The sequence below is a fragment of the Candidatus Kosakonia sp. 282A-S69 genome (assembly GCF_029433855.1).
In the GTDB taxonomy this organism is placed as follows: Bacteria; Pseudomonadota; Gammaproteobacteria; order Enterobacterales; family Enterobacteriaceae; genus Kosakonia; species Kosakonia cowanii_A.
The window spans coordinates 755,230-806,988 of sequence record NZ_JAROAU010000001.1; the positions used below are offsets into that span (position 1 = coordinate 755,230).

The following is a 51,759-nucleotide window of genomic DNA, read 5'->3' on the forward strand; positions in this document are numbered from 1 at the left end:
ATGGAGAAATAACATGGCCGAGCATAGAGGCGGTTCCGGTAATTTCGCTGAAGATCGTGAAAAAGCCTCAGAAGCAGGGCGCAAAGGCGGACAGCAGAGCGGTGGGAACTTTAAAAACGACCCAGAGCGCGCGTCCGAAGCCGGTAAAAAAGGCGGACAGAATAGCCACGGCAGCAATCAAAAATAGTGGTGCCGTTGCTGTTTTAACGTAACGTTTAAAAATAGATATTTTTAAATGTCAGCGAGTCGGAAACGGCTCGCTTAATTATTTGTAGGGTGTTTAAAACTGCAAATAATAATATTTGTTCCCTTCGTGAATTATTTCCTGCCGGGATGTAGGCATAAAAAAATCCCTCAGGTACAGGAAATCCGATCTGCGCCTGAGGGTATGCAAATGCATCTTCGTTACTAACAATGAGTTGGCGACTTATGCACAATTGCGTATCAGAATAGGCTGCTCCCTGATCTATTTGTAATGAATTTTTACGAACCTCACGAATAAATTATTTCATGAATAAATATTTGAAAATAATGATTTTTTGGCTATGTGGACGGTTTTTTGAACCGATTCAGCTTAATTCTTCTCCGCTTGTGGGTGATTTTTAGCCCGCTGCCGCCTGGTTTAGCATTGCCGGCCTGACTATATTTACTAAACATACATTCGTAAAAGGAGGTTTTGTGCTCACTATTGAAAAAGACGATCCACGCGAAGCGCCGGAATCCGGCGATAAAAAACCGCAACCGGTTAAAAAATAGTCATAAGGTCGCTTCGGCGGCCTTTTTTATTGCGCGTAAGCGCGTGGTTTTTTCTGCAGATAAATGATAGTAATTCTCATTAGTCGCTGCGGTGGAGAGGTGGCGAAGGGAAAGTCAAAAGGAGATAGAGATGACAGAGAAGAGTTTAGAGGAGTTTCTGCACACCGAGCCTGATTGCATACTGGAACACGTTGCCCGGCATTACCAGACCACGCTGCTGGAAGTGGTGCGGCAACTGCCGGGCAGCAAAATGATTGCTGGCAGCCACTTTGACGCGGTGTGGCAGGAAGTCACCACCTGGGGCAAGGTGATGTTACTGATCCATACCGAAGATGTGATCCTCGAATGCAGTATTGCGCTGCCGACGGGCTTTTACAGCCATGGCTACTTCAATTTGCGGGGAAAGGAGCAGGTATCGGGTCATATCAAGGCCGATCGCTGCACACATATCGCCTTTATAGAACGCAAATTTATGGCCCTGGATGCCGCCACGATTCTCTTTTTCAACGCCGCAGGCAGCGCGATGCTGAAAATTTTCGTCGGTCGTGACGAGCATCATCAGCTTCTTGCCCCGCAGTTAGCGGCGTTTCGCGCGCTGGCGCAGTCGTTGGCGCAGTAACCTGCGGCTGGCTTATTCGCTTTGCTTTTCAACATGACCCAACGGTTTTTCCGGGAAGCAGCAGTCGCGTACGCGGCGCTTCAGCTCTGCGGCATCGGGAAAACCGCCATCTTGCTTGCGGTCCCAAATGACGCAGCCATCCGCTTCGATAACAAAAATGCCGCCAGTGCCGGGGATCAGCGTCACGGATCCTAAGTCATTACTGAAAGTATGGAGCAGCTCTTGCGCCATCCAGCTGGCGCGCAGCATCCAGTTGCACTGCGCACAGTAGTGCAGGGTGATGACAGGTTTAGTGGACATCATTTTGTTACCTGAAGGGAAAGGGGTCAGCAAAGTGTAAGCAAAATGTTGAGATTATGAAATCGTTGCAAGTGATAATGGTTATCATTATTATCCTGACAATAACAGAGAGCCGATGCCAGACCCGTGCGGCGGGTGTACGGTTCCGCCGATTTTCTGGGAGTTGATGTGAGCCGGATGATAATAATTCAAAGGCACACACACTTATGGCGACTTCACCCTTTTACCGGCTACGCTTCAGAAACCGCGTGCTGGTCACCTCATTTCTGACAACGCTTACGCCCACTGCAACATTTGCGGCAGAAACGGCCTCACGCGAAGAACACGATCGCGCAGAAGAGATGGTCATTACCGCGCCTGCGCTACGGCTCAGGGCCGGAAGCGATCGCGCCATCGACGCCGATGCCCTGCAACACAAAGGCGCGAATGATTTTGGCTCCATCATGCGCTATGAACCGCTGATGGGGGCGACCGGAAGTGGGGGCGGTTCCGGCAATGGTAAGAGCGGTTTCGACCGCGGCGGGTATACCGGTTATAACATTCGTGGTCTTGAGAGTAACCGTGTAGGCATTGATGTCGACGGTATTCCCCAGCCGGAAGCGACCGGGCGCAGCTACGCCGGGCGTGCCGGGCTTAACACCTTCGGCATTGGCCGCGACTATATCGATCCCTACCTCTACGGCAGCGTGGCGATCCAGCCGGGTGCCACCTCTGCGGAGCAGGCCAACACCGCCATCGGCGGCAATGTCTCGTTCCGGCCAAAATCCGCTGATGACTATCTCTATGAGACGAAGCGGCATTACGCGGGCTACCAGAGCGATTACGACTCCAGCGATCGCAGCTTGCACAACGGCGTAACGGCCGCGGCAGGGGATGAACGCGAGCGCGGTATTGTGGTTTTCAGCCGCCGCGATGGCCAGCAAACGCGCAACAACAGCGACAGGATCGCGGCTTACCCCGCTAACTGGCACTCCGATGCGCTGCTGCTCTCGCTCATCCTGCAAGCCTCCGAGGCGCATAAACTGACCTATACGGCGGACTACTACCACAAAACCACGCATACCCACTTTAATGCCTGGAACCGTGACGGCAGCGCTATTATTGGCAACACCCAACAGGGGAGCCACACCCGGCGCTGGGGCATCAGCCTGAAAGATGACTGGACACCGCTTGACGCGTGGGTCGATAGCGCCTCAACAAAGCTCTATTTTCAGCACACGCAGGCGCATGACCGCACGTGGATGCCGGACAGCACCACCCGCATGTCGGGCAACGTCTACTCCAGTTACGACACCGATACGCTAGGCATTCAGCATGCGCTGGCGAAGAGCATTGGTCGTCACGATCTGCGCGCCGGCTTCAATGCCAGCAGCAGCAAAACCCAGCGCCCGTTCCGCCAGCAACCTCTGCCGAGCAGAAGTAGCGCGATCATGCAGCCTGAAGCGGACAGTAAAAGTGAGATCCTCGGCGCATTTCTGCAGGATCAGATCAATTTCGCTGCCGGTGGACACCACTTTGCCCTCACTCCCGCCATACGCGTGATGTATCAGTCGATGAAGCCGGAGAACCTGGGCAGCCTGACGACCACCAGCAATGTGCTGAAGACCACGGATGTCGCCGCGCTGTACCACAAAAACAGCGACACCGAGTGGCTGCCATCGCTCACCTTCCAGTATGCCATCACGCCTCGTTTAATGAGCTACCTGCAATACCGCCGCGGGGCGCAGTTCCCCAATGCCAGCCAGCGTTATGGTTCGTGGAATCTCGGCTCCAGTTATGCCGGGCGCGCGCAGTATGCGCTGATCGGTAACGCGGCGCTAAAAACCGAAACCAGCGACAACCTCGAATGGGGGTTGAAAGGCGAAGTGGCGCAGGGCGTTACGCTGCGCAGTGCGCTCTTCTACAACAGCTATAAAAACTTTATCGCCTATACCCGCTATCGCCGCGCCGACAGCCCGGCCAACTTTGCCAGCGTGCCATCAAATATCTACACCAGCTACCAGGCGGAAAACCGCGATAAAGCCTTTATCTATGGCGGTGAAATCAGCGCCACGCTCCATGTCGGCCGCTGGTTTGACGAGGTCGACGGGCTGCATGCAACGCTCGCTTATGGCTACGCCGAGGGGAAAGCCAAATCACGCTACTTGGGCGACAGTTACCGCGATCTTGATAGCGTCGCGCCAATGAAAGCGATTGTCGGCCTCGGCTGGGACGATCCGGCAAAACGCTACGGCACCGCGCTGACCGCCACCTTTGTCAAAGGCAAGCGCGCCACCGCGACCAGCCGTGAAACCTATCAGAACAGCGGCGAGCCGATCGCCTCCACCAGCAGTAGCTATATGCGCATACCCGGTTACGGGCTCGTCGATCTCAGCGCCTGGTGGCAGGTGGCGAAGCACGTAAAGGTTAACGGCGGCGTCTACAACCTCACCAACCGCAAATATTGGGATTACCTCAGCAGCCGTACGCAGGAAACGAGCACCCTGCAGGATAGCTATGACAATGCGCTGGCCGTGATGCCGGGGCGTAGCTGGCAGTTGGGCGTCAATATTGATTTTTGACCCGGTAGCCTGTTCCCCCCCGCGCGCGTGCCGGGGACGTTAAGCCACAGAAAGGATGTGAAAAATATGCCTGTATCTTCAAAGGATTATGCCTCTATCCGGCAGGAGTATCAGTTAATCAGAGCACTTGAACCGGCAAAAAGCGCCAGAGATATCGCTTTCCAGCTGGCGATAAGCGAAGCGGAGCTGGCCGAGGCGCGTGTTGGCTACGATGCGGTACGCCTGGAGGGCGCGGTGCGCCATATCTTCAAGGCGCTGGAGAGCGTCGGCGAAGCCAAAAGCATCTGTCGTAATGAATATGCGGTTCATGAAATGACCGGGCGTTTCACCAATCAACATATCAGCGATCGCGCCGGGGTGGTGCTCAACCCGCGCGGCCTCGATCTGCGCCTCTTTATGAGCCAGTGGGCCTTTGTTTACTACCTGCGGGAACAGGGGCCACGAGGCGAGCGGCGCAGTATCCAGTTTTTTGATCACCAGGGCGATGCACTGCTGAAAATCTACGCCACGCCCTATACCGACGGCAGCCAGTGGGACGAAATGGTGGAGCGCTTTAGCGTGCGGCGTCAGGTGCCGCTCTCCCTGTTTGCGGCTGAGAGTAAGTTTTACGACGACGCGCCCGATGCCGAGGCGGTCGATCACGACTGGCGCGAAATGACCGATGTGCACCAGTTCTTCAACCTGCTGCGCAAGCACAACATCTCACGCCAGCAGGCGTTCCGGCTGGTGGGCGACGATCTCGCCTGTCAGGTCAGCAACGACGCGCTGCCCACCCTGTTACAGCAGGTGCAGCAAACGGGTAATGAGATCATGATCTTTGTCGGGAACCGTGGCTGCATACAAATTTTTACCGGTGCGCTGGAGAAGTGCGCACCGGTAGGCGACTGGCTGAGGGTGATGAATAAGATCTTTACGCTGCACCTGCGCGAAGCGGGGATCCACGAGAGCTGGATTACGCGCAAGCCGACCGCGGATGGGCATGTCACCAGCCTCGAGCTTTTTGCCCAGGATGGGACGCAAATCGCTCAGCTTTATGGTCAGCGCAGCGAAGGGGATCGTGAACAGGCTTGCTGACGCGGGCAGATTAAAGCGCTGACGCCGTGGAGGGCCGAAGTATGAAAAGAGCCATGTTGCTCTTGTTGACGCTGCCCCTGCTGGTGGCGGCTGAGCCAAAAGTTGTCGCCCTTGGCGGCGATGTTACGGAGATCGTCTATGGCCTCGGCGCGCAGAGCCAGCTGGTCGGGCGCGACAGCACCAGCATCTGGCCTGCCGAGGTCAAGCAGTTGCCGAATGTTGGATATGTTCGTCAGCTGAATGCGGAGGGCATTTTGTCGCTGCGGCCCAGCATCGTGCTGGCGAGCAGCCAGGCGCAGCCCTCGCTGGTATTGAAAAGTGTACAGAATAACGATGTCTACATAGTGCCGGTGCCGGGCGGGTATACGCTCTCAGAGATCGATAAAAAAGTGGTGGTGATCGCCCGTGCCCTTGGCAAAAACGAAGAGAGCCTGGCAGTGCGCAAAAAGCTGGCGACGGAGATCGCCGCGCTGCCCACCTCGCCGCTGGATAAAAAGGTGCTCTATATCCTCAGCCACGGCGGCATGGGCACGCTGGTGGCGGGAAGAGAGACGGCGGCGGATGGCGCCATCCAGGCGGCCGGGCTTAATAATGCCATGCAGGGCTTTTCCCACTACCGCGCGATGTCGCAGGAGGGGGTGATCGCCAGCCAGCCGGATCTGGTGCTTATCTCAGCCGCCGGCGTAAAGCACCTGGGCGGCGAGGAGAACATCTGGCACCTGCCGGGCCTTGCGCAAACGCCTGCCGGACGCAACAAACAGCTGCTGATTGTGGATGAGGTCGCGCTGCTGGGCTTTGGACTACGTACCCCGCAGGCGCTACTGGAGCTGCGTAAAAAAGCGGAGCAGCTACCGTGATAACCCGTGCCGCTTCCCGAGTCCTGTGGGGACTCTTGCTGCTGACGGCGGCGCTCACGCTCTTCGCCTCTACGCAGGGCGCGATGAATATCTCTCTTGCCAGCCTGTGGCACAGCGGTGATGAGGCGCTGCGGCAGATCTGGTTCACTATTCGCCTGCCGCGCGTGCTGCTGGCGCTGCTTATCGGCGCGGCGCTGGCGCTCGCCGGCTGCGTTATGCAGGGGCTGTTTCGCAACCCGCTGGCGGACCCGGGGCTGCTTGGCATCAGCAGCGGCGCGGCGTTGATGGTGGGTTGCTGGTTGGTGCTGCCGCTGTCGGTACCGGTGCTGATTGCCCTCTATGCCCCGCTGGTTGCTGCGTTTATCGGCAGCCTTGCAGTGATGGTGGCGATCTTTTTGCTCAGCAAAGGGGGCGAGCGCGCGCTGTCGCGGCTGTTGCTGGTGGGGATTGCCATCAACGCCCTCTGCGGCGCGGGTGTCGGCGTGCTGGCGTGGATCAGCAACGATGCGCAGCTGCGCCAGCTTTCGCAGTGGGGAATGGGCAGTCTCGGACAGGCGCAGTGGCCGACGCTCATCGTCACGGCGACCCTGATCCTGCCCGCCATGCTCGGTATCTGGCGGGTGGCGAAACAGCTCAATCTCCTGCAACTCGGCGAGGAGGAGGCGCACTATCTGGGCGTTGATGTGCGGCGCTTGCAGCGGCTGCTGCTGCTCTGCAGCGCGCTGCTGGTAGCGGCCTCTGTCGCCATCAGCGGCATTATCGGTTTTGTCGGGCTGGTGGTTCCGCATCTGATACGCATGGCATTAGGCCCCGATCATCAACACCAGATACCCGGCTCGCTGCTGGCGGGGGCAAGCCTGCTGCTGCTGGCCGATACCGTCGCCCGCACGCTGGTGGTGCCTGCCGAGATGCCGGTCGGCTTACTGACCAGCCTGCTCGGCGCGCCGTGGTTTTTATGGCTCATTTTTCGTCAGCGGAGTGCGCGCTATGGATAACGGTTTTATTGCCCACCAGGTGCAATTCACGGTCGGCCAGCGGCGGCTGGTGGATGATATCTCCCTCACGCTACCGCCTGGCGAAATGGTGGCGCTGATTGGCCCCAACGGCGCGGGTAAATCGACCCTGCTGCGTCTGCTGACCGGCTTTCTTCCCCCCTCGCGCGGCGTCTGTTCGCTGGCGGGAAAATCGCTTGCCGCCTGGCCTTCACAGGCGTTGTCGCGCTACCGGTCGGTGATGCTGCAACATCACGCTCTGGGGGTGGAGTGGGCCGCAGAGTCGGTGGTGGCGATGGGGCGTGCGCCGTGGGGAGAGAGGCATGCGTGCGATATCGTGCGCAAAGTGATGCGTTTAACCGGCTGCGAAACGCTGATTGGACGCCGCTTTGCCATCCTGTCGGGCGGCGAGCAGCAGCGGGTGCAACTGGCACGTAGCCTGGCGCAGCTCTGGCGCAACGGCGCACCGGAGGGGTGGCTGTTTCTGGATGAGCCGACCTCGGCGCTCGATCTCTACCATCAGCAGCAGCTGCTGCGCCTGCTTAAATCCCTGACGCAGCGATCCAGGCTACATGTCTGCGTGGTGCTGCACGATTTGAACCTTGCGGCGCTGTGGGCCGATCGCATTGTGTTGTTGCATAAGGGGAAGATAGTGGAGCAGGGGACACCGCAGCAGGTGCTGCAACCGGAGGTTATCACCAGGTGGTATGGCGCGCAGGTGCATATTACGACGCATCCGGATGGGGTAACGCCACAGCTATTTTTGTCGGTTTAGAGGGGGCTGAAACGGCACAGGCCGGATAAGCGGTACGCGCCATCCGGCGATGGGCCTGGCATGTTGCTTTGGTGGTATTGTTCCGTTCACCATGCATTGGGGCGTTTCATTAATCTCTTATGCGGTGAACGGGACAAGGGAAGCGGCCGCGCTCCCCTTGTCAATCCCCGCGGCCCCGCGAGGAAATCGGTGCTGCGCACTGCGCTCACCTCCCGCGTGTCTGACTGCGGCCGGCTCGACTCGACTTGCTCGCCCCTACGGGACTCGCTCCCTGTCTCGGTTCGCCTCTGTCCGCCATCCATGGCGTCCAGACCTTGTCATTCACGCTTCGGTTCGCCGATTTCAGCGGGGACACAACCCCCTCGCTGTCATATTGCAGATAAAAACCGCACCGGTATCGCTGAAAGCGCGGTTTGGTAGGCCGGATAAGGCACAGCCGTCATCCGGCAATGGTGTTGCGGGGATATTGCCATATGGCGCTGACGCTTATCCGGCCTACGGTTTATTTCTCACCACTTACGCTTCAACATGCGCATGTTGCCACCACAGTTTATGCAGATCGTAATAGGTATCTCCCGGCTCGGGGTATTTGTCCCACGGCTTGTCGATGATGTAATGGATATTCTTCACCCGCGAAAGATCCCACATCTGCGGATGCTGCTTCGGCAGGGTTTTCAGGGCGTTATAACCATAATGTAGCGGTAGCCAGCGGTCGCGGAACACCTCGTTGAGAAAATCCTGCTCGGCGAAGACCCACTCGGCGATATCCTCTTTCGCCGCCAGCCTGGCCATCATCATGTCATAAACGGCGCGATCCGGCGTCAGCACCAGAAAACCGCCGTTCAGATAGTTATCGACCGGGGCGGGTGGCGCGGCGTTCATCTGCGCATCCTTAACCCAGCTGTAGTAGCAGTTATCCGGCTGCCAGCTATCGGGGTAGGTAGCAATGTGGTTTGGATTGCAGCGGCAGGCGTGGCAGGCGGCAAGCGTCCCTTTAGCGAGCGGCAGTTCAAACACCTCATCCATGTTCTGCACCACCAGCATATCGGCATCAAGAAACGCGACGCGCTGATACTCCGTCAGCGTCCAGACCGCCAGCTTGCTCCACACCTCGGCGAAACGGGCATTGGCGTAGCGATGGGCAAGGGCAGGATTCGGACCGACGATCGGCACTTCACGCACTTCGCACCCCTGCGCCTGCAACTGCTGGCGGGTGGCGGCATCGATACTCTCCGTCACCATCACCACCAGCGGCCACGGCGAGCCGCTGTCGCGCAGCGATCGCTGCAGCGCTTCCACGCCGGGGAGGTAGCCCGGCTGCGTTAATAAGGTTACCCAGGCGAATGCGGCGCTCATGACAGCACCTCGGCCATAAAGCGGTTCATAAACTTCCCTTCAGGATCGAAGCGGCGGCGCACGGCTTTAAACGCCGCAAACTGCGGATAGAGCGTCGACCAGTTGTAGAGGGAGGGATCAAAATATTTGCCCCAGTGCGGTCTGCCGCCCTCTTCAGCGAGCAGCTGTTCTGCAGCCCGTAAAAAGGCGGTTCCCTCTTCCGAGAGCGAGCCATCCTCGGCGTAATAGACGACAAAACCGAAGAAGCAGGTCGGTTCCCCGCCTGCCGGGCTAAGCCAGGCGCTGGAGGCCCCGGTGCAGCGCAGAATAATCGGGTAGTGCATATGCGGCTGCGACTCGCTGTGCCACGCCTTCATGCGCGCAATCACCGCTGCAACGCGCGACATCGGAATACCGATCTCAATATTGATCTGCGGCGTGGCGATGCCGCGGCAGAAGACCTGGTAGATATCGCCGATCACATCCGTGAAGTCTTTAAAGCGGGTAACGGTGCGAAACGGTTTGCCGTTCTCATCGACAATGCGGGTGTCATCGCGCATCTGTGCCAGGGTTTTATCCACCGTGGCGTTCATCTGCTCGTCGGTCTCCTCCATCTCGACCAGCTCGCCGTGGTTGGCATGCCACAGTGCCTGCTCGTCGGGGTTAGCTTCGCGCGCGTTCCAGGTGTGAACCTTATTCTCATCCGGGAACCACCACGCTTTGCTGAAGGTCCACTCCTGATTCCAGGCGATCAGATCTTCCGCCAGGTTATCGGCGTTGCCCGCGCTCTTAAAGCAGGTGTAGAGCGTGGAGGGGCGGGTGCGCAGCGTCACCGCGGTGATCACGCCGAGGGTGCCGAGCGCCTGCTGCGCGGCGTCAAAGGCTGGATTGTCTCGCTCAATATCATGCGCTTCGCCGTGGGCATCAATCAGGCGAATGCAGAGCGCTTCATCAGCCAGCGAGCTCTGCCCCATACCCTGGCCGTGGGTGCCGGTCGAAATGGCTCCCGCCAGGGTTTGTGAATCGATCACGCCAGGCGAAGCGTGCAGCATGCGGTTCATGCTGGTGAGGGTTTCAAACACCTCATGCAGCACGGTACCGGCGGCAAACGTGACGCTCTCGTCAGTGACTGCCAGCACACCGCGCAGGCGCGAGAGATCAATCAGCGTATCGCCCGGCTCGCTTAACTTCAGCATTCTGCCCGGCGACATGCGGCTACCCATCACGCGGATTCGCCCCTTTGCGGCGGCAATGATCTGCTGCAACCGGGCTTCGTTTTCCGGTGTTTCAACGGCCTGAACGGGGGCCAGCGTGGCATTCTTCGCCCAGTTTACAATTACGTTCTCATCAGAGGTTTGCTGTGGCAGACGAGGTGGAAAAAGAGCCTGTATCGTTGTCATTGGCATCTCCTTGCGCAATATTTTTGTAATGATTTAACAAGCGTAGCTCATCATGTAAAAGTGTGACGAGTGTCGCTTATTTTCGTGCGATTTGGCCATCCTGAGGCTACTGATCGACACGATTTTGTGGTTCGCCATTGATAAACGCCCGCACATTCTCCACCGTGGTGGCGAGAATGCGCCCGCGCGCATCGACGGATGCCCAGGCGATATGTGGCGTGATGATGCAGTTTTTCGCACTCAGCAGCGGGTGATCTGCGCTGGGCGGTTCGCTGCTCAGCACATCAACCGCCGCCCCGGCAATACGTCCTTCGTTAAGCGCGGCGGCGAGATCCGCTTCGTTAATCAGATCCCCGCGCGAGGCGTTCAGCAGCAGCGCGCTGGGCTTCATCTTCGAAAGCGCATCACGGTTAATCATCCCTTTGGTCTGCGGCGTCAGCGGGCAGTGCAGGCTAATAACATCCGCTTCGGCGTAGAGGGTATCGAGCGCGACATAGCGCAGCTGCGCGCTCTCCGGCAGCGGGCGCGAGCGGGCAGAGTAGGCCAGCACCGTCATGCCCATCGCCTGAGCGATAGCGCCGAACGCCTGGCCGATGCGGCCATAACCAATAATGCCGACGCGTTTTCCCGCCAGTTCGACCATCGGTTGCAGCCAGTAGCACCAGCTTTCTGCCTTACTCCAGCCGCCGGCGTGCACATCGGCGTCGTGTTCACCGACGCGGTTGCAGAGCGCCAGCAGCAGCGCGGTGGTAAATTGCGCTACCGTGGCGGTGCCGTACGTTGGCATATTCGCCACCACAATTTTCCGGGCGCGGGCGGCCTCAAGATCGATAATGTTGTAGCCGGTGGCGGTGACGGCGATACATTTGAGCCGCGGGCAGCGGGCAAGCAGCGCCTCACTAAATGCCACTTTATTGGTAATGGCGATATCCGCCTCGCGCAGACGCTGCGCGGCTTCATCGGCTGGGGTGGTGTCATAAACCGTTACCTTGCCCAGCGCATGCAGTGGATCCCAGCTAAGATCGCCGGGGTTAAGCAGGCCGCCATCCAGCACAACTATGTTCATTTTTTCCCCATTCGCTCATCAAAGTGTCGCAATAAAAAAGCCGGACCCTATCGTCCGGCATTCGCACATAAGAAGCAAATTGCTATCAATCACTTAATAGCGTAATCACGCCTGCGAGGGCATATTTGACCGCCTGCTCAATCACCGCTGTGGTGTCGCCTTCGAAGTGGCATTTAACGGTGACCGGCGCGCTATCCGGCAGACCCCAGCCAAACCACACGGTGCCGGCGGGCGTACCATCTTCCCCGCCGTCGGGGCCGGTGTAGCCGGTAACGGCAATGCTCACCGGCTCATGGCTGGCCTCGCAGGCACCTTGCGCCATTTCAAAAGCCGTCTGCTGGCTTACCGCCGTCCAGCGCGCCAGCGTCTCTTTTTTCACCCGCAGCAGCGTCTGTTTCGCTTCATCGGTAAAGGTGATAAACCCGCTGCCGTAAAACTCCGGCGTGCTTTCGCAGGCGCAGAGGGCGGTGGCGATCTGCCCACCGGTGCAGGACTCGGCGGTGGCCACGCGCAGGTTTTTATCGCACAGCAGTGTGCCAAGCCTGTCGGCCAGATCGCTAATCTCAAGCTTTAGCAGCGGGGCGACGTGCTCACTTTGTAACGCGGTGGTAGTTTCACTCTTCATATCACTCCCTTCCATCCGAAAGAAAATTCTGCCTGGCAAAAGTATAGCAGCGCACTTTTAAGGCGAATTTTTCGGAATGATCGAGATATGACCATTGCGTTCCAGAATGGCGAATTTAATCTCTGCGAGATCGACAATGCCCTGGTTATTGCGCGCCGAGAGCATAATGTCGGCGCGGGAGATATCCGCTTCGCGCATCTTATCCGGCAGCATTTCACCGTTCTCTACCAGCACTACCGGCGTGCCATCGATAAAGTTTTCTGCCCCTTTGACATACTTTTTTAGCTTGCCAAACAGAATATCCACCACCACCAGCGTGATGATGGTCAGTGCCGCGCCGGTGACGGAGAAGTCGTTGCCGAGCAGTGCCTGCTGCGTCGCTTCACTGATGATCAGCAGCAAGATGAGATCAAAGGAGGTCATCTGTAATAAGGCGCGTCGACCGGCAATTTTAAACACCACCATCAGCACCAGATAAATCGCTACCGCGCGTAACACCATATCCATCGCCGTCTCCTCAGGGCCAGATAAACTGTTTCACCGCCACCTGGGTGGTGTCATTTAACGAGAGGTGCAACTCGCTGCTGCCGGGGGTTTGCGGCGTCAGCCCGAGCCAGACGGTAAAGGGCTTGTCGGGATGAGGGCGGGCATACTCCAGCACCAGTTCGCCGTTCTGGCTGGTCATCTTTTCCGGCTGCGGTTGCAGGGTGCGTATCTCGAAATCCTGCATAAAGTTGCCGCCGAGGATAAAAACGGTGCGGCGTTCGTTTGCGGCGTGGGCGGTGAGTTGCATATCGATATCGCTTTGCAGACGGGCATAGCGGTCATACTGCACCGTCAGTTTGCCATCCGTGCTCTGGGCGCTTCGCGCGCTGAGCCACCCCTGGGAAAAGAGGCCGAGCAGCCCGGCGATCACTACTGCAAACAGTATTACAGAGCCAATGCGCTGCACCTTTGTTTCAACATGCAGCCAGAACGGGCTGTCAGCGACCGGATAGCGGTGCGACTTCTTCTCCATCTCTCCTCCACGGTGTCGGTGCAAACCACATAAAGAGTGTAGATGAGGCGGGGGGATGGCGGCGGCCATGCGGTAATGAAGCCGCTCCGATCCCGTAGGCCGGATAAGCGTAGCGCCATCCGGCAATGGGGGGCATGTTGCCTCGGTGGAGTGATTCCGTTCACCGGACGCTGGGGAGTTTCATTCATCTCTTATGCGGTGAACGGGACAAGGGGGGGACCGCTCCCCCCTTGTCAATCCCCGCGGCCCCGCGAGGAAATCGGTGCTGCGCACTGCGCTCACCTCCCGCGAGCCTGACTGCGGCCGGCTCGACTCGACTTACTCGTTCCATTCTGGAACGAGTCCCTGTCTCGGTTCGCCTCTGTCCGCCATCCATGGCGTCCAGACCTTGTCATTCACGCTTCGGTTCGCCGATTTCAGCGGGGACACAACCCCCTCGCTGTGAAATCGTAGGTAAACGCAATGAAGGTGTCGCTGTAGGTACGTTTTGGCAGGCCGGATAAGCGTTTACGCGCCATCCGGTATTATCACTGCGGCACCGATTGCCTGATGGCGGCTTCGCCTTATCAGGCCTACGCCGTTTCAGCGGCTGTCGTTTTGTAGGCCGGATAAGCGCCAGCGCCATCCGGCAAGGAGCTTACCCCGCTTTCTGCTGCAGCTGATGCACCCCGATATAGCGCTCGTAACGGTTCGCCTTCAGGCGCGTCAAATCCACCAGCACCAGACCATCGACGCAGTTGTTGAAATCGGGATCGCTGCCGAAGTCGATAAACTGCACGCCGCCGGGTTCGCCCAGCTCGGAATACTGTTTATAGAGCGGGGGAATGCCGCAGCCGAGATTGCCAAGCAGCGATTTCAGCCGCGTCAAATCTTCGGTGTAATCCTCACCGGTAAATTGCGCCAGCACCTCCGGCAGCGTAGCGGGGCAGGGGCGGCGCGACGACGCCAGCGGCCAGGCGGCGGGGAACCAGAGACGATAGAAGGCGATCAGCAGATCGCGCGCCGCGGGCGGCAGGCCGCCGGAGATGGAGACCGGGCCGAAGAGATAGCGGTACTGCGGATAACGTGCCAGATAAGCGCCAATGCCCGACCAGAGGTAATCCAGCCCGCGACGCCCCCAGTAGCGCGGCTGAATAAAGCTGCGTCCCAGTTCAATACCTTCGCGCAGCACTTCTGTCATGCGCGCATCGTAATGAAAAAGGCTGTGGCTATAGAGTCCCTCCGGGCCCTGTTCGGCGATAAGCTGCGCCGTGGGCATAAAGCGGTAGGCGCCGACAATCTCCAGATCGGCATCATCCCAGAGGATCAGGTGCAGGTAGTGGTCATCGTAGCGATCCGTATCGCGCCGTTTGCCGCTCCCTTCACCTACAGCGCGAAAAGCGATCTCGCGCAGCCGCCCCAGTTCGCGCAGCAGCGGCGCATCCTCCTGGCCGTTGCGCTGCCAGAGATAGATCATTTTGCCATCCGGCGTATGCCCGAGGCACTCGGCGCGGCCCAGTTCGCGGCGCAGGGCGGCCCTGTCTTCCGGGCGGGCGATGGCGCATTCGGTCTTGAACGTGCCGGGCACTCCCTTGCCAAGACACAGAAGATGCTGGCGACACTTCTCGGCCAGCTCGCGCGGCGCGAGGGCGGTGGTGTGCCAGTTCTCCCAGGGAATGCGCTGACCGAGGGTGATCGGCAGGCTACTGTTGCGGCGACGGAACATCTGCTGCATCAACAGCAGCAACGGCAGAGTGTCTGAGACCAGGGTGCTGGCGTAAAACAGCGCGCTGTTACGGGCATCGATCCATGCCGGCAGCAGCGGGGCGCGAAACTTATTTGCCAGCTTGATAAACCCGGCGTGCCAGCGTTTATCGCGAATGCCTTTGCGGGTCAGGCGTGACACTTCGCCTGCCGGGAAAAAGATCAGTACGCCGCCTCCCTGCAGCTGATTTTCCATCTGCTGCAGGGAGGCTTTGGTGGTACGACCGCCGATATTATCCACCGGGATAAAGAGCGAGCTCAGCGGCTCGAGGTGGGTCAGCATGCGGTTGGTGACCACTTTGACATCGCGGCGTACGCGCGAAACGGCATACATCAGCGCCAGCCCATCCAGCGTACCGGTCGGGTGGTTGGCGATGATCACCAGCGGGCCATGTTCGGGAATTTGTTCAAGGCAGTGAGCGGGGATGGTACAGCGAATTTGCAGATGGTCGAGGACATGTTCCACCATATCCAGCCCTTTCAGATGGCGGTGCTGGGCGGCGAATTGCTGGAACTCCTGTTCGTAAAGCAGGCGCCTGAGCAGGTTTTTTTGCCAGGGGGCCGGTCTGGCCTGCGGCCAGAGATCCTCAAGTACATTGTCGAGACTAAACATGGCGATTTCTCCTCCCGTCTTGCCGCTGACAGTAGCGGGAGAAGATGACGCTTACATTTCATTACAATGACGTTATGAGCATTTATTGTGGCATGGGTGCGTGCGATGAAATGCCGGATGGCGCTACGCTTATCCGGCCTACAAAGGCAGGGCAGGCGAACATACGGTAAAGCGGGCCACGAATCGTGTAGGCCGGATAAGGCGCAAGCCGCCATCCGGCATGGGTACGCGCGATGAAATGCCGGATGGCGCTACGCTTATCCGGCCTACGAGGTAGAGCGTCAGTTGAGGATCAAATCAGGCCGCGTTCGGCGAGATCGAGGGCGAAGTAGCTGAAGATCAGATCCGCGCCTGCGCGTTTGATGGCACCGAGGCTCTCCATCACCACTTTATCTTCATCGATCGCACCCGCCTGAGCGGCGAATTTGATCATCGCGTACTCACCGCTCACCTGGTATGCGCCCAGCGGCAGTTCGGTGCGCTCACGAATATCACGCAGGATATCGAGGTACGCGCCCGCCGGTTTAACCATCAGGCAGTCGGCGCCTTGCGCTTCATCAATCAGCGATTCGCGGATCGCTTCGCGGCGATTCAACGGGTTCATCTGATAGGTTTTGCGATCGCCTTTCAGCGCGGTTCCCGCTGCTTCACGGAACGGACCGTAGAAGGAGGAGGCGAACTTAGTGGAGTAGGACATGATGGCGGTGTCTTTAAAGCCCGCCGCGTCCAGCGCCTGGCGGATCGCCTGCACCTGGCCATCCATCGCTGCCGATGGCGCAATAAAATCAGCCCCGGCTGCCGCGGCAACCACAGCCTGCTTACCAAGGTTCAGCAGGGTTGCATCGTTATCGACGCCGTGTTCGCACAGCACGCCGCAGTGGCCGTGCGAGGTGTATTCACAAAAACAGGTATCGGACATCACGATCATCTCCGGTACCGTCTCTTTACAGATGCGCGACATGCGCGCCACCAGGCCATTCTCCTGCCAGGCATCGCTGCCGGTGTCATCGGTATGGTGTGAAATACCAAAGGTCATCACCGAGCGGATACCGGCTTTGGCAATACGCTCAATTTCACGGGCGAGATATTTTTCCGGAATGCGCATCACGCCGGGCATCGCGGAGATCGCCTGGTAATCATTCAGCTCTTCTTCAACAAAGATCGGCAACACCAGGTCGTTTTTGCTCAGTGTTGTCTCTTCAAACAGCGCGCGTAGCGCAGGTGTTTTACGCAGACGGCGGGGACGGGTGATTAAATCGGTCATGATATGCCTGATATTTATGGAACAGATGGCGGCATTGTAGCCGAAAATATAACCCCCTGTTTTACCAAAATCGCCGTTAAGCGACAGGCAGACGGCAACGCGTCTGCCTGTTGGGCCCGTCAGGAGGCGGGGATCGCCAGCGGTTTATTGTTGCTCAACTCGCTCACCAGATCGTTCACGCCGTCGCTCATATTGGTGAATTTGGTTAACGGTGAACGGGTGATCACCACGAACACGCCGACGTTATGCTGCGGCACCATAGCCATATAGGTGATAAACCCGCCGCCGCCGCCGGTCTTCTGAATAATCCCCGGATGGCCCTCTTTTGGTGCCATATAGACCCAGCCGAGGCCGAGAGCGTCGGCTTTACCCGGCACATCCATTCCCACCACTTTTGTCAGGCGTTCGCGCGGGTAGATCAGCGTCTGCATCCGGTCTGCCTGGGTGTTGCGCTGGTAGAAGTCAGAGGAGAGGAACTGCTGCATCCAGCGCATCATATCGCCGGGCGTGGAGTAGACGCCGCCGCTGCCAATCGCCGCCAGCGTGTTGTTGCATGGGCTGGCCCCTTTTTCCGCCACCATCAGCCGCTTGCACTGATCCGGTGACGGGGTGAAGGTGGTGTCTTTCATGCCCAGCGGGCGGGTGATCTGCTCTTCAAACAGCTGCGGATAGGGTTTTCCCGCGGCGCGCGCCAGTGCATCTGCCAGCAGATCAAAGGCCAGGTTGGAATAAGCCGCCTGCGTGCCCGGCGCGGTTTTCAGTGTGGCGGTGGCAAGCCAGTTCCAGCGCTGCTCGCGTGTCGGCCAGACAAACACCGGGCGCACCGCTGCGCCACCGGGCTGCTCACGCGGCAGGGCGCTGGTGTGGGTTGCCAGGTTAACAAGCGTAATCGGTGTGCCCTGGTAAGTGGGGACGCGCGCGCCGGGCGGGGCGTATTTACTTAACGGATCGTCAAGGCGCACGCGGCCCTGATCGAGCAGCTTCACCAGCATCTCACTGGTCATCAGCTTTGAGAGCGACGCGATGCGCACCACCGAGTCGAGCTGCGGGCGCACATTATTGCCGGGACGGGTTTCGCCGAAACTGCGAAAGACGCGCTGGTTGCCGTCTATCACCACCATCGCCATGCCTGTCGCGCCGCTGCCATAAAAGATATGGTTGGCATAACGATCGACAATGTCAGAAGCAAACACCGGGTCGGGGGATTGTTGCGCCGCACGGGCGCTGGTCAGGCCCAGCGCACACCACATTGCACAGAGAAGCAGACAACGTTTCAACGAATGATCCATTAATCACGGGGGAAAGATAGAGCGTATTTATACTACTTGTGCGCCGTTGCAAAGGGGCGAAAAGCGGAATGTTTCGCCCTAATCCGTAACGCCAGGTAAATAAGAGCATTTTTTTCTGCAAGCCGCCGCCGCCGCAGGCTGTGATAAGCTCCGTTTTTCGCCAAACAGGAGGCAGGCAATGGTTGCTCAACGGGTAGTGATGGTCGTCGATATGCAAAATGGCGTGTTCGCCACGCCGCGTCATCAGCGCGCGCAGTGCGTCGCGCGTATCAATCAGCTGACAGGGGCGGCAGAGACCGTGATCTTTATCCAGCATGCCGAGGTGGGCGGGCTGGAAGAGGGGAGTGAAGGCTTTGCGCTGTTGCCGGAGTTAACCCTGCCGGCTAACGCATTGTACGTGACCAAAACCGCCTGTGACGCCTTCTACAAAACCGGGCTGGAGGCGCTGCTGCGCGATCGGGCGATCGAAAGCTTTGTCATCTGCGGCTGCGCGACGGATTACTGCGTCGATAGCACGCTGAAAAACGGCGTCAGCAAAGGCTTTGCTATCACCGTCGCGGAAGATGCGCACACCACCGCTGATCGCGCGGCGGCAAAGGCAACATCGCTTATCGACCACTACAACGAGGTATGGCGCACGCTCATCGTGCCGGGCAACCCGGTGCAGGTGAAAAGTGTCGATACAATTGTTTATGGCTGGCAAAGCCACTAAACGGTTAACCTGAGGTCTGATTAAACGAGCCAGCGCCGCACCTGCGGCGCTTTTTTGTCGCTGGCCGCGAGCGTGACACAGCATACGTTGTAAAGAATAAGAAAGACCCAGGAGAGCCCCATGTTTCGATCCTTTTTCCCCCGGCCGACGCCTTTTTTTGCCTCGGCGTTTATCTGGACGCTTATCGTCATTGTTTTCTGGCTGGCAGGCGGCGAGCGCTGGTTATTACATCTGACCGGCATATCGAACGAGGTGCCGATCAGCGCCGCGCGCTTCTGGTGCCCCAACTTTCTGCTCTTCTACGCTTACTACGCGCTCTGCGTCGGCCTCTTCGCCGCGTTCTGGTTTATCTACTCGCCCCATCGCTGGCAGCGGTGGTCGATTCTCGGCACCGCGCTGATTATCTTCGTCACCTGGTTTCAGGTGGAGGTGAGCGTCGCGATTAACGCCTGGTATCAGCCCTTTTATGATTTGATCCAAAAGGCGCTCACCGCGCCCAATACCGTGCCGCTGGAGAAGTTTTACAGCGGCAGCGGCGTCTTTTTGGGCATCGCGCTGATCGGTGTGACGGTGGCGGTGCTGAATAACTTCTTCGTCAGCCACTATGTTTTCCGCTGGCGCACGGCGATGAACGAATACTATATGGCGCACTGGCAGCAGCTGCGCCATATTGAGGGTGCCGCGCAGCGCGTGCAGGAGGACACCATGCGCTTTGCCAGCACGCTGGAGGATATGGGCACCAGCTTTATCAATGCGATTATGACCCTCTTTGCCTTTCTGCCGGTGCTGATTGTTCTCTCGCCCCATGTGCCGGAGCTGCCGCTTATCGGGCATGTTCCCTACGGGCTGGTGTTTGCCGCCATCGGCTGGGCGCTGTTTGGCACGCTGGTGCTCGGCGTGGTGGGTATCAAGCTGCCCGGCCTGCAGTTTAAAAATCAGCGCGTCGAAGCGGCGTACCGTAAAGAGCTGGTCTATGGTGAAGATGATGCCGAACGCGCGCGACCGCATACGGTGGCGGAGCTGTTTAGCGCCGTGCGTCGCAACTATTTCCGGCTCTATTTCCACTACACCTATTTCAACGTCGTGCGCATTCTCTACCTGCAGGTTGACGCGGTGTTTGGCCTGATTATGCTCTTCCCGACGCTGGCGGCGGGGGCGATTACCTTCGGGTTGATGCAGCAGATCACTAACGTCTTTGAACAGGTGCGCAGCTCGTTCCAGTATTTAATCACCTCATGGACGACGCTGGTGGAGCTGATGTCTATCTATAAACGTTTGCGCAGTTTTGAGCGTGAGGTCGATAATCAGGAGTTCGTTCCTGTCGCCTCTCATGGCCATTAACAAAGGAAGGTTATGTCTTACGTACCCCGTTTTAGCTGGTTGCTGGCGGCGCTGATTGTCGCCGGGTGTAGTTCGCAGGGCTCGCTCTCTGATAAAGAGGCATCGAAAGAGACGAAAAAAGCGAAGCCGCTGGATGTCGCAAGCGTGGTGCGTAACACCATTCCTGCCAGCGTAAAAGATCGCGACGGCTGGGCAGAGGATCTGGCGACCACCTTTAAAAGCCAGAAGCTGCCGCCGACGCTTGCGAATATCTGCTCCGTATTAGCGGTGGCGCAGCAGGAGTCCAACTACCAGTCCGATCCGGTGGTGCCGGGGCTGAACAAGATCGCCTGGAAAGAGATCGACAAGCGCGCCGGGCAGCTGCACATCCCTGCGCTGCTGGTGCACACGGCGCTGAAAATCCCGTCTCCCAACGGCAAAAGTTACAGCGAGCGGCTTGATAAGGTGCGCACCGAGCGCGAGCTGAGCGCAATCTTCGATGACATGATCAATATGGTGCCGATGGGGCAGACGCTGTTTGGCTCCTACAATCCGGTGCATACCGGCGGGCCGATGCAGGTGAGCATCTCGTTTGCCGAGCAGCACACCGATGGCTACCCGTGGGAGATGTCCGGCACCGTGCGCCAGGAGGTCTTCAGCCGCCGGGGCGGATTGTGGTTTGGTACCTACCATCTGCTCAACTACCCGGCCAGCTACAGCGCGCCGATCTACCGCTTTGCCGATTACAACGCCGGTTTCTACGCCAGCCGTAACGCGGCGTTTCAGAACGCGGTGAGCAAAGTGACGGGCATTAAGCTGGCGCTGGATGGTGACTTGATCCTCTACGGCAGCCGCGAAGCGGGCACCACCGAGCGTGCGGTGCAGACGCTGGGCGCACAGCTCGCAATGAGTGACCGGGATATCCGCCGCCAGCTTGAGCGTGGCGATAGTCAGGAGTTTGAAGAGACGAAGCTCTATCGGGAGATTTATCGCCTGGCGGACAAGCGCAGCGGGAAAGCATTGCCGCGGGAGATGCTGCCAGGGATTCAGTTAGAGAGCCCGAAAATCACGCGTAACTTAACCACGGCATGGTTTGCGAAACGCGTTGACGATCGTCGGGCCGCTTGCATGGCGCGCAATTAGCGCAGGTTGTGGCTGCGCCAGCGCAGGACGAGGAAGATCACGCCCAGAAACGCGCTGCCGACGATAAACGGCACAAGACCGAAAATCGTGCCTACGCCCATACCCATCTCAACGTGGGGACGGGAGACATCCTGCGTCTGCATCAGGTGTTCAAACACGCCAGGCGCGTGCACCAGCAGGTTAAGCAACTGCGCGCCTGCCCAGAAGCAGAGCAGTACGAAGACGGCGTAAGCAATATTACCCGGTCTGGAGGTGTCTCGTTTTTTCGCGCCCTTAAAGGGTTTGGATAGGGTAAAGTCAGCCATAAGACCTCCGGTACTCGTTACTTTTAAACGCTCAAGGAAGATAGGCTCAGAGCCGTAACTCCTGGTTAGTTTGGCACCAGTCCCGCTTTGTCAACATAAGAATGGTGATAATTTCGGACCGGGAAGGATCCCAGGGAAGCGTTTTTTGTGAGCCATCACATTTTTGTAACGTATTAATTATTTCAGTAACATTTCGGAATTACCGCACAGCACACACTCTCAACCCGTGCGCTGTGCGATGATGCGCCCTTTACCTGCTGGAGTTGTCATGAAGCTGCCTGAGAAAATTCGCCGTGACTGGCACTATTACGCGTTTGCGATTGGCCTGATCTTTATTCTCAATGGCGTGGTTGGGCTGCTGGGGTTTGAAGCCAAAGGGTGGCAAACCTATGCCGTTGGGCTGGTGACCTGGCTTGTGGGGTTCTGGCTTTCGGGGCTGATTATCCGCCGCCCCCGGCAAGATGAGGCGACGGAAAGCGTCGAGTAACGCTTAATCGTGCATTGAGATCTTCAGCGCGCTGCTTGCCTGGTGGCGCTCAAGCGCCAGCTCGATCAGGCGGGTGATCAGCGCGCTATAGCTGATGCCGCTCGCCTGCCACAGTTTCGGGTACATGCTGATATTGGTAAAACCGGGCAGGGTGTTGATCTCATTGATCACCACTTCGTTATCCGGTGTCAGGAACACATCCACCCGCGCCATCCCCTCACAGCCCAGCGTCTTATACGCCTCAATGGCGATCGCACGGATCTTCTCATCTGTTTCGCGATCGATGGCCGCCGGCACCACGACCTGCGCGCCCTGATCGTCAATGTACTTGGTGTCGTAAGCGTAGAACTCGCTGTTCAGCACAATTTCCCCGCAGGTGCTGGCCTGCGGCTCATCATTGCCCAGCACCGCACACTCGATCTCGCGCCCGACAATCCCTTTCTCCACCACCACTTTTTTGTCGAAGGCAAAGGCCAGACGCAGCGCTTCAATATACTGCGCTTCATTGGTCACTTTGCTGACGCCGACTGACGAGCCCTGGTTGGCCGGTTTTACAAACAGCGGCAGGCCGAGCTGAGACGCCATGTCGCTAAAGCTGAAGCTGTCGCGGTTGGTGCGCGTCAGGGTGATAAAGGGGGCGATGGACAGACCGGCATCGCGCAGCAGTCGCTTGGTGACGTCTTTATCCATGCAGGCCGCGGAAGCGAGCACGTCGGAGCCGACAAAGGGCAGGTTAGCGAGGCGCAGCATCCCCTGCAGGGAGCCATCTTCGCCGAGCGTACCGTGAACAATCGGGAAAATGACATCGACATTCGGCAGCGGCGAGCGGTTATCTGCCGCAATCAACTGCTGCTCGACGACGCCCGGCACCAGCGCCACGCTGTTGTCCGACGGATTCAGCGCGATACGCGCCGGATCGCTGGCGTTTTGCAGATAGTTCTGCGCATCGCTAATATGCCACTGCCCTGATTTATCAATACCCAGCAGCACCACTTCAAAGCGCGATGGATCCATCGCATCGACAATGTTCTTCGCCGACTGTAACGACACTTCATGCTCCGCCGATTTGCCGCCGAAGACGACCCCTACCCGCAGTTTTGCCATTTCAACAATCACTCACACTGATGAGAAAACCCATACGATATCACGTCAAAACGCACGATTCGCGGCCTTCTGCCATAATGTCTGGAGAAAAAAAGAGGAGGAGAGGTGAGCGGGAAGAGCCTGATCGTAATCGCTATTCTTATTGGCGGCCTCTATGCGGGCTACCGCGCGCTGCCCGCCTGGTATAACCCTTTTGCCCCGCTTCAGCTAAGCGATCCGCCGGGGCGCATCACCCAGTTCAAACTGCGGCGCTTAACGCCTGAAGATTGCGCCGCGCTGCTGAAGCAGGCGAATCAACAGCGGCTTATCTCCTCCGTCGCAGTGGCGGACAGCGGCGGCGACTGCCCGTTAACTAACGTGGTGCGCGTAAAAGATTTCGGTGCTGTGAAGCTGAGCAGTAGCTTTCTGGCGAGCTGCCCGCTGGCGCTCAGCTCGGCGCTGTTTGTTGAACAGCAGGCACGGCCATTAAGCGAAACGATGATGGGTAGCGCTTTAACGCGCATCGACCACGTTGGTAGCTACGCCTGCCGCAATATCTACAATCGCGCTGATGCGCGGCGCAGCGAACATGCCAGCGCGGAAGCGCTTGATATCAGCGCGTTCAGGCTGGCGAATGGTGAGCGGGTTTCCGTCCTGCGCGGCTGGCGGCAGGCGCGTACTCAACCCTGGCTGCGCGCGATGCTCAGCGCCAGCTGCGGTTATTACGGCAATGGTCTCGGGCCGGAGTATAACGCCGCGCACGCCGACCATTTCCATCTCGGCATGCGCGGTTACGGCCTCTGTCGCTAAGCATATCGCGCTTAGCATTTGCGGTTTTCCTGCCTGCACCGCTGTTATTCGGCGGTGGTTAACGGATAAAACGCCAAAATGTGGCTAAGCGCATATCTGGTAACTTATCGCTGGCGCATTCTTGGTACCCTATGCGCCGTTTTTCAAATCCTGAGTGATTACGCGTATTTATGGAATCCTGGAAGGTCAATCTTATCTCGGTGTGGTTTGGCTGCTTTTTTACCGGGCTTGCCATCAGCCAGATTTTGCCGTTTCTGCCGCTCTACGTGGCACAACTGGGGGTGACCTCGCACGAGGCGCTGTCGATGTGGTCAGGGCTAACCTTCAGCATCACTTTTCTCGTCTCGGCGATTGTCTCGCCAATGTGGGGCAGCCTGGCGGACCGTAAAGGGCGCAAGCTGATGCTGCTGCGCGCTTCGCTGGGGATGGCGATCGCCATTCTGCTTCAGGCTTTCGCCACCAACGTCTGGCAGCTGCTTCTGCTGCGCGGCGTGATGGGGCTCACCTCCGGTTATATTCCTAACGCCATGGCGCTGGTGGCCTCACAGGTGCCGCGCGAGCGTAGCGGCTGGGCGCTCAGTACCCTCTCGACGGCACAGATCAGCGGTGTGATCGGCGGCCCGCTGATGGGCGGTTTTCTGGCTGACCATTTAGGCCTGCGCACGGTGTTTATTATCACCGCGATGCTGCTGATGGTGAGCTTCCTGGTGACGCTGTTTCTCATTAAAGAGGGGGGCCGGCCGAAGGTGAAGAAGGGCGAGCGGCTCAGCGGCAAAGCGGTCTTCTCGACGCTGCCCTATCCGGCGCTGGTGATCAGCCTCTTTATCACCACCATGGTGATTCAACTCTGCAACGGCTCGATTGGCCCGATCCTCGCGCTCTTTATCCAGTCGCTGTCGCCCGATACCGCCAATATCGCTTTTCTTAGCGGGCTTATCGCCGCAGTTCCGGGCGTCTCTGCGCTGCTCTCGGCACCCAGGCTTGGAAAACTGGGCGATCGCATCGGCACCTCGCGCATTCTGCTGGCGACGCTCGCCTGCGCGATTGTCCTCTTCTTCGCGATGTCATTCGTCACCTCACCGCTGCAACTTGGCATTCTGCGCTTTCTGCTCGGCTTTGCCGATGGCGCGATGCTGCCCGCCGTACAGACGCTGCTGCTGAAGTACTCAAGTGAGCAGGTCACCGGCCGCATCTTTGGTTATAACCAATCCTTTATGTACCTGGGCAACGTCGCTGGCCCGCTGATGGGCGCCTCGGTCTCGGCGATGGCCGGCTTTCGCTGGGTCTTCGCCGCCACGGCGGTGGTAGTGCTGATAAATCTGATACAGCTGGCGCGGGCATTTCGCCGCGTGCGGTGACTGTGCTAAACGCAGGCCGGAAATAGATCTTCGGCCTGCGCATCCATCTTCTCTATATACTTCGTAATCCGCGATAGTGTTATTTCCCGAATGACCTTACTTACTGTGTGAATTAATGCGCAAAAATAATAGATGCATCTCCTTTGCAACTACTAAATCGAGTGCTAACTTCATGCAACATCTCAAAAGGAAATAGCGCCATGAAAAATCTCATTGCTGAGTTATTGGTCAAGCTTGCGGAGAAGGAAGAGGAGTCAAAGGAGCTGGTTGCCCAGGTTGAAGCGCTGGAAATCGTCGTCACCGCGCTGCTGCGCCAGATGGCGGCGTCCGAACAACAGGCGCTCATTTCAAGCGTCGAAGGCGCGCTGGCAGAGGCTCTGCCGGGCGATCAGCCTTTATGCAGAGAATCAGAAATGCTGCAACAATACGTAAAAAAGCTTTTAAGGCACCCACGCAGTTGACCTCGCGTTAGCATGTAAAATCTGTCATCTCACTGTCATCTGGGCTGCCTATAGTCGCTCTGTTTTATTTTCTTTAAGTATTTGTACATGGAGAATATTAAGTGAAACAGAGCGCGTTATACCTTGCACTATTATCCCTGCTCGCCTCGCCGGCTATTTATGCAGAATCATCTGTAGCGCCCGTTCTTGAAAACCGGGCGGCTCACGGCGATATTTCCGCACCCGGCGGCGCACGCCGTTTGACGGGCGACCAGACTGCCGCCCTGCGTGATTCCCTGAATGACAAACCAGCCAAAAATATTATTTTGCTGATTGGCGATGGCATGGGTGACTCCGAAATTACCGCCGCGCGAAATTATGCCGAAGGGGCGGGCGGTTTCTTTAAGGGGATCGATGCGCTGCCGCTCACCGGGCAGTACACCCACTACTCACTGGATAAGAAAAGCGGTAAGCCCGATTATGTCACTGACTCTGCCGCTTCGGCGACCGCGTGGAGTACCGGCGTAAAAACCTATAACGGCGCGCTCGGCGTTGATATCCACGACAAAGACCATATGACCATCCTTGAGATGGCGAAAGCCGCTGGTCTGGCGACGGGCGATGTCTCCACCGCAGAGTTGCAGGATGCGACGCCAGCCGCGCTGGTCTCCCATGTTATCTCCCGCCGCTGTTACGGCCCGACCGTTACCCGCGAGAAGTGCGCACTCAACGCGCTGGAGAAGGGCGGCAAAGGCTCGATTACCGAACAGCTGCTAAACGCGCGCCCGGATGTGACACTTGGCGGCGGGGCAAAAACCTTCAGTGAAACCGCCACCGCCGGTGAGTGGCAGGGCAAAACCCTGCGCGAGCAGGCGCAGGCCCGCGGTTACCAGCTGGTGAACGATGCCGCGTCGCTTGCGGCCATCAGCATGGCCAATCAAGATAAACCGCTGCTCGGCCTCTTTGCCGATGGCAATATGCCGGTGCGCTGGGAAGGGCCGAAAGCCTCTCTGCATGGCAATCTGGATAAGCCTGCCGTGACCTGTACGCCAAACCCGAAACGCACCGACAGTGTGCCGACGCTGGCGGCGATGACGGAAAAGGCCATTGAGCTGCTGAGCAAAAATGAGAAGGGCTTCTTCCTGCAAGTGGAGGGGGCGTCGATTGATAAGCAGGATCATGCGGCGAACCCGTGCGGCCAGATTGGCGAAACCGTCGATCTCGACGAAGCGGTGCAGAAAGCGCTGGAGTTTGCGCGTAAAGATGGCAATACACTGGTGATCGTGACGGCGGATCACGCCCATGCCAGCCAGATTATTCCGGCAGATACCAAAGCACCGGGGCTGAGCCAGGCGCTGACCACCAAAGATGGCGCGGTAATGGCGATGACCTACGGCAACTCGGAAGAGGAGTCGATGGAGCATACCGGCACGCAGGTACGCATTGCGGCTTACGGCCCGCATGCGGCGAACGTGGTGGGGCTGACGGATCAGACCGATCTCTTCTACACCATGAAAATGGCGCTGGGCCTTAAGTAACGGCTGCCCGGTGGTAAATCTCTGCTGCCGGGTGGTTTTTTCGCCAATTAGGACCATCCTTAAAGGGTTCATTGACAGAAGGATGGCGCTATGAAAATCACACTCCTTGTTACTCTTATCTTCGGTGTGCTCTTTATGACGGCGTTAAGCGCCGCCGAGAAAACATTGACCCCGCAACAACAACGTATGACGCTCTGCAACCAGCAGGCGAAGGCGCAGAACCTGGGTGGTGAAGCGCGCAAGAGCTACATGAGCGACTGCCTGAAGAACACCAAAACCGAGCCGGGGCAAAAGAGCCTGACGCCGCAGCAGCAGCGGATGCGCGAATGCAACGCCCAGGCGACGCAGCAATCCCTGAAAGGCGATGATCGCAGTAAATTTATGAGCGCTTGCCTGAAAAAAGCGGCGTAATCCTCCCCGCGCGGGCGTAAATCGCGCCCGCATACTCAATGCGTTTCTGCCGCTCTGTTGCTCCCCGCTTAATCTCTGCCAGGCTTTATTTGTGAGCTGTGTTGTCTTTTTTTCCTTTGCGAGTGTACGTCGCCAGACGTTACGCCCGTTTTGCCACACCAATACGGGAGCAAGAGTAATGAATTATCAATATGTTACCGATCTAAACGATCTACCTGAAAACCAGCCGGTAAAGTTCGATGTGGATGGCACCTCGCTTATCCTCATCCGCACCTTAACTCAGGTGCGCGCGTTTCAGAGCCGCTGTCCCCATGCCGGTGCGCCGCTTGAGCAGGGCGCGGTGTGCGACGGGCGGCTGGTCTGCCCGTGGCATAAAGCCAACTTCGATATCACTAACGGCGAGTGGTGCGAACCGCTGGCGTTGCAAAACCTGAAGCAGTATCCGGTGCATATCGATCAGAACCGCGTGCTGGTCAACCCGCGCCCGGCTTCGCCCGCCAGCCATCACACCATTCGCGGAGACGGGCCGCAAACAGTGGTGATCCTCGGCACCGGCGCGGCCGGTAGCTCAGCGGCGGTGACACTGCGTGACGCCGGGTTTAACGGTCATCTGATGCTGATCGATAAAGAGAGCGAAGCGCCTTATGACCGCACGGCGCTGAGCAAGTTTGTGCCCTCCGGCAAGATGAAAATCAGCGAAGTGCCGCAACTGCTGGATAAGGCGTTCTATGCCCAGCCGGGGGTGGAGAACATCGATCAAGCGGTAACGAAGCTTGATGCCGAAGCTCGTCAGCTGACCCTCGCCGACGGGCGCGAAATTACCTTCGACAAACTGCTGCTGGCGACTGGCGGACGCCCCGTCTGGCCGGAGATTAGCGGCAATCAGCTGGCGGGGGTGCATGTGCTGCGTGATATCCACCAGGCGCAGACACTGCTGAGCGAAGTGGAGGATGAGCAGCAGCTGGTGATTGTCGGCAACAGCTTTATCGCCATGGAGCTGGCCGCGGCGCTGCGTAACCAGGATGTCGATGTTACCGTGCTCTCCCGCCATGCGGTGCCGTTTGTGCCGCAGTTCGGCGAAGAGATTGGCCGCCACTTTATGGAGCTGCACAAGCAGAATGGCGTCAAGTTTGTCACCGGCGAACCGCTGGAACTGCAGGGCGAGGAGCACGTGCAGCGCGTGGCGCTGAAAGATGGTCGCACCCTCCCGGCGCATGTGGTGGTGTTTGCTACCGGCGTGGAGCCCTCGACCGATCTGGTGGGCGATCTGCCCCGCGAAGAGGATGGTAGCCTGACGGTGGATGAGTATCTGCGCGCGGCACCCGATATCTGGGCGGTGGGCGATATCGCCACCTATCCGGCACCGGAAGGGCGTCGACGCATTGAGCACTGGCGCGTTGCGCAGCAGCAGGGGCGCATCGCGGCGCTCAATATGCTCGGGGAGACGCAGCCCTTTGATCGGGTGCCCTTTTTCTGGACTACCCACTTCGGGACGCGCTTTGAGTATCTCGGCTATGCCCGCGAGTGGGACAGCATGAAGATGCTGGGCTCGTTTGAAAATAAACGTTTTGCCGTGCTTTACGGCCAGCAGGGGATGCTGAAAGCGGTGCTTAGCTGCGGCGAGAACACCGCCACGGCGGAGCTGGTGCTGAAAATGCAGGAGCCGCTGACCATGCGTGCAGCCAGCGAACTCCTCTCGTAACGTTCGCGTCACGGTCTACTCGCCGTGGCGCTGCGTGTTACGCGCTCAGTTTTTCCGACTTCGCCATACAGGCAGCCATCGCATCCATCACCGCGGCGCGAAAGCCCTTATCTTCCAGCACTTTCACTGCTTCGATGGTGGTGCCGCCCGGCGAGCAGACCATATCTTTCAGCTCGGCAGGGTGTTTGCCGGTCTCCAGCACCATCTTCGCCGAGCCCATTACTGCCTGCGCGGCAAATTTATAGGCCTGCGCGCGCGGCATGCCGCCCAGCACGGCGGCATCGGCCATCGCTTCGATAAACATAAACACATACGCCGGTGCCGAGCCGCTGACGCCAACGACAGGGTGGATCATCGCTTCGGAAACCACTTCCGCTTCGCCAAAGCAGCGGAATATGGTCAGCACATCGGCGGTATCTTCAGACGTTACCAGCGCATTCGGCGTGATGGAGGTCATCCCGGCGTTAACCAGCGCGGGGGTGTTCGGCATCACGCGGATAATTTTGCGATCGTGACCCAGCGCGCGCGCCAGCTGATCGAGCGTCACGCCTGCCGCGATGGAGACCACCAGCGTCTCCTTATTCAGGCTGGAGGCGATATCGCTGAGGACTTTCACCATGATGTTCGGCTTCACGGCACCAAAAACAATATCGGCAATCTGTGCCACTTCCTGCGCGCTCTGCGCGGCGTTAATGCCATACTCCTGTTGCAGGGCGGCGACCTTATCAGGCGTTGGCGTATAGACCCAAATCTGCCCCGGTTTCACCTCGCCGCTGGCGATCAGCCCGCCGACAATGGCCTTTCCCATGTTACCGCAGCCGATAAAACCGATTTTCTTTTCCATCACGTCCCTCTCTGCTTGTTATTGCATGTGATTCATAGCTTAACGCGCTTTTTCGGCGAGGGCGAAAGGATCTCTGCTTTCTCCGGCGGGCAATTAAAGGGAGAATGCGCCGAAACAAAAAGGAGTCACCATGGCAATATGGGTTGATGCGGACGCCTGTCCGAATGTGATTAAAGAGATTTTATTTCGCGCTGCGGAGCGTACGCAGACGCCGTTAACGCTGGTCGCTAACCAGACTCTGCGCGTGCCGCCATCCAGGGTGATCCGCGCGCTTAGGGTACCGGCAGGGTTTGATGTCGCTGATAACGAAATCGTGCGTCTCTGCGCGCCGGATGATTTAGTGATTACCGCCGACATTCCGCTGGCGGCAGAGGTGCTGGCAAAAGGGGCGGCAGCGCTTAACCCGCGCGGCGAACGCTACACGGAAGCGACGATTCGTGAGCGGCTGACCATGCGCGATTTTATGGATACGCTGCGCGCCAGCGGCATCCAGACCGGTGGCCCGGACTCGCTCTCGCAGCGCGATCGCCAGCAGTTCGCCGCGCAGCTCGATAAGTGGCTGCTTGAGCGCCAGCGCCGCCAGACGCCGTAACCGGGCTTGTCAGTTTTTATCACTTCCAGTAAGGTTGCCGCTACAGGTGATGCCACAGAAACTTTACAGCCCTGACGGCTGCGCCAGAACGTTCTCATAGGCAAAATTGAGACTGTGTAACGTTACTCTTACGCAGCGCGCGCCATTCGTTTAGTGCTATCATCGCCATCTTATTGTTTTCCCCCAACCGGGGGCTGGAGGAACAACCTGCTCATGACGCTACCCATCTTTCTCATCGGCGCACGCGGCTGCGGTAAATCCACTGTTGGCCGGGCGCTGGCGCTGTCACAGGGCTTCCAGTTTATCGATACCGATAGCTGGTTGCAGGAAGAGGCGCAGCAGACCGTTGCGCAAATCGTAGAGCAGGAGGGGTGGGCCGGTTTTCGCGCCCGCGAAACGGCGGCGCTGGAAGCCGTGACCGAACCCGCTCTGGTCGTTGCCACCGGCGGCGGCATTATCCTCAGCGACTATAATCGCCGTTTTATGCGCGAGCACGGCCGCGTGGTTTACCTCAGCGCGCCGGTCGACGTGCTGGCCGGAAGGCTTGAAGCCTTTCCGCAGGAGGGGCTGCGTCCGACCCTGACAGGCAAGCCAATCAGCGAAGAGGTGAGCGAAGTGCTCGCCACCCGCGATGCGCTCTATCGCGATGCGGCGCACTTTGTGGTGGATGCCGCGCAGCCGCCGCAGGCGGTGGTGGCAGAAATTGAGGCGGCTTTACGGCTGGCGCGCGCCAGTTAACGAAACGTTTGACTATACTTATCTCTCTAACCGCAAAAGGAGAATAAGCTATGCCGACTAAACCGCCCTATCCGCGTGAAGCCCGTGTTGTAGCTGTTGAGAAGGGACCCAGCGACGCGACTGTCACCTGGTATGAACTGCGTGCCGATCATCCGAAGCCGGACTCATTGATCAGCGAACACCCTTCGGAGCAGGAAGCGCTGGATGCGAAAAAGCGTTACGAGGACCCCGATAAAAGTTGATCCGGCGATCCCGCCAGCGTGATTTCCTGAACCTTTCAGAAAGTCGCTTGCATCACATTTTTTGACTGGCTTAATGCCAGTCACTGTTTATATTCATTGTTACTGGAATTTATTAGAACACAGGAGTGGCACATTCTCTTTACACGGCGGCGGTGATCCATCCTCCGTCGGTTGTTGTACAGAGAATCATAACTAAAAGCAGTTTTGAAAGGCGGAAAGCAAAGATGAGTGCGACGTTGGCCATCCTCACCATTGGTGTGGTGCCGGTAAAAGAGATCCTGCCGCTGCTGGCAGAGCATGTTTCAGAAGATCAAATCACCCATGTCAGCCTGCTGGGGAAGATGGACCCGGCACAAGTTCGTATCGATTATTGCGTTGACCCTGGCGAGACCGCCATTCCGACGCGTCTGAGCGATGACACCCTCGGCATGGTTTCGCGCCAGAAAGTGGAGCGCGATCTGCAAAGCGTGATCGAAGTGCTCGATAACCAGGGGACATATGATGTCATTCTGCTGATGAGCACCGCCGATATTCGCGGGTTAAACGCGCGAAACGCGATCCTGATTGAACCGCAGCGCATCATTCCGCCGCTGGTTGCCTCGATTGTTGATGGTCACCAGGTGGGCGTCATTGTGCCAGTCCCAGAGCTGATGGCACCGCAGAAAAAGAAGTGGCAGGTGCTGGAAAAAGAGCCGTTGTATGAACTCTGCCACCCCTACGAGGCGAGCGAGACGGAGTTGGTTGACGCTGGAAAAGCATTGCTGGAACGCGGTGCCGATGTGTTGATGCTCGACTGTCTTGGCTTCCATCAGCAGCATCGCGATCTGCTGCAAAAAGCGCTGGATGTCCCGGTTCTACTCTCCAATGTGCTGGTGGCGCGTCTGGCTTCCGAACTGCTGGTGTAACCGCATAACGGCGCAATTTCGCGTGACATCACTTAAGCCCGGCCTCTATAGTGGTTTTCCTGTCATTTCTCTATAAGGGCCTGTTTATGCTTCAAAGTAATGAATACTTTTCCGGTAAAGTGAAGTCCATTGGGTTTACCAGCAGCAGCACTGGCCGCGCCAGCGTCGGCGTGATGATGGAAGGGGAGTACACCTTTTCCACCGCCCAGCCGGAAGAGATGACGGTGGTAAGTGGCGCGCTTAACGTGCTGTTGCCAGGAGAAACCGAATGGAAAACGCACGCCGCCGGCGAAGTGTTCAATGTCCCGGGCCATAGCGAATTCCATCTGCAGGTTGCCGAGCCGAGTGCCTACCTCTGCCGTTATCTGTAACGCTTGCGTCCTCCGGCGACAAAAAAGCCCGGTAGCGCTGCGCTTACCGGGCCTGTGAAAACAGAGTCGCTGGATCTTTAGCGCTGGGCTTCGCCGCCCAGGCCTTCCACCAGATTTTGAATCAGTGCCGCCAGCTCGCCGGTCATCAGAATAAAATCGGCATCGAAACGCTGGGCATAATCTTCCCGGTCAATATCTTCATTCTGATCGCGCAGTTCATCGCTGAACTTCAGGCGTTTTACCGAACCATCATCACAGATCATAAACTGGATGCGCTGCTGCCAGTCGAGTGCCAGCCTGGTCACCACTTTGCCCGCTTCAATGTGCACGGCGATTTCGTCGCTCACCAGATCCTGCTTTTTCGCGCGGATCACGCCGCCATCTTCCAGCATCGCTTTCAGTTCGGCTTCGTCCAGCAGCTGGAACCCCTGCGCCACTGTGCCGGAGCGAACCCATTCGGTTAGCGTCAGCTCAATCGGGTTTTCCATCGTCAGCGGTACCACCGGCAGTGAGCCGAGGCTTTTACGCAGCAGCGCCAGCGTATCTTCTGCTTTTTTCGCGCTGGCGCAGTCAACCATAATCAGGCCGTTGACGGTGTCTATCCACATCATCGTCTGGCTGTAGCGGCTGAAAGCGCGCGGTAGCAGCGAGTGCAGCACTTCATCTTTCAGCGCATCTTTTTCAGTTTTTTTCAGTTTGCGCGCCTGCTCGGCTTCAAGACGGGCGATTTTGGCTTCCAGCGCCTGTTTCACTACCGGCGTCGGCAGAATTTTCTCTTCTTTGCGCGCGCAGATAATAATCTGGCCGTTGTTGGTGTGGGTCAGCGCTTCGCTGTGTGAGCCCATCGGTGGAACCCAACCGGTTTTCGCCATATCCTGACTACCGCATGGCGTAAACGAGAGCGGGGCGAGCTGTTTTTCCATCTCTTCCGCACGGAGCACCACATCGCGGCTGAGACGGTATACCATTAAATTTTTGAACCACAGCATGATTTTTTCCACGGCCTTGTCGTTAAATGCAGCGGGCATAATAGCGAATTGTCGCCGCGCTTGCATTGCTAATGCGTGGTCCACAACGAGGAGTTTGATGTGCGTATCGGTATCGATTTGGGTGGTACAAAGACAGAAATTATTGCGCTGGACGAGAGCGGAGAGACGCTGTTCCGCCATCGGCAGCCGACGCCGCGCGACTATCAGCAGACCATTGAGCTTATCGCTTCGCTGGTCGACCTGGCGGAAAAAGAGACCGGCCAGCGCGGCACGGTCGGCATGGGGATTCCGGGCTCTATCTCGCCCTATACCGGGGTGGTGAAGAACGCCAACTCCACGTGGCTCAACGGTAAACCCTTTGATAAGGAGTTGAGCCAGCGCCTTAATCGTGAAGTGCGCCTTGCGAACGATGCCAATTGCCTGGCGGTGTCGGAAGCGGTTGACGGTGCGGCCGCGGGCGCGCAGACGGTGTTTGCGGTGATTATCGGTACTGGCTGTGGCTCCGGCATTGCGCTCAACGGCCACTCCCATATTGGTGGTAACGGTACGGCGGGCGAGTGGGGGCACAATCCGCTGCCCTGGATGGATGAGGACGAGCTGCGTTATCGCAATGAAGTGCCCTGCTATTGCGGTAAGCAGGGGTGCATTGAGACCTTTATCTCCGGCACCGGCTTTGGTACCGATTATCAGCGTCTGAGCGGTCATGCATTGAAGGGCAACGAGATTATTCGCCTGGTGAACGAGCAGGATGCGGTCGCCGAGCTGGCGCTGAGCCGCTATGAGATGCGGCTGGCGAAGTCGCTGGCGCATGTGGTGAATATCCTCGATCCCGATGTGATCGTGCTGGGCGGTGGGATGAGTAATGTCGATCGTCTGTACCAGACGGTGCCGGGATTGATGCAGAAGTGGGTTTTCGGCGGCGAGTGTGAGACGCCGATCCGTAAAGCGCTGCACGGGGATTCCAGCGGCGTGCGCGGTGCCGCATGGCTCTGGCCGCAGGGGGAGTAAGCCGCGAAACCGCCCAGGCCGGATAAGCGGTTACGCGCCATCCGGCATTATCACCGCGGCACCATTGCCGGATGGCGGCTCCGCCTTATCCGGCCTACCAAAACGCAGTTCCAGCGACACCGTTTTTGCTTTTATCTGCGATCTCGCAGCGATGGGGTGGTGTCCCCGCTGAAATCGGCGAACCGAAGCGGGAATGACAAGGTCTGGACGCCATGGATGGCGGACAGAGGCGAACCGAGGCATGGAGCGAGTCCCGTAGGGGCGAGCAAGCCGAGTCGAGCCGGCCGCAGTCAGGCGCGCGGGAGGTGAGCGCAGTGCGAAGCACCGATTTCCTCGCGTGGCCGCGGGGATTGACAAGGGGAGCGCGGCCGCTTCCCTTGTCCCGTTCACCGTATAAGGGGTTAATGAAACTCCCCAACGCATGGTGAACGGAACCCTTCCACCGAGGCAACATGCCGCAGCCATTGCCGGATGGCGCGTTACACGCTTATCCGGCCTACGCCGTTTCAGCGGCACGGTACTGCAATCTACGACACCGCATACTTCCCGTCGAGCTTGCTGTAGCCAAGCCCGTTTATCTTCTTAACCTTAATCTGCACCGGAATTCGCTCCTTCATTGCCTCAACGTGGCTTATCACGCCGATGGTTTTGCCGGTGGCGTTTAATGCATCGAGCGCATCCAGCGCGGTATCCAGCGTTTCGCTATCCAGCGTGCCGAATCCTTCGTCAAGGAACAGTGAATCGATACGGGTTTTGTGGCTCACCAGATCGGAGAGCGCCAGCGCCAGTGCAAGGCTCACGAGGAAGCTTTCACCGCCGGAGAGCGTGCGGGTATCACGCACCGCATCGGCCTGCCACGTATCGACCACCTCCAGCTCCAGCGCATCGCTCACTTTGCGCTTAAGCAGATAGCGCCCGTGCAGGCGGGTAAGCTGGTTATTCGCCAGCCAGACCAGGTTGTCCAGCGTCAGGCCCTGGGCGAATTTACGGAACTTATCCCCCTCTTTGGAGCCAATCAGCGCATTGAGATGGCCCCAGTCATCACAGCGGGCGGTGGCTTGCTCAATCTGCTGTAACACACTCTGCTGGCGTTTGCGGTTATCCGTATCCTGTTTCAGCTGCTGGCGCACCTCGCCCTGGCTGGTGGTGTTCTCGCGCAGCTGTCGCGCAAGCTGCTCCAGTACCGGTGCGGTGCTCTCCACGCTGGCCTCTGCCGCAAGCCCGGCGGGGCGCTGCTGCTGATGGTCAGTGAGCGCCTGCTCTGCGCTGGCCGCCAGCGCCTGTTTCTGCTGGCAATCGGCCTCCAGCGTCTGGCGCAGCTGCGTAAGGCGTTGATGCTCGCCATCATCCAGCAGGGCGCTAAGGAAGGCGTCGCAATCGTCAAAAAGCGTCGCCGCCAGCGCATCGTTAAACGCCTGCTCACATTGACGCTCGCTCTCCGCCGCCTGCGCCAGCTGCTGATGCAGGGTTTGCCACTGGCTTTGCAGCGTCAGGCAGGTATCGTGCACCTTGCGCCACCCCTCCAGCGTCACACCTGCCTCACCAACGGCGATATCCTCCGCGGGCAGGGTGTCAAGGATTGGCGCAAGCTGCGCCAGCTGTTGCTGTAGCGCGGTATGCTGCTGCTGCTGCTCTTGCCACTGCTGCGCTTCACTGGCGCGCGCGGCCAGCCATGAGGCTTCGTCATCTTCGGCGGGCAGCGCCAGGTCGAGCGCCGCAAGCGTGGCGGCCAGGCTTTCGCGCCGGCGCTCAACTGCCTGCTGATACTGCTCGCTCTGCTGGCGCAGCTCGTTTATCTGCTGTTGCAGAGTGAGGCGCTGATTGAGCAGGTAAAGCTGGTGTTCGTAGGCGTCCTGCGCGCTTTGCCAGCTGTTGAGATCGCGCTGCGGCTCCAGCGTAACGTTGAGGGCGGCGCAGGCTTTTGCCCATGCCTCAAGCCAGCTGCGCTCCTCCTCCTGCAGCAGTTTCGCTTCGCGCTCATCTTTCTCGTAACGCTCAGCGAGGCCTTTCAGCCGCTCGCCGAGCGCCACGCCCGCTTCCTTCATGGTGCGCACTTCCAGATCGAGCGCGTTAAAGCGCGTCTGATTGACGCCTGGCTCAATAGCCTGATAGTGAGCGACCGCCGGATGCTCCGTTGCGCCGCACAGCGGGCAGGGGTGACCGGGCTGAAGGCGCGCGCGCTCGCTTTCGAGATCCTTGATCCGGCTCTCCAGCTCGCAAATGGTGCGCACCTCGTTCAGTAACTGATTTTTCTCTTTATAGCGTTCGCGTTTGTGCGCCAGCTCGGCGGTCAGCTTCTCCTGCTCCGCTTTCAGATCCAGCAGGCTCTGCTGGCGCTGGCTCAACTGCTTGCGCAGCGGCGCGTAGCGGGCGTGCAGGGCGGTAAGCTGCTGGCGCAGCGGGCGGTTTTGCGCGCAGAGCGCCATCGCCGCCGCCGTCTCCTCGATGCTCATCTCAAGTGTGGAGATCGGCAGGGTGCGCAGACGCTCCTGCTGGCTCTGCACCCGCTGCTGCGCTGCGAGCCACTGCTTTTTCTCCTCTGCCAGCTGGCTGAAGAGCGCCCGCCAGCCGGTTAATTCACTCTGCCAGCGCTGGAAGTGGGTATGCTCGTTTAACCACACCTCCAGCATTTGCCGCGACGCAAGCAGTGAGGCTTGCTGCTGCGCGGCGCTGGCGCGTATCTGCGCGCGCTGTAGCAGGCTGGCTTGTAAGCGGGTATTCACTTCCTCGCTCTGCGTGCGGGTACGCGCCACTGTTTTGCGCTGCTCCTCAAGCCGCTCCCACAGCGGGCGCAGCTGCTGTGCCGGTTGCGCCAGTTCAAGAGCAGCAAGCTGCGGGCGGGCATCGTTACGCGCCTGCAGTGCCTGCGCCAGCATTGCTTTCGCCCGTCCGCGCGCCGCGTGTAGCTCCGCTTCGCGGGTAAGCCACTGCGCCTGCGCCTGCGCGCTGCGCTGGGCGCTCAGCAGCGTCTGCTCTTCGTCAGTTAGTACTTGCAAACGTCGCTCAAGCTGCTGCCGCTGCTCGCTATCCAGCAGCACGACACCTTCCGCCTGCGTACGCAGCTGTTCAAGCTCGCCTTTGGCGCTTTTATGCTTCTCAAACACCATCGCTGAAATCTGCCCGTAGATCTCAGTGCCGGTCAGCTCCTCCAGCAGTTCGGCGCGCTCGCGCGGTTTGGCGTTGAGGAACGCGGCAAACTGCCCCTGCGAGAGCAGCATCGAGCGGGTGAAACGGCCATAATCAAGCCCGGTGAGCGAGGCGGTAAGATCGAGCTTATCTTTGACTTTATCGGCGAGGATCTTTCCCGTTTCGCAGAGCGCCAGCTCCACGCGTGGTGCCTGCAGATTGCCATCCGCCAGCCCACGGGCGCGCGTCTGGCTCCAGAAGGCGCGATAGGCCACCCCTTTGACTTCAAACTCCACCTCCGCCAGACACTCGGCGGTATCGCGGGTCATCAGATCGTTTTGTGACTGTGACAGGGTGCTGAGGCGCGGCGTTTCGTGGTAAAGGGCAAGACAGATGGCGTCCAGCAGGGTAGTTTTCCCTGCCCCGGTGGCACCGGTAATGGCGAACAGCCCATTGCTGGCGAAGGGCTCGTCGGTAAAATCGATTTTCCACTCGCCCTTCAGCGAATTAATATTTTTCAGCCGTAAACTGAGGATCTTCATGCGTCGTTCTCCTCATCCAGCGCCTGGCGGGTCTCGCTGAACAGCGTATGTAAGCGCGCACTCTGCATCTCGTCGAGCTCCTCCTGAGCCAGCCTGCGGTCAAAGACCTCTTCAACTTTTAACTCGCTTAATGTTTCACGCACTTCGCCTGCGAGCAGGCGGTCGCGCAGCTCACGGCTACGTCGCACCAGCAGCACTTCGACGGGCAGATCCTCCGTCACCTGCTGGATTTTGCGCTGCATATCGACCAGATAGTCGCTGCTGACAATCTCAATATCGAGCCACACCGGCGGCGTGGCGGGAGCATTTCGCCACTGCTCAAGCTGGCGGCAGATATCGGCAAATTCGCCCTTAATCACCGCCAGCGGCTGAGTGGCGGGGACCTCAAGGGGAGTCACCTCTGCCAGCTTGCCGTCGGCGAAGGTCACCAGATTGACGCCTTTGCTTTTACCGGTCTCATCAAAGCTAAGGGGAATCGGCGAGCCGCAGTAACGAATATGCTCCGTGCCGCCAATTTTCTGCGCGCGGTGGATATGTCCAAGCGCGATGTAATCTGCCGGGGGAAAATTTTGTGCAGGAAACGCATCCAGTGTGCCGATATAAATATCACGTACTGCGTCACTTTTACTGGCGCCGACGGTGGTTAAATGGCCGCTGGCGATAATCGGTAACGGCTTATCGCCGCGCAGTTCGCAAGCGGCCTGATACTGCTGCTGATAATACCCGGTGATGGCCGCCAGCAGGTGCTGCTGTTTCTGCTGCCCGGACATGCCCGCCTGGCTGACGGTGATATCGCGCGGGCGCAGAAAGGGGACTGGGCAGAAGACCGCGCCGGGTTCGCCGTCGCGGCGATAGAGCAGAAACGGCGCGACGCCCGCGCTGGCGACCACGGTTGTGTTGAGATAAGCGAGGATCTCTTTTGATTCATTCAGCGTCGCCACGGAGTCATGGTTGCCTGCCAGCACGATTAACTGGCAACCGCTGCGCTGCAAGTTGACCACAAAGCGGTTATAGAGTTCGCGTGCGTAGCTCGGCGGCGATCCGGTATCGAAAATGTCGCCCGCCACCACGATGGCGTCGACCTGCTGCTGCTCGGCCGTGGTTAACAGCCAGTCAAGAAAAGCGCTGTGCTCGGCGGCGCGGCTTTTGCTGTAAAAGTTTTGGCCGAGATGCCAGTCCGATGTGTGAAGAATGCGCATAGTGATCCCGTGGCAATAAAGCATAACGGCGATTATAAACATTAAGCGGGTCAGGGACATCGCATAGCGCAAATTTGCGTTGTCACAATCGGGCGGGCTGGGTCATATAGCGGTCATGTTATTCATAAATCTGTCATAAAACTGACGCATAATGGCGACGCTATTTATACTGCAGACTAATTAATACAGGGCGAATGATGGCGAGACGAATTCTGGTCGTGGAAGATGAAGCACCGATCCGTGAAATGGTGTGCTTTGTGCTCGAACAAAATGGTTTTCAGCCGGTGGAAGCTGAAGATTTCGACAGCGCGGTGAACCAGCTTAATGAACCCTGGCCGGATCTGGTGCTGCTGGACTGGATGCTACCCGGCGGTTCCGGTATTCAATTTATTAAGCACCTGAAGCGCGAAGCCATGACCCGCGATATTCCGGTGATGATGCTGACCGCGCGCGGTGAAGAGGAGGATCGCGTGCGCGGTCTCGAGACGGGCGCAGATGATTACATCACCAAGCCCTTCTCGCCGAAAGAGCTGGTGGCGCGTATTAAAGCCGTGATGCGCCGTATTTCGCCGATGGCGGTGGAAGAGGTGATTGAGATGCAGGGCTTAAGCCTCGATCCCTCCTCCCATCGCGTCATGACCGGCGAAAACCCCCTCGATATGGGCCCCACCGAATTTAAACTCTTACACTTCTTTATGACCCATCCGGAGCGCGTTTACAGCCGCGAACAGCTGCTGAACCACGTCTGGGGCACCAATGTGTATGTTGAAGACAGAACCGTAGACGTGCATATTCGTCGTCTGCGTAAAGCGCTGGAAGGGAGTGGGCACGACCGGATGGTGCAGACGGTACGCGGCACGGGATATCGTTTTTCGACCCGTTTCTGAAATTTGACAGGAGTGTGACGCGTGCTGGAAAGGCTGTCATGGAAAAGGCTGGTGCTGGAGCTCCTCCTTTGTTGTATTCCCGCCTTTATTCTGGGCGCGATGTTCGGCTATCTGCCGTGGTTTTTACTGGCGGCGGTGACCGGGCTTCTGATCTGGCACTTCTGGAATCTGCTGCGTCTCTCCTGGTGGTTGTGGGTCGATAAAAGCATGACGCCGCCGCCCGGCACCGGCAGCTGGGAGCCGCTGCTTTACGGCCTGCACCAGATGCAGATGCGCAATAAAAAGCGCCGCCGCGAGCTTGGCAACCTGATTAAACGCTTTCGCAGCGGCGCCGAGTCGCTGCCGGATGCGGTGGTGCTGACCACGGAAGAGGGGATGATCTTCTGGTGTAATGGCCTTGCGCAACAGCTGCTGGGGCTGCGCTGGCCCGACGATAACGGGCAGAATATCCTCAACCTGCTGCGCTACCCCGAATTTACCCAATACCTGAAAAGCCAATCCTTCAGCAAACCGCTCAATCTGGTGCTCAACAATGGCCGCCATTTAGAGATCCGCGTGATGCCCTACAGTGAGCAGCAGCTGCTGATGGTGGCGCGCGATGTCACCCAGATGCACCAGCTGGAAGGGGCGCGCCGCAACTTTTTCGCTAATGTCAGCCATGAGCTGCGCACGCCGCTAACGGTGCTGCAGGGCTACCTTGAGATGATGCAGGAGCAGACGCTGGAAGGCGCCCCGCGCGAAAAAGCGTTACATACCATGCGCGAGCAAACCTCGCGGATGGAGGGGCTGGTGCGCCAGCTTCTCACCCTGTCAAAAATTGAAGCCGCGCCGACGCACGGCGCAAATGAAGTGATTGACGTACCGATGATGCTGCGTGTAGTTGAGCGGGAAGCGCAAACCCTCAGCCAGCAGAAACAGAGCTTCAGCTTTGAGGTCGACAGCCAGTTGAAAGTGCTGGGCAGCGAAGAGCAGCTACGCAGCGCCATCTCCAACCTGGTCTATAACGCGGTTAATCACACCCCCGCCGGAACGCATATTATTGTGCGCTGGCAGCCGGTGGTGCACGGCGCGGAGTTTAGCGTCGAGGATAATGGGCCGGGGATTGCCGCCGAGCATATCCCGCGCCTGACCGAGCGTTTCTACCGCGTGGATAAAGCACGCTCGCGCCAGACCGGCGGCAGCGGGCTTGGGCTGGCGATAGTCAAACATGCGGTCAATCACCACGACAGCCGCCTTGATATCAGCAGCATACCGGGCAAAGGGACGCGCTTTAGTTTTGTCCTGCCGGAACGCCTGATTGCCAAAAACAGCCACCCATAACCCACTTGTCAGCTTATCTTTCCGGTGGCTCGCTGCGGCGAGCCGCTCCGCCTCACCTCATCCCGCGCCTGCAACGTAGTTTGTACGGTTGTTGCTTTTTTGTTCGCACGATCAGCCAGGTGTTTTTCTGATAAATAGAGTTTTTCACTGGCCAGGTTTTGCTGTTTAGTATAACTATCTGGTTTTGCGATCCCGACTTGCCTTTAAACGTTATAAGCGTTTAAATTGCGCCCCATGCATTGCCAGACCGACTGTGTTTGCGCGGTAAACCGAAAAACTATTCTTCGCCACGCAGCACATTAAGCATTTCCCGCTGATTTAACGCGTTATTGATGCGTTATTGTCCGGTGCGGGGCGGCTAATTATTCAACATTTTTACGACACCACATCCACAGGCAGTAAACATTATGACCCATCACTTAAAACCGCGTGACATCATCGCGCTGGGCTTTATGACCTTCGCGCTGTTTGTTGGCGCAGGTAATATTATTTTTCCTCCCATGGTCGGCTTGCAGGCGGGTGAATTCGTCTGGACGGCGGCGCTGGGCTTCCTGATTACTGCGGTGGGCCTGCCGGTGCTAACGGTGGTTGCATTAGCAAAAGTGGGCGGCGGCATTGATAGCCTCAGCACACCGATTGGCAAAATTGCCGGCGTGCTGCTGGCGACGGTCTGCTATCTGGCCGTGGGGCCGCTGTTCGCCACGCCGCGTACCGCAACCGTCTCCTTTGAAGTGGGTATCGCGCCGCTGACCGGCGACGGCTCCATGGCGCTGCTGATCTACAGCCTGGTCTACTTCGCGCTGGTGATCCTGGTCTCTCTCTATCCGGGTAAACTGCTTGATACCGTCGGCAACTTCCTCGCACCGCTGAAAATTATCGCCCTGACGATTCTGGCTATCGCCGCGCTGGTGTGGCCAGCCGGTCCTATCAGCCACGCGCTGGAAGCCTACCAGACCGCGCCATTCTCTAACGGTTTTGTGAATGGCTACCTGACGATGGATACCCTCGGTGCGATGGTCTTCGGGATTGTTATCGTCAATGCCGCCCGCTCGCGCGGCGTGACCGAAGCGCGTCTGTTGACCCGCTATACCGTCTGGGCCGGGCTGATGGCTGGTGTCGGCCTGACGCTGCTTTATCTGGCGCTCTTCCGTCTCGGCTCCGACAGCGCGGTGCTGGTCGATCAGTCCGTTAACGGCGCGGCGATTCTGCATGCCTATGTCCAGCACACCTTTGGCGGTGCGGGCAGCTTCCTGCTGGCAGCGCTGATCTTCATCGCTTGCCTGGTAACGGCGGTTGGCCTGACCTGCGCCTGCGCAGAGTTTTTTGCTCAGTATCTGCCGCTCTCTTACCGGACGCTGGTCTTTATCCTCGGCCTCTTCTCAATGGCGGTCTCAAACCTCGGTCTGAGCCACCTGATCCAGATTTCGATTCCGGTGCTGACCATGATCTATCCGCCGTGTATCGTGCTGGTGGTCTTGAGCTTTACCCGCTCTTTCTGGCATTGTTCCACCCGCGTCATTGCGCCGACCATGTTTATCAGCCTGCTTTTTGGTATCCTTGACGGCGTGAAAGCCTCCGCGTTTGCTGAGCACCTTCCGCTCTGGACACAGCGTTTACCGCTGGCGGAGCAGGGTCTGGCCTGGCTGTTGCCGAGCCTGGTGATGGTGGTTCTGGCCGCTATCTGGGATCGCGCGGCGGGACGTCAGGTGACTTCCAGCGCGCATTAACAGCAGCAAGCACGGTTTGTTGAACCACGGGGTAGCGCACTCCGTGGTTTTTTATTTTTTGTGATGAATAACGGCAGTGGAAACGATGGAAAGTACGAATAAGCTGAAGCGTGGGCTAAGCACCCGCCACATTCGCTTTATGGCGCTGGGTTCAGCGATCGGCACCGGGCTGTTTTACGGCTCCGCGGACGCCATCAAAATGGCCGGGCCCAGCGTGTTGCTGGCCTACATTATCGGCGGGGTCGCGGCGTATATCATTATGCGTGCGCTGGGCGAGATGTCCGTGCATAACCCCTCCGCCAGCTCCTTCTCACGCTATGCGCAGGAAAACCTCGGCCCGCTGGCCGGTTATATCACTGGCTGGACCTACTGCTTTGAAATCCTGATTGTCGCCATCGCCGACGTCACCGCCTTCGGCATCTACATGGGCGTCTGGTTCCCGACGGTGCCGCACTGGATCTGGGTGCTGAGCGTGGTGCTGCTGATCTGCGCCATTAACCTGATGAGCGTAAAAGTCTTCGGCGAGCTGGAGTTCTGGTTCTCCTTCTTTAAAGTCGCCACCATTATCATCATGATCGCCGCCGGTTTCGGCATCATCATCTGGGGGATCGGCAACGGCGGTCAGCCGACCGGCATCAGCAACCTCTGGAGCCACGGCGGCTTTTTCAGTAACGGCTGGCTCGGCACAGTAATGGCGCTGCAAATGGTGATGTTCGCCTACGGCGGTATCGAAATCATCGGTATCACCGCCGGGGAAGCGGAAGAGCCGGAGAAGTCGATTCCGCGCGCCATCAACTCGGTGCCGATGCGTATTCTGGTGTTTTATGTCGGTACGCTGTTCGTCATTATGTCGATCTACCCGTGGAACCAGGTGGGCACTAACGGTAGCCCGTTTGTGCTGACCTTCCAGCATATGGGCATCACCTTTGCTGCCAGCATCCTGAACTTTGTCGTGCTGACCGCTTCGCTGTCGGCGATTAACAGCGATGTGTTTGGTGTTGGGCGCATGCTGCACGGCATGGCGGAGCAGGGCAGTGCGCCGAAGATGTTCGCCAAAACTTCCCGCCGTGGCATTCCGTGGGTGACGGTGCTGGTGATGACGCTGGCGCTGCTGCTGGCGGTCTATCTCAACTACATCATGCCGGAGAATGTCTTCCTGGTGATTGCCTCGCTGGCGACCTTCGCCACGGTGTGGGTGTGGATCATGATCCTGCTGTCGCAAATTGGTTTCCGTCGTCGCCTCTCGGCTGATGAAGTGAAAGCGCTGAAGTTTAAAGTGCCTGGCGGCGTGGCGACCACCGTTGCCGGGCTGATCTTCCTGGTGTTTATCATCGCGCTGATTGGCTGGCACCCGGAAACCCGCATTTCGCTCTATGTCGGTTTTGCATGGATTGTGCTGCTGCTGATCGGCTGGGCGTTTAAGCGCCGGGCGTAAATCTCCAGGTATTATCTTTTTTCCGTTGTAGGCCGGGTAAGGCGCAGCCGCACCCGGCGTTGTACCTGATGGCGCTGCGCTTAGCAGGCCTGCGATCTCTGCGCCCCGTCTCTCACCCCCCCAAAAAAAGGGAAAGAAGGAGGCGGGCGCGGGCGAACGTTGGCTACAGTGATCCTGATTATGTAAAGGGGATCGTTGATGTTGAATGCATGGCACCTGCCCGTCGCGCCGTTTGTGAAAGCGCACCAGCAGCAGTTAATCATTAACCTCTGGCTGCGCGGCACGGATTTACCGTCGCGCGTCACGCTGCGAATTGAGATCGATAACGAAGAGACGCCGGTGGCGATGCACCGTGCGCGCAACACCGCCAATAATGGCGTCACCCTCTGGCGTGCCGCCATTGATATCAGCAATGGCCAGCCGCGTCGCCGCTACAGTTTTAAGCTGTTGTGGGACGATCGCCAGCTCTGGTTTACGCCGCAGGGGTTTAGCCGCTTCCCGCCCGCCAGGCTTGAGCAGTTTGCCCTCGATGCGCCGGATGACGGCCCGGCGTGGGTCGCCGATCAGGTCTTCTACCAAATCTTTCCGGATCGCTTTGCCCGCAGCGAGACGCGCACCGCACAGCAGGATCAGCGTTACTGGCACCACGCCGCAGGGCGCGAGATTCGCTTTTGTGACTGGGATGAGCCGCTTACCGGCGAGGCTGGCGGATCCACCTTTTACGGCGGCGATCTGGACGGCATCAGCGAAAAGCTGCCGTGGTTGAAAAAGCTTGGTGTTACCGCGCTCTACCTCAACCCGGTGTTTGTCGCCCCCAGCGTGCATAAATATGACACCGAAGATTACCGCCACGTCGACCCTCAGTTTGGCGGCGACGAGGCGCTGCTGCGTCTGCGCCATAACACGCAAAAAATTGGCATGCGGCTGATCCTCGACGGTGTCTTCAACCACACCGGTGACTCTCACGCCTGGTTCGACCGGCATAACCGTGCTACCGGCGGGGCCTGCCATAACCCCGACTCGCGCTGGCGCAGCTGGTACAACTTTGATGAAAACGGCTACGCCCATGACTGGCTGGGCTACGCCAGCCTGCCCAAACTCGACTACCGCTCTTCGTCGCTGATTGAGGAGATCTATCAGGGCGAGGAGAGCATTGTGCGGCACTGGCTGAAAGCGCCGTGGAATATGGATGGCTGGCGGCTCGACGTGGTGCATATGCTGGGTGAAAACGGCGGGGCGCGAAACAATCTGCATCACGTCAGCGGCATCACCCGGGCGGCGAAAGAGACCCAGCCACAGGCCTATGTGGTGGGCGAACATTTTGGCGATGCGCGCCAGTGGCTACAGGCCGATGCGGAAGATGCGGCGATGAACTACCGCGGCTTTACCCTGCCGCTGTGGGCGTTTCTCGCCAATACCGATATCTCCCTCGATCCGCAGAGTATTGATGCGCAGACCTGCGCCGCATGGATGGATAACTACCGCGCCGCGCTGTCGCACCAGCAGCAGCTGCGAATGTTTAACCAGCTCGACAGCCACGACACGCCGCGCTTTAAAACCATTCTCGGCAAGGATATCGCCCGTCTGCCGCTGGCGGTGGTGTGGCTCTTTTGCTGGCCCGGCACACCCTGTATCTACTACGGCGATGAAGTGGGGCTGGATGGCGCGAACGATCCCTTCTGCCGCAAACCCTTTCCGTGGGATAAAGCGCAGCAGGATAGCCACCTGCTGGCGCTCTATCAGCGGATGACGAAGCTGCGCGCCCGCAGCCAGGCGCTGCGGCACGGCGGCTGTCTGGTGGTCTATGCCCGGCAGGATGTGCTGGTTTTTCTGCGCGTTTACCGCCAGCAGCGGGTGTTGATTGCCATTAACCGCGGCGAGGCGTGTGAAGTGGTGCTGGAAGATTCACCCCTGCTGCAAGCGAAACAGTGGCGGCTTCTGGAAGGTACAGGTAACCTACAGGACGGCGTGCTGACGCTTTCAGCCATCAGCGCTTCTGTCTGGTCTGCCTCCTGAGCCTGCGCGCGGGGAGGCGGGCGTAACGTCTCCCCTTTAGCGAAGGCGAAAGTACATGGATGGTCTTCTGATATTCGGTGTCATGGTGCTTATTCTGGCGCTGGTCGTGGTGCCGATAATGGCGATTGTCGCCTGGCGGCGCAGCCTTGCCACGCAGGTCGAGCTGCAACTGCTGCGCCAGCGCGTCAGCATACTAGAGCAGCGGGCGGCTACGCCTGCGGTGAGCGAGGAGCCGGTCGTTGAGCCGGTCAGCGCGCCGCTCAGGATGCCGCCGCCCCTCTCTGAGCCGCAGCCGGTAGCGGCAAGCGAAACCACACCTTCACAACCGCAACCCGCACCCAATGCCTGGGGGCGCAAAGTCGCGACGGCGGAGCCTGCGCCTGTGGTGCGTGAACGTGAAGAGGCGAAAGCGCCGGATGGCGAATCCTGGGGCGTGGTTACCGCGCTGGTGCGCTGGTTTATGCAGGGCAACCCGCTGGCGAAACTGGGCGTGGTGCTGCTCTTTATCGGTCTCTCTTTCCTGCTGCGTTACAGCGTTGAATATGCGCTCTTCCCGCTTGAGCTGCGGCTTGTCGCAGTCGCCGTGGTGGCGCTGGTGCTACTGGTACTCGGCTGGCGGCTACGCCATAAGCAGACGGTCTTTGCTCTTATTCTGCAGGGGGGCGCGGTAGGCGCACTCTATCTCACGGTCTTTGGCGCGTTTCGCCTTTGGCAGATGCTGCCGATGACGCTCGCCTTTGCGTTGCTGATTGTGATCTGTGCAGCCAGCGTCGGGCTTGCGGTGCTGCAACGGGCGCTGAGCCTGGCGCTGCTGGCAAGCCTCGGCGGTTATCTTGCGCCGATCCTGCTCTCGACCGGCGGCGGGAGCCATATCGCGCTCTTCTCGTTCTATCTTCTGCTCTCCGTCGGCATTCTCGCTATCAGCCTATGGCAGCACTGGCGCGAGCTGAATATCCTCGGCATGTTCTTTACCTTTGGCGTGGCTGCCCTGTGGGGCAACGCGAACTATCGCCCGGAAGATTACCTGAGCTGCCAGCTCTTCCTGATCGCTAATCTGCTGATTTTTGGCGTCTTCAGTGTTGCTCTCTCCCTGCGCGCCCAGCGCCGGGGCGAGCGCATTATCGACGGCGTGCTGCTGTTTGCGCCGCCGCTGGCGGGTTTTGGCATGCAGTACGCCATGACTCAGCACTGGGCCTACGGCCCGGCGTTCAGCGCCCTCGGTTTTGGTCTCTTCTATCTGGCGCTCGCCGCTGTCGCTCTTAAACGCTTCCCGACCGCCGGTAAACCGCTGGTGCTGGCCGCGCTGGCGCTGGGTGGCGCGTTCGCTACGCTCGCCATTCCGCTGGCTCTGTCCGCGCGCTGGACGGCAATGGCGTGGTCGCTTGAAGGGCTTGGCGTATTGTGGCTCGGCGTGCAGCAACAGCAGCGGCGCATGAGCTACAGCGGCACAGCGCTGTTACTGCTGGCGCTCTTCAGTGCGCTGTGGGCCGCCGCTGATGGCATCAATGCGCTCTCGACGCTGATGATCTTCGCCGTACTCAGCGCAAGCTGGCTGGTGGGCGCATGGCTCTGGCGCACTCTTCGCCGCGAGGGAAGCTGGCTGCTGCTGGCGGGCGGCATCCTCTTCTGGATCGTCGCGCTGGCGGGCGCGGTGGAGCTTGTGATGCCACGGGCGATGCAGACAGGTTTTGGTCTGCTGTTGCTGGTGGCGCTCTCCGTGTGGCTATGGCGCGCCGGCAGTCTGCGTTTTGCCTGGCCGGAACTTAGGCTTGCCCAGTGGTTACTGTGGCCGGCAATGGCGCTGTTGATCGGCGATCGTCTGCTTGCGCAGGGACATCTGCTGGCATCCGGTTGGCAAAACCTGGTCTGGTGTGTTGCGCTGCCCTCCGCGCTACTGCTGCTGCGTAAAGCGGACAGCACGCTGTTACCGCGCCTGTCGCAAGGGTTACATCTCTCTCTTTTCTGGCTGCTGCTGATCGCGGCTGGCAGTGAGCTGTGGTGGTTTGTGAACACGTTGCCCTGGGGCAATGCGCCGTGGCGCTGGGGGCTGCCGATGGCAGCGGGCGGGGCGGTTATCATGCTGACGCTGGCGGCGGTGCGCCGCAATCTCTGGCCGTTCCGCGTCTGGCCTGCGCTCTATGGCGCGCAGGCGCTGGCACCGCTGGTGCCGCTGCTCATCATCACCCTGCTGTTTGCCAACCTGAACGATGGCGCAGTCATGGGCATGCCTTATCTGCCGCTGCTTAATCCGCTGGAAGAGGGCGCGGCGTTCGCGCTGCTCGGGGTGTGGCTCTATACCCGGTTTGCCTGGAAACACTATCCGCACTTCGCACCCGATCTCTCGAGGGCCCGCCCGTGGGCGCTCGCTGCGCTGGGTTTCTGGTGGCTGAATGGCGTACTGCTGCGCGCGCTCGCCTGCTATGGCGAGGTGACGTGGAGTGCGGAAAGCCTGTGGGCGTCGCGGCTTATTCAGACAACATTTGCTCTCTTCTGGATGCTGATTGCGCTGGTGGTGATGATCCGCGCGACGCGCCGGCAGGCCCGCCAGCAGTGGCTGGTTGGAGGGGGAGTGTTAGGCGTTGTGCTGTTGAAACTGATGCTGGTCGACAGCGCGGGCGGCGGCGGGCTGGCGCGCGCCATCGCCTTTATCGGCGTGGCGGTGCTGGTGCTGATCGTGGGCTATTTTTCACCCCTGCCGCCCAAAGCGGCGCGGGAAGAGAGTGAGGGAGAAGGATAATGAAAAGGTTGCATGGACTGGCGCTGAGCATGCTGCTGTGCGCCACGGCGGGGGCCGCAGATCTCCCTGAAAAACCGCAGGATTATGCCCGCGGTGTGATGCTGGAAGTGCCGCAGCCCGCCGCCTGGTATCGTGTCGATCTCCCGCAGGAGGTTTATACCCACAGCGCGTGGCCGGATCTGCGCGATGTGCGGGTGTTTAACCATGACGGCGAGCGGGTACCGTTTACGCTGGAAACCCAGAGTAGCGAAGCTGCTGCGCCGAAAGCGGTGCCGCTGCGCGTCTTCCCGCTGGATGCATCGCCGGGGAGCGACGCGGCAGAGGAGGAGCATGTTGTGCGCCTCCAGGCTCCGTCCGGGGTCGAGATCCGTATTGAAGGTGACGCCTCAAAACCGGTCGGAAAGAGCTATTTATTGGTGCTGCCCACCGATCTACCCAACGCGTTCAGGCTGGGCGAGATCACGCTGGGCTGGCAGGAAAATGGCCAGAACTGGCGCAGCAACGTCTCGGTTCTGATGAGCCATGATATGCGCAGCTGGGATACTTTGCAGGATGATGCGCCGGTAATGGCACTGGCGAGCGGGAGCGATAAGCTCAAACTCGATCATATCCAGCTCCCGGATATGCCGTTACCCGCAGGCAGCCGTTATCTGCTGCTGGTGTTTGATACGCCAAACCTGCCGGTAGCCATCACCGAGGCGACGGCCATAGCTGGCCGCGAGCCTGCACCGCTTGAGAAAATGGAGATGGCGGGCAACGGACGGCAGATTTCGCCGACCGAGGCGCAATATCAATGGCCGCAGCCACAGCCGTTTCGCGCGCTCTCTGTAGGCTTTAACGGCGATGCAGTGCTGCCGGCAGAGATTGCCATTCGCCGCACGGCCACCGCGCCGTGGCAGCCGCTGACTAAAACTGTGCTCTGGCAACGTAACGGGCAGCGCTCCGCGCCGGTGGAGCTGGCGGGCGAGACGGTGCAGGCGGTGCGCCTCACCACGCTGGACGCGCGATTGCCTGACACACTCCCTGATATTTCCGGCAGCCGCGATCGGCTGGCGCTGGTGTTTAACGCGCAGGGTAAAGGGCCGTTTATGCTGGCATGGGGAAACAGAGCGGCGCAGCCTGCCGCCGTCACGCCGGATACGCTGATCCCGCCGGAGTTGCGAAAGCAGCTTGATCCCGCGTCGATTCCTGCTGCATTGCCGGGCGAAAACGTCACGCTGGGTGGTGAGGCGCGCATGACGGCGACTTCCGTTGCCGAACAGCAGGGGAGGTGGAAAACGCTGCTGGTGTGGGGCGTATTAGTGCTGGGCGTCGCGGTGCTGGCGTGGATGGCGATCCGTATCTGGCGCGAGGCGCAGAGCCGATAAAGTGTGACGCCGAAAAAGTGCCGGATGGCGCTGCGCTTATCCGGCCTACAAAACCTGCCTTCCACAACCCCGCAGGCCGGATAAGGCGCGAGCCGCCATCTGGCATGCAGACCGCACC

The 51,759-nt window shown here is 58.9% G+C and carries 47 protein-coding genes; 31 read left to right on the forward strand and 16 right to left on the reverse strand.

Annotated elements, in window-relative coordinates; translation table 11 throughout:
• Positions 1-13 precede the first annotated feature (13 nt).
• The 3 genes from PU683_RS03240 to hutX all read left to right on the forward strand — a co-directional run bounded on the left by PU683_RS03240 (position 14) and on the right by hutX (position 1,375).
• A complete protein-coding gene (locus PU683_RS03240) occupies positions 14-187 on the forward strand; it encodes a con-10 family general stress protein (protein ID WP_277170078.1) in 174 nt (57 codons plus the stop codon).
• 491 nt (positions 188-678) lie between these two features.
• Entirely contained in the window at positions 679-756 is a 78-nt protein-coding gene (locus PU683_RS03245) for a hypothetical protein (RefSeq protein ID WP_235180437.1), read from the forward strand.
• A 130-nt stretch (positions 757-886) separates the two neighbouring features.
• Positions 887-1,375 carry a heme utilization cystosolic carrier protein HutX gene (gene hutX / locus PU683_RS03250; RefSeq protein WP_277170079.1) on the forward strand — a complete coding sequence of 163 codons (489 nt, stop codon included), beginning with the start codon at positions 887-889 and terminating at the stop codon, positions 1,373-1,375.
• Between the two features lie 12 nt (positions 1,376-1,387).
• On the opposite strand, the gene PU683_RS03255 is transcribed toward hutX, so the two are convergent.
• Positions 1,388-1,675 (reverse strand): Rdx family protein, encoded by a 288-nt coding sequence (locus PU683_RS03255; RefSeq protein ID WP_277170483.1) that lies wholly within the window; start codon positions 1,673-1,675, stop codon positions 1,388-1,390.
• A 206-nt stretch (positions 1,676-1,881) separates the two neighbouring features.
• Between PU683_RS03255 and PU683_RS03260 the strand changes: the two genes are divergently transcribed.
• From PU683_RS03260 to PU683_RS03280, 5 genes are all read left to right on the forward strand, one after another.
• The gene (locus PU683_RS03260) at positions 1,882-4,236 is read left to right on the forward strand and encodes a TonB-dependent receptor domain-containing protein (protein WP_277170080.1); all 2,355 of its coding nucleotides are present in this window, start codon (positions 1,882-1,884) and stop codon (positions 4,234-4,236) included.
• Between the two features lie 66 nt (positions 4,237-4,302).
• A complete protein-coding gene (locus PU683_RS03265; protein WP_277170081.1) occupies positions 4,303-5,310 on the forward strand; it encodes a hemin-degrading factor in 1,008 nt (335 codons plus the stop codon).
• Positions 5,311-5,351: 41 nt separating this feature from the next.
• On the forward strand, positions 5,352-6,167 hold the full coding sequence (locus PU683_RS03270) for a heme/hemin ABC transporter substrate-binding protein (RefSeq protein ID WP_277170082.1): 816 nt from the start codon (positions 5,352-5,354) through the stop codon (positions 6,165-6,167).
• On the forward strand, positions 6,167-7,162 hold the full coding sequence (locus PU683_RS03275; protein WP_277170484.1) for a FecCD family ABC transporter permease: 996 nt from the start codon (positions 6,167-6,169) through the stop codon (positions 7,160-7,162). The genes PU683_RS03270 and PU683_RS03275 overlap by 1 nt, the downstream gene beginning before the upstream one ends.
• On the forward strand, positions 7,155-7,934 hold the full coding sequence (locus tag PU683_RS03280) for a heme ABC transporter ATP-binding protein (RefSeq protein WP_277170083.1): 780 nt from the start codon (positions 7,155-7,157) through the stop codon (positions 7,932-7,934). Before PU683_RS03275 ends, PU683_RS03280 begins: the two co-directional genes overlap by 8 nt.
• A gap of 516 nt (positions 7,935-8,450) precedes the next feature.
• Here the strand turns inward: PU683_RS03280 and PU683_RS03285 are convergent.
• From PU683_RS03285 to ampH, 9 genes are all read right to left on the reverse strand, one after another.
• Entirely contained in the window at positions 8,451-9,290 is an 840-nt protein-coding gene (locus PU683_RS03285) for a glycosyltransferase family 8 protein (RefSeq protein ID WP_277170084.1), read from the reverse strand.
• A complete protein-coding gene (locus PU683_RS03290; RefSeq protein WP_277170085.1) occupies positions 9,287-10,669 on the reverse strand; it encodes a D-arabinono-1,4-lactone oxidase in 1,383 nt (460 codons plus the stop codon). The genes PU683_RS03285 and PU683_RS03290 overlap by 4 nt, the downstream gene beginning before the upstream one ends.
• 106 nt (positions 10,670-10,775) lie before the next feature.
• Positions 10,776-11,735 (reverse strand): D-2-hydroxyacid dehydrogenase, encoded by a 960-nt coding sequence (locus PU683_RS03295; RefSeq protein WP_277170086.1) that lies wholly within the window; start codon positions 11,733-11,735, stop codon positions 10,776-10,778.
• An 85-nt stretch (positions 11,736-11,820) separates the two neighbouring features.
• Complete coding sequence (locus PU683_RS03300; RefSeq protein ID WP_277170087.1) at positions 11,821-12,360, reverse strand: 2-oxo-tetronate isomerase; 540 nt, start codon at positions 12,358-12,360, stop codon at positions 11,821-11,823.
• 57 nt (positions 12,361-12,417) lie between these two features.
• Positions 12,418-12,867 carry a DUF421 domain-containing protein gene (locus tag PU683_RS03305; RefSeq protein ID WP_277170088.1) on the reverse strand — a complete coding sequence of 150 codons (450 nt, stop codon included), beginning with the start codon at positions 12,865-12,867 and terminating at the stop codon, positions 12,418-12,420.
• Between the two features lie 10 nt (positions 12,868-12,877).
• Positions 12,878-13,378: a hypothetical protein gene (locus tag PU683_RS03310; protein ID WP_277170089.1), complete on the reverse strand. Its 501-nt coding sequence runs from the start codon at positions 13,376-13,378 to the stop codon at positions 12,878-12,880.
• A 637-nt stretch (positions 13,379-14,015) separates the two neighbouring features.
• Positions 14,016-15,734: a bifunctional ornithine lipid synthase OlsF gene (gene olsF, locus PU683_RS03315; RefSeq protein ID WP_277170090.1), complete on the reverse strand. Its 1,719-nt coding sequence runs from the start codon at positions 15,732-15,734 to the stop codon at positions 14,016-14,018.
• A 292-nt stretch (positions 15,735-16,026) separates the two neighbouring features.
• The gene (hemB, locus tag PU683_RS03320; protein ID WP_034812298.1) at positions 16,027-16,998 is read right to left on the reverse strand and encodes a porphobilinogen synthase; all 972 of its coding nucleotides are present in this window, start codon (positions 16,996-16,998) and stop codon (positions 16,027-16,029) included.
• A 119-nt stretch (positions 16,999-17,117) separates the two neighbouring features.
• Positions 17,118-18,275 (reverse strand): D-alanyl-D-alanine-carboxypeptidase/endopeptidase AmpH, encoded by a 1,158-nt coding sequence (gene ampH, locus PU683_RS03325; protein ID WP_277170091.1) that lies wholly within the window; start codon positions 18,273-18,275, stop codon positions 17,118-17,120.
• Between the two features lie 190 nt (positions 18,276-18,465).
• On the opposite strand from ampH, the gene PU683_RS03330 reads away from it, so the two are divergent.
• The 3 genes from PU683_RS03330 to PU683_RS03340 all read left to right on the forward strand — a co-directional run bounded on the left by PU683_RS03330 (position 18,466) and on the right by PU683_RS03340 (position 21,462).
• Positions 18,466-18,999 carry an isochorismatase family protein gene (locus PU683_RS03330; RefSeq protein ID WP_277170093.1) on the forward strand — a complete coding sequence of 178 codons (534 nt, stop codon included), beginning with the start codon at positions 18,466-18,468 and terminating at the stop codon, positions 18,997-18,999.
• Positions 19,000-19,119: 120 nt separating this feature from the next.
• On the forward strand, positions 19,120-20,340 hold the full coding sequence (sbmA, locus tag PU683_RS03335; RefSeq protein WP_277170095.1) for a peptide antibiotic transporter SbmA: 1,221 nt from the start codon (positions 19,120-19,122) through the stop codon (positions 20,338-20,340).
• Positions 20,341-20,352: 12 nt separating this feature from the next.
• Entirely contained in the window at positions 20,353-21,462 is a 1,110-nt protein-coding gene (locus PU683_RS03340; RefSeq protein ID WP_277170096.1) for a DUF1615 domain-containing protein, read from the forward strand.
• Here PU683_RS03340 and PU683_RS03345 read toward each other — a convergent pair.
• Positions 21,459-21,767: a DUF2755 family protein gene (locus tag PU683_RS03345; RefSeq protein WP_277170098.1), complete on the reverse strand. Its 309-nt coding sequence runs from the start codon at positions 21,765-21,767 to the stop codon at positions 21,459-21,461. The two genes, PU683_RS03340 and PU683_RS03345, sit on opposite strands and share 4 nt — an antisense overlap.
• A 268-nt stretch (positions 21,768-22,035) precedes the next feature.
• Here PU683_RS03345 and PU683_RS03350 point away from each other — a divergent pair, with 268 nt between their 5' ends.
• Positions 22,036-22,254 (forward strand): DUF2754 family protein, encoded by a 219-nt coding sequence (locus tag PU683_RS03350; protein ID WP_277170100.1) that lies wholly within the window; start codon positions 22,036-22,038, stop codon positions 22,252-22,254.
• A gap of 3 nt (positions 22,255-22,257) precedes the next feature.
• Here PU683_RS03350 and ddlA read toward each other — a convergent pair whose 3' ends face one another.
• The gene (gene ddlA, locus PU683_RS03355; RefSeq protein ID WP_277170101.1) at positions 22,258-23,358 is read right to left on the reverse strand and encodes a D-alanine--D-alanine ligase; all 1,101 of its coding nucleotides are present in this window, start codon (positions 23,356-23,358) and stop codon (positions 22,258-22,260) included.
• A gap of 105 nt (positions 23,359-23,463) precedes the next feature.
• Here ddlA and PU683_RS03360 point away from each other — a divergent pair, with 105 nt between their 5' ends.
• The 6 genes from PU683_RS03360 to PU683_RS03385 all read left to right on the forward strand — a co-directional run bounded on the left by PU683_RS03360 (position 23,464) and on the right by PU683_RS03385 (position 29,596).
• Positions 23,464-24,147, forward strand: a complete 684-nt coding sequence (locus tag PU683_RS03360) for an extensin-like domain-containing protein (RefSeq protein WP_277170103.1) — start codon at positions 23,464-23,466, stop codon at positions 24,145-24,147.
• A gap of 170 nt (positions 24,148-24,317) precedes the next feature.
• Positions 24,318-25,505 (forward strand): multidrug efflux MFS transporter, encoded by a 1,188-nt coding sequence (locus PU683_RS03365; RefSeq protein ID WP_277170105.1) that lies wholly within the window; start codon positions 24,318-24,320, stop codon positions 25,503-25,505.
• A 200-nt stretch (positions 25,506-25,705) separates the two neighbouring features.
• Positions 25,706-25,966, forward strand: coding sequence for an anti-adapter protein IraP (gene iraP, locus PU683_RS03370; protein ID WP_277170107.1), 261 nt, complete (start codon positions 25,706-25,708; stop codon positions 25,964-25,966).
• Positions 25,967-26,067: 101 nt separating this feature from the next.
• Entirely contained in the window at positions 26,068-27,483 is a 1,416-nt protein-coding gene (gene phoA / locus PU683_RS03375; RefSeq protein ID WP_277170108.1) for an alkaline phosphatase, read from the forward strand.
• Positions 27,484-27,573: 90 nt separating this feature from the next.
• On the forward strand, positions 27,574-27,894 hold the full coding sequence (gene psiF, locus PU683_RS03380; protein ID WP_277170110.1) for a phosphate starvation-inducible protein PsiF: 321 nt from the start codon (positions 27,574-27,576) through the stop codon (positions 27,892-27,894).
• A gap of 178 nt (positions 27,895-28,072) precedes the next feature.
• Positions 28,073-29,596, forward strand: a complete 1,524-nt coding sequence (locus tag PU683_RS03385; protein ID WP_277170112.1) for an FAD-dependent oxidoreductase — start codon at positions 28,073-28,075, stop codon at positions 29,594-29,596.
• Between the two features lie 37 nt (positions 29,597-29,633).
• Here the strand turns inward: PU683_RS03385 and proC are convergent, their stop codons facing one another.
• Positions 29,634-30,440 (reverse strand): pyrroline-5-carboxylate reductase, encoded by an 807-nt coding sequence (gene proC, locus PU683_RS03390; protein ID WP_277170114.1) that lies wholly within the window; start codon positions 30,438-30,440, stop codon positions 29,634-29,636.
• A gap of 130 nt (positions 30,441-30,570) precedes the next feature.
• Here proC and PU683_RS03395 point away from each other — a divergent pair, with 130 nt between their 5' ends.
• The 5 genes from PU683_RS03395 (at position 30,571) to ppnP (ending at position 33,288) form a co-directional block, all read left to right on the forward strand.
• The gene (locus PU683_RS03395; protein WP_277170116.1) at positions 30,571-31,032 is read left to right on the forward strand and encodes a YaiI/YqxD family protein; all 462 of its coding nucleotides are present in this window, start codon (positions 30,571-30,573) and stop codon (positions 31,030-31,032) included.
• 213 nt (positions 31,033-31,245) lie between these two features.
• Positions 31,246-31,770 carry a shikimate kinase AroL gene (gene aroL, locus PU683_RS03400; protein ID WP_277170118.1) on the forward strand — a complete coding sequence of 175 codons (525 nt, stop codon included), beginning with the start codon at positions 31,246-31,248 and terminating at the stop codon, positions 31,768-31,770.
• 50 nt (positions 31,771-31,820) lie between these two features.
• Positions 31,821-32,012: a protein YaiA gene (yaiA, locus tag PU683_RS03405; RefSeq protein ID WP_034812321.1), complete on the forward strand. Its 192-nt coding sequence runs from the start codon at positions 31,821-31,823 to the stop codon at positions 32,010-32,012.
• Positions 32,013-32,236: 224 nt separating this feature from the next.
• The gene (locus PU683_RS03410) at positions 32,237-32,917 is read left to right on the forward strand and encodes an AroM family protein (RefSeq protein WP_277170119.1); all 681 of its coding nucleotides are present in this window, start codon (positions 32,237-32,239) and stop codon (positions 32,915-32,917) included.
• 86 nt (positions 32,918-33,003) lie between these two features.
• Positions 33,004-33,288: a pyrimidine/purine nucleoside phosphorylase gene (ppnP, locus tag PU683_RS03415; protein WP_054804570.1), complete on the forward strand. Its 285-nt coding sequence runs from the start codon at positions 33,004-33,006 to the stop codon at positions 33,286-33,288.
• Between the two features lie 77 nt (positions 33,289-33,365).
• On the opposite strand, the gene rdgC is transcribed toward ppnP, so the two are convergent.
• Positions 33,366-34,277 (reverse strand): recombination-associated protein RdgC, encoded by a 912-nt coding sequence (gene rdgC, locus PU683_RS03420; RefSeq protein WP_277170123.1) that lies wholly within the window; start codon positions 34,275-34,277, stop codon positions 33,366-33,368.
• A gap of 99 nt (positions 34,278-34,376) precedes the next feature.
• Here rdgC and mak point away from each other — a divergent pair, with 99 nt between their 5' ends.
• A complete protein-coding gene (mak, locus tag PU683_RS03425) occupies positions 34,377-35,285 on the forward strand; it encodes a fructokinase (RefSeq protein ID WP_277170485.1) in 909 nt (302 codons plus the stop codon).
• A gap of 527 nt (positions 35,286-35,812) precedes the next feature.
• On the opposite strand, the gene sbcC is transcribed toward mak, so the two are convergent.
• Together sbcC and sbcD are read right to left on the reverse strand one after the other, a co-directional pair.
• Positions 35,813-38,953, reverse strand: a complete 3,141-nt coding sequence (sbcC, locus tag PU683_RS03430) for an exonuclease subunit SbcC (protein ID WP_277170125.1) — start codon at positions 38,951-38,953, stop codon at positions 35,813-35,815.
• The gene (sbcD, locus tag PU683_RS03435; RefSeq protein WP_277170126.1) at positions 38,950-40,152 is read right to left on the reverse strand and encodes an exonuclease subunit SbcD; all 1,203 of its coding nucleotides are present in this window, start codon (positions 40,150-40,152) and stop codon (positions 38,950-38,952) included. Before sbcD ends, sbcC begins: the two co-directional genes overlap by 4 nt.
• Before the next feature lie 197 nt (positions 40,153-40,349).
• Here sbcD and phoB point away from each other — a divergent pair, with 197 nt between their 5' ends.
• From phoB to PU683_RS03470, 7 genes are all read left to right on the forward strand, one after another.
• Entirely contained in the window at positions 40,350-41,039 is a 690-nt protein-coding gene (gene phoB / locus PU683_RS03440) for a phosphate response regulator transcription factor PhoB (RefSeq protein WP_023481914.1), read from the forward strand.
• Positions 41,040-41,060: 21 nt separating this feature from the next.
• Complete coding sequence (phoR, locus tag PU683_RS03445; protein WP_277170129.1) at positions 41,061-42,359, forward strand: phosphate regulon sensor histidine kinase PhoR; 1,299 nt, start codon at positions 41,061-41,063, stop codon at positions 42,357-42,359.
• Between the two features lie 407 nt (positions 42,360-42,766).
• Positions 42,767-44,086, forward strand: a complete 1,320-nt coding sequence (gene brnQ / locus PU683_RS03450) for a branched-chain amino acid transporter carrier protein BrnQ (RefSeq protein ID WP_277170131.1) — start codon at positions 42,767-42,769, stop codon at positions 44,084-44,086.
• Positions 44,087-44,171: 85 nt separating this feature from the next.
• Entirely contained in the window at positions 44,172-45,521 is a 1,350-nt protein-coding gene (proY, locus tag PU683_RS03455) for a proline-specific permease ProY (protein WP_277170132.1), read from the forward strand.
• Between the two features lie 198 nt (positions 45,522-45,719).
• Positions 45,720-47,537, forward strand: a complete 1,818-nt coding sequence (gene malZ, locus PU683_RS03460) for a maltodextrin glucosidase (RefSeq protein WP_277170134.1) — start codon at positions 45,720-45,722, stop codon at positions 47,535-47,537.
• A gap of 55 nt (positions 47,538-47,592) precedes the next feature.
• Entirely contained in the window at positions 47,593-50,274 is a 2,682-nt protein-coding gene (locus tag PU683_RS03465) for a DUF2339 domain-containing protein (protein ID WP_277170136.1), read from the forward strand.
• Positions 50,274-51,641: a DUF3999 domain-containing protein gene (locus PU683_RS03470; RefSeq protein ID WP_277170138.1), complete on the forward strand. Its 1,368-nt coding sequence runs from the start codon at positions 50,274-50,276 to the stop codon at positions 51,639-51,641. The genes PU683_RS03465 and PU683_RS03470 overlap by 1 nt, the downstream gene beginning before the upstream one ends.
• The last annotated feature ends 118 nt before the right edge of the window (positions 51,642-51,759 follow it).

Coding starts and splice junctions, on each gene's coding strand:
- PU683_RS03240 (WP_277170078.1), top strand. CDS start 14: ATGGCCGAGCATAGAGGCGGTTCCGGTAATTTCGCTGAAGATCGTGAA.
- hutX (WP_277170079.1), top strand. CDS start 887: ATGACAGAGAAGAGTTTAGAGGAGTTTCTGCACACCGAGCCTGATTGC.
- PU683_RS03255 (WP_277170483.1), bottom strand. CDS start 1,675: ATGTCCACTAAACCTGTCATCACCCTGCACTACTGTGCGCAGTGCAAC.
- PU683_RS03260 (WP_277170080.1), top strand. CDS start 1,882: ATGGCGACTTCACCCTTTTACCGGCTACGCTTCAGAAACCGCGTGCTG.
- PU683_RS03265 (WP_277170081.1), top strand. CDS start 4,303: ATGCCTGTATCTTCAAAGGATTATGCCTCTATCCGGCAGGAGTATCAG.
- PU683_RS03270 (WP_277170082.1), top strand. CDS start 5,352: ATGAAAAGAGCCATGTTGCTCTTGTTGACGCTGCCCCTGCTGGTGGCG.
- PU683_RS03280 (WP_277170083.1), top strand. CDS start 7,155: ATGGATAACGGTTTTATTGCCCACCAGGTGCAATTCACGGTCGGCCAG.
- PU683_RS03285 (WP_277170084.1), bottom strand. CDS start 9,290: ATGAGCGCCGCATTCGCCTGGGTAACCTTATTAACGCAGCCGGGCTAC.
- PU683_RS03290 (WP_277170085.1), bottom strand. CDS start 10,669: ATGACAACGATACAGGCTCTTTTTCCACCTCGTCTGCCACAGCAAACC.
- PU683_RS03295 (WP_277170086.1), bottom strand. CDS start 11,735: ATGAACATAGTTGTGCTGGATGGCGGCCTGCTTAACCCCGGCGATCTT.
- PU683_RS03300 (WP_277170087.1), bottom strand. CDS start 12,360: ATGAAGAGTGAAACTACCACCGCGTTACAAAGTGAGCACGTCGCCCCG.
- PU683_RS03305 (WP_277170088.1), bottom strand. CDS start 12,867: ATGGATATGGTGTTACGCGCGGTAGCGATTTATCTGGTGCTGATGGTG.
- PU683_RS03310 (WP_277170089.1), bottom strand. CDS start 13,378: ATGGAGAAGAAGTCGCACCGCTATCCGGTCGCTGACAGCCCGTTCTGG.
- olsF (WP_277170090.1), bottom strand. CDS start 15,734: ATGTTTAGTCTCGACAATGTACTTGAGGATCTCTGGCCGCAGGCCAGA.
- hemB (WP_034812298.1), bottom strand. CDS start 16,998: ATGACCGATTTAATCACCCGTCCCCGCCGTCTGCGTAAAACACCTGCG.
- PU683_RS03330 (WP_277170093.1), top strand. CDS start 18,466: ATGGTTGCTCAACGGGTAGTGATGGTCGTCGATATGCAAAATGGCGTG.
- sbmA (WP_277170095.1), top strand. CDS start 19,120: ATGTTTCGATCCTTTTTCCCCCGGCCGACGCCTTTTTTTGCCTCGGCG.
- PU683_RS03340 (WP_277170096.1), top strand. CDS start 20,353: ATGTCTTACGTACCCCGTTTTAGCTGGTTGCTGGCGGCGCTGATTGTC.
- PU683_RS03345 (WP_277170098.1), bottom strand. CDS start 21,767: ATGGCTGACTTTACCCTATCCAAACCCTTTAAGGGCGCGAAAAAACGA.
- PU683_RS03350 (WP_277170100.1), top strand. CDS start 22,036: ATGAAGCTGCCTGAGAAAATTCGCCGTGACTGGCACTATTACGCGTTT.
- ddlA (WP_277170101.1), bottom strand. CDS start 23,358: ATGGCAAAACTGCGGGTAGGGGTCGTCTTCGGCGGCAAATCGGCGGAG.
- PU683_RS03365 (WP_277170105.1), top strand. CDS start 24,318: ATGGAATCCTGGAAGGTCAATCTTATCTCGGTGTGGTTTGGCTGCTTT.
- iraP (WP_277170107.1), top strand. CDS start 25,706: ATGAAAAATCTCATTGCTGAGTTATTGGTCAAGCTTGCGGAGAAGGAA.
- psiF (WP_277170110.1), top strand. CDS start 27,574: ATGAAAATCACACTCCTTGTTACTCTTATCTTCGGTGTGCTCTTTATG.
- PU683_RS03385 (WP_277170112.1), top strand. CDS start 28,073: ATGAATTATCAATATGTTACCGATCTAAACGATCTACCTGAAAACCAG.
- proC (WP_277170114.1), bottom strand. CDS start 30,440: ATGGAAAAGAAAATCGGTTTTATCGGCTGCGGTAACATGGGAAAGGCC.
- PU683_RS03395 (WP_277170116.1), top strand. CDS start 30,571: ATGGCAATATGGGTTGATGCGGACGCCTGTCCGAATGTGATTAAAGAG.
- aroL (WP_277170118.1), top strand. CDS start 31,246: ATGACGCTACCCATCTTTCTCATCGGCGCACGCGGCTGCGGTAAATCC.
- yaiA (WP_034812321.1), top strand. CDS start 31,821: ATGCCGACTAAACCGCCCTATCCGCGTGAAGCCCGTGTTGTAGCTGTT.
- PU683_RS03410 (WP_277170119.1), top strand. CDS start 32,237: ATGAGTGCGACGTTGGCCATCCTCACCATTGGTGTGGTGCCGGTAAAA.
- ppnP (WP_054804570.1), top strand. CDS start 33,004: ATGCTTCAAAGTAATGAATACTTTTCCGGTAAAGTGAAGTCCATTGGG.
- rdgC (WP_277170123.1), bottom strand. CDS start 34,277: ATGCTGTGGTTCAAAAATTTAATGGTATACCGTCTCAGCCGCGATGTG.
- sbcC (WP_277170125.1), bottom strand. CDS start 38,953: ATGAAGATCCTCAGTTTACGGCTGAAAAATATTAATTCGCTGAAGGGC.
- sbcD (WP_277170126.1), bottom strand. CDS start 40,152: ATGCGCATTCTTCACACATCGGACTGGCATCTCGGCCAAAACTTTTAC.
- phoB (WP_023481914.1), top strand. CDS start 40,350: ATGGCGAGACGAATTCTGGTCGTGGAAGATGAAGCACCGATCCGTGAA.
- brnQ (WP_277170131.1), top strand. CDS start 42,767: ATGACCCATCACTTAAAACCGCGTGACATCATCGCGCTGGGCTTTATG.
- proY (WP_277170132.1), top strand. CDS start 44,172: ATGGAAAGTACGAATAAGCTGAAGCGTGGGCTAAGCACCCGCCACATT.
- malZ (WP_277170134.1), top strand. CDS start 45,720: ATGTTGAATGCATGGCACCTGCCCGTCGCGCCGTTTGTGAAAGCGCAC.
- PU683_RS03465 (WP_277170136.1), top strand. CDS start 47,593: ATGGATGGTCTTCTGATATTCGGTGTCATGGTGCTTATTCTGGCGCTG.
- PU683_RS03470 (WP_277170138.1), top strand. CDS start 50,274: ATGAAAAGGTTGCATGGACTGGCGCTGAGCATGCTGCTGTGCGCCACG.